At 65.1% G+C, this 49,428-nt stretch carries 52 protein-coding genes and 4 tRNA genes; 42 read left to right on the top strand and 14 right to left on the bottom strand.

The window, feature by feature from the left end:
• The first annotated feature begins 196 nt into the window (after nucleotides 1-196).
• The 26 genes from tpiA (at nucleotide 197) to pnp (ending at nucleotide 26,376) form a co-directional block, all read left to right on the top strand.
• Nucleotides 197-952 (top strand): triose-phosphate isomerase, encoded by a 756-nt coding sequence (gene tpiA / locus DI041_RS18340; protein WP_136639757.1) that lies wholly within the window; start codon nucleotides 197-199, stop codon nucleotides 950-952.
• Nucleotides 953-983: 31 nt separating this feature from the next.
• Nucleotides 984-1,421, top strand: a complete 438-nt coding sequence (gene secG / locus DI041_RS18335) for a preprotein translocase subunit SecG (protein ID WP_136639758.1) — start codon at nucleotides 984-986, stop codon at nucleotides 1,419-1,421.
• Nucleotides 1,422-1,472: 51 nt separating this feature from the next.
• Nucleotides 1,473-1,557: transfer RNA gene (locus DI041_RS18330), tRNA-Leu, on the top strand.
• 111 nt (nucleotides 1,558-1,668) lie between these two features.
• Entirely contained in the window at nucleotides 1,669-2,025 is a 357-nt protein-coding gene (locus DI041_RS18325; protein WP_008265012.1) for an NADH-quinone oxidoreductase subunit A, read from the top strand.
• The gene (locus tag DI041_RS18320) at nucleotides 2,016-2,570 is read left to right on the top strand and encodes a NuoB/complex I 20 kDa subunit family protein (protein ID WP_005410463.1); all 555 of its coding nucleotides are present in this window, start codon (nucleotides 2,016-2,018) and stop codon (nucleotides 2,568-2,570) included. The genes DI041_RS18325 and DI041_RS18320 overlap by 10 nt, the downstream gene beginning before the upstream one ends.
• A 33-nt stretch (nucleotides 2,571-2,603) precedes the next feature.
• Entirely contained in the window at nucleotides 2,604-3,353 is a 750-nt protein-coding gene (locus DI041_RS18315; protein ID WP_005410462.1) for an NADH-quinone oxidoreductase subunit C, read from the top strand.
• Nucleotides 3,350-4,657, top strand: a complete 1,308-nt coding sequence (locus DI041_RS18310; protein ID WP_046983976.1) for an NADH-quinone oxidoreductase subunit D — start codon at nucleotides 3,350-3,352, stop codon at nucleotides 4,655-4,657. Before DI041_RS18315 ends, DI041_RS18310 begins: the two co-directional genes overlap by 4 nt.
• A gap of 97 nt (nucleotides 4,658-4,754) precedes the next feature.
• Nucleotides 4,755-5,282, top strand: a complete 528-nt coding sequence (gene nuoE / locus DI041_RS18305; RefSeq protein WP_012511709.1) for an NADH-quinone oxidoreductase subunit NuoE — start codon at nucleotides 4,755-4,757, stop codon at nucleotides 5,280-5,282.
• 4 nt (nucleotides 5,283-5,286) lie between these two features.
• Entirely contained in the window at nucleotides 5,287-6,627 is a 1,341-nt protein-coding gene (gene nuoF, locus DI041_RS18300) for an NADH-quinone oxidoreductase subunit NuoF (protein WP_012511708.1), read from the top strand.
• The gene (gene nuoG / locus DI041_RS18295) at nucleotides 6,624-8,858 is read left to right on the top strand and encodes an NADH-quinone oxidoreductase subunit NuoG (protein ID WP_046983975.1); all 2,235 of its coding nucleotides are present in this window, start codon (nucleotides 6,624-6,626) and stop codon (nucleotides 8,856-8,858) included. Before nuoF ends, nuoG begins: the two co-directional genes overlap by 4 nt.
• Nucleotides 8,855-9,949, top strand: a complete 1,095-nt coding sequence (gene nuoH / locus DI041_RS18290) for an NADH-quinone oxidoreductase subunit NuoH (protein WP_136639759.1) — start codon at nucleotides 8,855-8,857, stop codon at nucleotides 9,947-9,949. Before nuoG ends, nuoH begins: the two co-directional genes overlap by 4 nt.
• A 3-nt stretch (nucleotides 9,950-9,952) precedes the next feature.
• Nucleotides 9,953-10,441 (top strand): NADH-quinone oxidoreductase subunit NuoI, encoded by a 489-nt coding sequence (gene nuoI / locus DI041_RS18285; protein WP_006381128.1) that lies wholly within the window; start codon nucleotides 9,953-9,955, stop codon nucleotides 10,439-10,441.
• A gap of 9 nt (nucleotides 10,442-10,450) precedes the next feature.
• On the top strand, nucleotides 10,451-11,107 hold the full coding sequence (locus DI041_RS18280) for an NADH-quinone oxidoreductase subunit J (RefSeq protein ID WP_046983973.1): 657 nt from the start codon (nucleotides 10,451-10,453) through the stop codon (nucleotides 11,105-11,107).
• Nucleotides 11,104-11,409, top strand: coding sequence for an NADH-quinone oxidoreductase subunit NuoK (gene nuoK / locus DI041_RS18275; RefSeq protein WP_006381125.1), 306 nt, complete (start codon nucleotides 11,104-11,106; stop codon nucleotides 11,407-11,409). The genes DI041_RS18280 and nuoK overlap by 4 nt, the downstream gene beginning before the upstream one ends.
• A gap of 7 nt (nucleotides 11,410-11,416) precedes the next feature.
• Nucleotides 11,417-13,582, top strand: a complete 2,166-nt coding sequence (gene nuoL, locus DI041_RS18270; RefSeq protein ID WP_046983972.1) for an NADH-quinone oxidoreductase subunit L — start codon at nucleotides 11,417-11,419, stop codon at nucleotides 13,580-13,582.
• Nucleotides 13,583-13,605: 23 nt separating this feature from the next.
• Nucleotides 13,606-15,114, top strand: coding sequence for an NADH-quinone oxidoreductase subunit M (locus tag DI041_RS18265; protein ID WP_006381122.1), 1,509 nt, complete (start codon nucleotides 13,606-13,608; stop codon nucleotides 15,112-15,114).
• Nucleotides 15,115-15,129: 15 nt separating this feature from the next.
• A complete protein-coding gene (gene nuoN, locus DI041_RS18260; protein WP_136639760.1) occupies nucleotides 15,130-16,590 on the top strand; it encodes an NADH-quinone oxidoreductase subunit NuoN in 1,461 nt (486 codons plus the stop codon).
• Between the two features lie 128 nt (nucleotides 16,591-16,718).
• Nucleotides 16,719-16,795, top strand: a tRNA-Met gene (locus tag DI041_RS18255).
• An 82-nt stretch (nucleotides 16,796-16,877) separates the two neighbouring features.
• A tRNA-Met gene (locus DI041_RS18250) sits at nucleotides 16,878-16,954 on the top strand.
• Between the two features lie 357 nt (nucleotides 16,955-17,311).
• A complete protein-coding gene (gene rimP / locus DI041_RS18245; protein WP_006381060.1) occupies nucleotides 17,312-17,902 on the top strand; it encodes a ribosome maturation factor RimP in 591 nt (196 codons plus the stop codon).
• A gap of 4 nt (nucleotides 17,903-17,906) precedes the next feature.
• On the top strand, nucleotides 17,907-19,418 hold the full coding sequence (gene nusA, locus DI041_RS18240; RefSeq protein WP_006381058.1) for a transcription termination factor NusA: 1,512 nt from the start codon (nucleotides 17,907-17,909) through the stop codon (nucleotides 19,416-19,418).
• 92 nt (nucleotides 19,419-19,510) lie between these two features.
• The gene (gene infB, locus DI041_RS18235; RefSeq protein WP_046983970.1) at nucleotides 19,511-22,156 is read left to right on the top strand and encodes a translation initiation factor IF-2; all 2,646 of its coding nucleotides are present in this window, start codon (nucleotides 19,511-19,513) and stop codon (nucleotides 22,154-22,156) included.
• Nucleotides 22,157-22,280: 124 nt separating this feature from the next.
• The gene (gene rbfA, locus DI041_RS18230) at nucleotides 22,281-22,664 is read left to right on the top strand and encodes a 30S ribosome-binding factor RbfA (RefSeq protein WP_012511702.1); all 384 of its coding nucleotides are present in this window, start codon (nucleotides 22,281-22,283) and stop codon (nucleotides 22,662-22,664) included.
• A gap of 109 nt (nucleotides 22,665-22,773) precedes the next feature.
• A complete protein-coding gene (gene truB, locus DI041_RS18225) occupies nucleotides 22,774-23,682 on the top strand; it encodes a tRNA pseudouridine(55) synthase TruB (protein WP_136639761.1) in 909 nt (302 codons plus the stop codon).
• A gap of 173 nt (nucleotides 23,683-23,855) precedes the next feature.
• Nucleotides 23,856-24,116: a 30S ribosomal protein S15 gene (gene rpsO, locus DI041_RS18220; RefSeq protein WP_005410445.1), complete on the top strand. Its 261-nt coding sequence runs from the start codon at nucleotides 23,856-23,858 to the stop codon at nucleotides 24,114-24,116.
• A gap of 151 nt (nucleotides 24,117-24,267) precedes the next feature.
• A complete protein-coding gene (gene pnp, locus DI041_RS18215; RefSeq protein WP_046983968.1) occupies nucleotides 24,268-26,376 on the top strand; it encodes a polyribonucleotide nucleotidyltransferase in 2,109 nt (702 codons plus the stop codon).
• Nucleotides 26,377-26,508: 132 nt separating this feature from the next.
• On the opposite strand, the gene DI041_RS18210 is transcribed toward pnp, so the two are convergent.
• The gene (locus tag DI041_RS18210; protein WP_248298510.1) at nucleotides 26,509-27,495 is read right to left on the bottom strand and encodes a hypothetical protein; all 987 of its coding nucleotides are present in this window, start codon (nucleotides 27,493-27,495) and stop codon (nucleotides 26,509-26,511) included.
• A 205-nt stretch (nucleotides 27,496-27,700) separates the two neighbouring features.
• Between DI041_RS18210 and DI041_RS18205 the strand changes: the two genes are divergently transcribed.
• Entirely contained in the window at nucleotides 27,701-28,891 is a 1,191-nt protein-coding gene (locus DI041_RS18205) for a glycoside hydrolase family 18 protein (protein ID WP_136639763.1), read from the top strand.
• A gap of 36 nt (nucleotides 28,892-28,927) precedes the next feature.
• Here the strand turns inward: DI041_RS18205 and DI041_RS18200 are convergent, their stop codons facing one another.
• Genes DI041_RS18200 through DI041_RS18190 form a run of 3 tightly spaced genes read right to left on the bottom strand, consistent with a single transcriptional unit; the run spans nucleotide 28,928 to nucleotide 31,057 of the window.
• Nucleotides 28,928-30,487, bottom strand: a complete 1,560-nt coding sequence (locus DI041_RS18200) for a PepSY-associated TM helix domain-containing protein (protein ID WP_046983966.1) — start codon at nucleotides 30,485-30,487, stop codon at nucleotides 28,928-28,930.
• 10 nt (nucleotides 30,488-30,497) lie between these two features.
• Nucleotides 30,498-30,761: a hypothetical protein gene (locus DI041_RS18195; RefSeq protein WP_046983965.1), complete on the bottom strand. Its 264-nt coding sequence runs from the start codon at nucleotides 30,759-30,761 to the stop codon at nucleotides 30,498-30,500.
• On the bottom strand, nucleotides 30,761-31,057 hold the full coding sequence (locus tag DI041_RS18190; protein WP_046983964.1) for a hypothetical protein: 297 nt from the start codon (nucleotides 31,055-31,057) through the stop codon (nucleotides 30,761-30,763). Before DI041_RS18190 ends, DI041_RS18195 begins: the two co-directional genes overlap by 1 nt.
• Before the next feature lie 429 nt (nucleotides 31,058-31,486).
• On the opposite strand from DI041_RS18190, the gene thrS reads away from it, so the two are divergent.
• The 9 genes from thrS (at nucleotide 31,487) to DI041_RS18145 (ending at nucleotide 39,295) form a co-directional block, all read left to right on the top strand.
• Complete coding sequence (gene thrS, locus DI041_RS18185; RefSeq protein ID WP_046983963.1) at nucleotides 31,487-33,388, top strand: threonine--tRNA ligase; 1,902 nt, start codon at nucleotides 31,487-31,489, stop codon at nucleotides 33,386-33,388.
• Nucleotides 33,389-33,437: 49 nt separating this feature from the next.
• Nucleotides 33,438-33,980: a translation initiation factor IF-3 gene (infC, locus tag DI041_RS18180; RefSeq protein ID WP_136639961.1), complete on the top strand. Its 543-nt coding sequence runs from the start codon at nucleotides 33,438-33,440 to the stop codon at nucleotides 33,978-33,980.
• Nucleotides 33,981-34,264: 284 nt separating this feature from the next.
• On the top strand, nucleotides 34,265-34,462 hold the full coding sequence (gene rpmI / locus DI041_RS18175; protein WP_005410436.1) for a 50S ribosomal protein L35: 198 nt from the start codon (nucleotides 34,265-34,267) through the stop codon (nucleotides 34,460-34,462).
• A gap of 11 nt (nucleotides 34,463-34,473) precedes the next feature.
• Nucleotides 34,474-34,833, top strand: coding sequence for a 50S ribosomal protein L20 (gene rplT, locus DI041_RS18170; protein ID WP_006380762.1), 360 nt, complete (start codon nucleotides 34,474-34,476; stop codon nucleotides 34,831-34,833).
• A gap of 192 nt (nucleotides 34,834-35,025) precedes the next feature.
• Nucleotides 35,026-36,021 (top strand): phenylalanine--tRNA ligase subunit alpha, encoded by a 996-nt coding sequence (locus DI041_RS18165; RefSeq protein ID WP_012511694.1) that lies wholly within the window; start codon nucleotides 35,026-35,028, stop codon nucleotides 36,019-36,021.
• Nucleotides 36,022-36,104: 83 nt separating this feature from the next.
• Nucleotides 36,105-38,486 (top strand): phenylalanine--tRNA ligase subunit beta, encoded by a 2,382-nt coding sequence (gene pheT / locus DI041_RS18160; protein WP_136639962.1) that lies wholly within the window; start codon nucleotides 36,105-36,107, stop codon nucleotides 38,484-38,486.
• A 27-nt stretch (nucleotides 38,487-38,513) separates the two neighbouring features.
• Nucleotides 38,514-38,813: an integration host factor subunit alpha gene (locus DI041_RS18155; RefSeq protein ID WP_005410432.1), complete on the top strand. Its 300-nt coding sequence runs from the start codon at nucleotides 38,514-38,516 to the stop codon at nucleotides 38,811-38,813.
• Nucleotides 38,794-39,150 (top strand): MerR family transcriptional regulator, encoded by a 357-nt coding sequence (locus DI041_RS18150; protein WP_005410431.1) that lies wholly within the window; start codon nucleotides 38,794-38,796, stop codon nucleotides 39,148-39,150. Before DI041_RS18155 ends, DI041_RS18150 begins: the two co-directional genes overlap by 20 nt.
• A 68-nt stretch (nucleotides 39,151-39,218) precedes the next feature.
• Nucleotides 39,219-39,295: transfer RNA gene (locus tag DI041_RS18145), tRNA-Pro, on the top strand.
• 65 nt (nucleotides 39,296-39,360) lie between these two features.
• Here the strand turns inward: DI041_RS18145 and DI041_RS18140 are convergent.
• The 3 genes from DI041_RS18140 to DI041_RS18130 form a co-directional block, all read right to left on the bottom strand.
• Nucleotides 39,361-39,801, bottom strand: a complete 441-nt coding sequence (locus tag DI041_RS18140; RefSeq protein WP_136639963.1) for a GNAT family N-acetyltransferase — start codon at nucleotides 39,799-39,801, stop codon at nucleotides 39,361-39,363.
• Complete coding sequence (locus DI041_RS18135) at nucleotides 39,798-40,151, bottom strand: DUF6713 family protein (protein WP_136639964.1); 354 nt, start codon at nucleotides 40,149-40,151, stop codon at nucleotides 39,798-39,800. Before DI041_RS18135 ends, DI041_RS18140 begins: the two co-directional genes overlap by 4 nt.
• A gap of 88 nt (nucleotides 40,152-40,239) precedes the next feature.
• Nucleotides 40,240-40,749 carry a DUF3011 domain-containing protein gene (locus tag DI041_RS18130; RefSeq protein ID WP_046983959.1) on the bottom strand — a complete coding sequence of 170 codons (510 nt, stop codon included), beginning with the start codon at nucleotides 40,747-40,749 and terminating at the stop codon, nucleotides 40,240-40,242.
• A gap of 241 nt (nucleotides 40,750-40,990) precedes the next feature.
• Between DI041_RS18130 and DI041_RS18125 the strand changes: the two genes are divergently transcribed.
• The gene (locus tag DI041_RS18125) at nucleotides 40,991-41,386 is read left to right on the top strand and encodes a hypothetical protein (RefSeq protein WP_046983958.1); all 396 of its coding nucleotides are present in this window, start codon (nucleotides 40,991-40,993) and stop codon (nucleotides 41,384-41,386) included.
• Nucleotides 41,387-41,410: 24 nt separating this feature from the next.
• Here DI041_RS18125 and DI041_RS18120 read toward each other — a convergent pair whose 3' ends face one another.
• On the bottom strand, nucleotides 41,411-42,115 hold the full coding sequence (locus tag DI041_RS18120) for an aspartate/glutamate racemase family protein (protein ID WP_308518121.1): 705 nt from the start codon (nucleotides 42,113-42,115) through the stop codon (nucleotides 41,411-41,413).
• A gap of 142 nt (nucleotides 42,116-42,257) precedes the next feature.
• Between DI041_RS18120 and DI041_RS18115 the strand changes: the two genes are divergently transcribed.
• Together DI041_RS18115 and DI041_RS18110 are read left to right on the top strand one after the other, a co-directional pair.
• Nucleotides 42,258-42,899: a LysE family translocator gene (locus DI041_RS18115; protein ID WP_136639965.1), complete on the top strand. Its 642-nt coding sequence runs from the start codon at nucleotides 42,258-42,260 to the stop codon at nucleotides 42,897-42,899.
• A 94-nt stretch (nucleotides 42,900-42,993) separates the two neighbouring features.
• Nucleotides 42,994-43,167, top strand: a complete 174-nt coding sequence (locus DI041_RS18110; RefSeq protein WP_006380555.1) for a DUF1328 domain-containing protein — start codon at nucleotides 42,994-42,996, stop codon at nucleotides 43,165-43,167.
• Between the two features lie 22 nt (nucleotides 43,168-43,189).
• Here DI041_RS18110 and DI041_RS18105 read toward each other — a convergent pair whose 3' ends face one another.
• The 4 genes from DI041_RS18105 to DI041_RS18090 all read right to left on the bottom strand — a co-directional run bounded on the left by DI041_RS18105 (nucleotide 43,190) and on the right by DI041_RS18090 (nucleotide 44,724).
• Nucleotides 43,190-43,522 (bottom strand): SMR family transporter, encoded by a 333-nt coding sequence (locus DI041_RS18105; protein ID WP_136639966.1) that lies wholly within the window; start codon nucleotides 43,520-43,522, stop codon nucleotides 43,190-43,192.
• Between the two features lie 13 nt (nucleotides 43,523-43,535).
• The gene (locus DI041_RS18100; protein WP_046983955.1) at nucleotides 43,536-44,108 is read right to left on the bottom strand and encodes a TetR/AcrR family transcriptional regulator; all 573 of its coding nucleotides are present in this window, start codon (nucleotides 44,106-44,108) and stop codon (nucleotides 43,536-43,538) included.
• An 85-nt stretch (nucleotides 44,109-44,193) separates the two neighbouring features.
• The gene (locus tag DI041_RS18095) at nucleotides 44,194-44,427 is read right to left on the bottom strand and encodes a DUF1653 domain-containing protein (protein ID WP_046983954.1); all 234 of its coding nucleotides are present in this window, start codon (nucleotides 44,425-44,427) and stop codon (nucleotides 44,194-44,196) included.
• 12 nt (nucleotides 44,428-44,439) lie between these two features.
• Nucleotides 44,440-44,724, bottom strand: a complete 285-nt coding sequence (locus tag DI041_RS18090) for a hypothetical protein (RefSeq protein ID WP_136639967.1) — start codon at nucleotides 44,722-44,724, stop codon at nucleotides 44,440-44,442.
• 395 nt (nucleotides 44,725-45,119) lie between these two features.
• Here DI041_RS18090 and DI041_RS18085 point away from each other — a divergent pair, with 395 nt between their 5' ends.
• The 3 genes from DI041_RS18085 (at nucleotide 45,120) to DI041_RS18075 (ending at nucleotide 46,381) form a co-directional block, all read left to right on the top strand.
• Nucleotides 45,120-45,323 (top strand): hypothetical protein, encoded by a 204-nt coding sequence (locus DI041_RS18085; protein ID WP_046983951.1) that lies wholly within the window; start codon nucleotides 45,120-45,122, stop codon nucleotides 45,321-45,323.
• A gap of 133 nt (nucleotides 45,324-45,456) precedes the next feature.
• Entirely contained in the window at nucleotides 45,457-46,011 is a 555-nt protein-coding gene (locus tag DI041_RS18080) for a DUF3011 domain-containing protein (protein WP_136639968.1), read from the top strand.
• Between the two features lie 166 nt (nucleotides 46,012-46,177).
• Entirely contained in the window at nucleotides 46,178-46,381 is a 204-nt protein-coding gene (locus DI041_RS18075) for a hypothetical protein (protein WP_005417823.1), read from the top strand.
• Nucleotides 46,382-46,490: 109 nt separating this feature from the next.
• Here the strand turns inward: DI041_RS18075 and dxs are convergent, their stop codons facing one another.
• Together dxs and DI041_RS18065 are read right to left on the bottom strand one after the other, a co-directional pair.
• Nucleotides 46,491-48,398: a 1-deoxy-D-xylulose-5-phosphate synthase gene (dxs, locus tag DI041_RS18070; RefSeq protein WP_136639969.1), complete on the bottom strand. Its 1,908-nt coding sequence runs from the start codon at nucleotides 48,396-48,398 to the stop codon at nucleotides 46,491-46,493.
• A gap of 105 nt (nucleotides 48,399-48,503) precedes the next feature.
• Nucleotides 48,504-49,169, bottom strand: a complete 666-nt coding sequence (locus DI041_RS18065) for an HNH endonuclease (protein ID WP_046985953.1) — start codon at nucleotides 49,167-49,169, stop codon at nucleotides 48,504-48,506.
• Nucleotides 49,170-49,428 lie beyond the last annotated feature (259 nt).

Here is a 49,428-nt window from a genome sequence, read left to right as displayed (position 1 = left end):
GGTTCACGGCGTCCCTCGCCAGTCCCACCCGCCCGGCCAACCCCACAAATCCAGCCGGGGCTCTCCGCGACCAACCCCACCCCGCCACGAGGGGCTGCGCCGTTGGCTGAAAATCCATGTAACCGCTTACAAGGAAACGGATTTTTGCCGTAACGGGTATCATGACCGGCTGACTTCACACAGGAGCTACCCGCTCATGCGCCGCAAGATCGTCGCCGGAAACTGGAAGCTGCATGGCAGCCGTCAATTCGCCAATGAACTGCTGGGGCAGGTGGCCGCCGGGCTGCCGCTGGAGGGGGTGGACGTGGTGATCCTGCCGCCGTTGCCGTACCTGGGGGAGCTGGTCGAGGACTTCGGCGAAACCGGTCTTGCCTTTGGCGCGCAGGACGTGAGCAGCAACGAGAAGGGGGCCTATACCGGCGAGGTCTGCGCGGCGATGCTGGGCGAGGTCGGTGCCCGCTATGGCCTGGTCGGCCACTCCGAGCGCCGCCAGTACCACCATGAAAGCAGCGAGCTGGTTGCCCGCAAGTTCGCCGCCGCCCAGCATGCCGGCCTGGTGCCGGTGCTGTGCGTGGGTGAGACCCTGGAGCAGCGCGAAGCGGGGCAGACCGAGGCGGTCATCGCCAGCCAGCTGGCGCCGGTGCTGGAACGGGTCGGTGCGGCAGGCTTCGCCAAGGCCGTGGTTGCCTACGAGCCGGTCTGGGCCATCGGTACCGGCCGTACCGCCAGTAAGGAGCAGGCGCAGCAAGTGCACGCGTTCATCCGTGGCGAAGTCGCGCGTATCGATGCTAGAATCGCTGATTCACTGCCCATTGTTTACGGCGGTAGCGTGAAGCCCGACAATGCCGGGGAACTGTTCGCGCAGCCGGATGTCGATGGTGGGCTGGTCGGTGGCGCCTCCCTGGTGGCCGCGGACTTCCTGGCCATCGCACGGGCGGCGGCCGCGAACTAATCCTAGAAGTATTGTCCGAGGGCGGTTTTCAATGCTGATGTTGATCCTCAATGTCGTCTACGTGCTGGTCGCTGTGGCCATGATCGCGCTGATCCTGATGCAGCGTGGTTCGGGTGCGGCGGCGGGTTCGGGCTTTGGCGCCGGTGCCTCGGGTACGGTGTTCGGTGCGCGCGGCGCTTCGAATTTCCTGTCCAAGTCCACCAAGTGGCTGGCAGTCATGTTCTTCGGCATCAGCCTCTTCATGGCCTGGTATGCCGGTCACGGCACCCGTCCGGCGGCCGAGCAGGATCTGGGTCTGATGTCCGCCCCGGCGGTGACCGCTCCGGCGGCCCCGGCGGGCGAATTGCCGGCCGTTCCGAAGGCCGATGCGGTCCCGGCCGCCCCGGTTCCGGCCGCAACTGTGCCGGCTCAGGCGGAATCTTCGGTTTCTGGTGAAGAAAAGCCTTCGGAAGGCTCCCAGAAACACTGAAGCCGGTTACAATACGCGGCGCATCGGGAAGATAGTCTGATGTGATCGTTTGCCCAGGTGGCGGAATTGGTAGACGCACTACCTTGAGGTGGTAGCGACTTAGGTCGTAGGGGTTCGAGTCCCCTCTTGGGCACCATTTGTAAGTAAAGCGGGTTCGTCTGGCGCGCAAGGTGCCAGGCAGATTCCCGTCCACTCCCCCATGCCAAAGCGCCTGCAGGCGCAGCGGCAGAGGCAAGAGAGAATCGCTGTGCTGGCCGAATATTTGCCGTCTCTGCTGTTTCTGATCGTTGCCACCGGTATCGGCATTACGCTGATGCTGGTTGGCCGATTCCTCGGTCCCCGCCGCCCCGATCTGGAAAAGCTGTCGCCGTACGAGTGCGGCTTCGAAGCCTTCGAAGACGCGCGCATGAAGTTCGACGTGCGCTACTACCTGATCGCGATCCAGTTCATTGTCTTCGACCTGGAAATCATCTTCATCGTGCCGTGGACCCAGGTCTTCATGGAGCTGGGCGCGCGTTCGCTCATCACCATGGGCCTGTTCGTCGGCATGCTGTTCCTCGGTTTCATTTACGTCTGGAAGAAGGGAGCGCTGGAATGGGAGTGATTCAGACTCTCGATGGCCTCATGAACAATCCGACGCCGGAAGGCCGGGTTGATGACATCCTGCGGCCGGAAGGCGACAACCCGCTGCTGGAAAAGGGCTTCGTCACCACCAGCGTCGACGCACTGCTGAACTGGGCGCGTACCGGCTCGATGTGGCCGATGACCTTCGGCCTGGCCTGCTGTGCGGTCGAGATGATGCATGCCGGTGCCGCGCGCCTGGACCTTGACCGCTACGGCGTGGTGTTCCGTCCGTCGCCGCGTCAGTCCGACGTGATGATCGTGGCCGGTACCCTGGTCAACAAGATGGCCCCGGCGCTGCGCAAGGTCTACGACCAGATGCCAGACCCGAAGTGGGTCATCTCGATGGGCAGCTGCGCCAACGGCGGTGGTTACTACCACTATTCCTATTCTGTGGTGCGCGGCTGTGATCGCGTGGTGCCGGTGGACGTCTATGTCCCGGGCTGCCCGCCGACCGCCGAGGCGCTGGTGTACGGGATCCTGCAGCTGCAGAAGAAGATCTGGCGTACACAGACCATCGCCCGCTGACCCCTTCACCTGACAAGAGCGCGCCAAGCCCCCATGGCAGAGCAAGCATCCTTCATCGACCGACTCTCCGCACGTTTCGCAGGTGCGAAGGTCATCGTGGTCGAACCCCGCGGCGAAGTGACGCTGGAAGTGCCTGCCGCCGAGTGGCACGCCACCGCCCTGGCGCTGCGTGACGAGTTTGGTTTCGAACAGGCCGTCGATCTCTGCGGCGTCGACTATCTCGGTTATGGCTCCGATGAGTGGGACACCGCCGATGTGTCCTCGCAGGGCTTCAGCCGTGGTGTCGAAGGCAAGGCCCAGGGCCGTTTCGCGTGGGGCGAGTTCCCCACCGAGGAAAACGGTGCCGACGGCGCCCGCCCGCAGCACATGCCGACCCAGCGTTTCGCCGTGGTCGCCCAGCTGCGTTCGTACCAGCACAACCTGATGATGCACCTGCGCTGCTTCGCCCCTGACGAAGCGCTGCCGGTGGTGTCCTCGCTGACCGGCATCTGGCCGGGCCTGAACTGGTTCGAGCGCGAAGCGTTCGACCTGTACGGCGTGATCTTCGAAGGCCACCCGGACCTGCGCCGGATCCTGACCGATTACGGTTTCGTCGGTCATCCGTTCCGCAAGGACTTCCCGCTGATCGGCAATGTCGAAGTCCGCTACGACGAAGAAAAGAAGCGCGTGATCTACGAACCGGTCACCTCGGTGGAGCCGCGTGTCGGCGTGCCGCGCGTGATCCGCGACGACGCCCGCCTGCAGACCGCAGAAGGTGAGCGCGCGCAGGAGGCAGTGAAGTGAGCCACGTACACCAGGCCGGCGAAGCATTCGCCAGCAGCCCGGCCGAGAGCCGGCAGGAAATCCGCAACTACACCATGAACTTCGGCCCGCAGCATCCGGCCGCCCACGGTGTGCTGCGCCTGATCCTGGAAATGGACGGCGAAACCATCATGCGCGCCGACCCGCACGTGGGTCTGCTGCACCGTGGTACAGAAAAGCTGGCCGAGTCCAAGCCGTTCAACCAGTCGATCGGCTACATGGATCGCCTGGATTACGTGTCGATGATGTGCAACGAGCACGCCTACGTGCGCTCGATCGAGACCCTGATGGGGATCGAGGCGCCGGAGCGTGCGCAGTACATCCGTACCCTGTTCGATGAAATCACCCGCATCCTCAACCACCTGATGTGGCTGGGTTCCAACGCCCTCGATCTGGGCGCAATGGCGGTGATGCTGTACGCCTTCCGCGAGCGTGAAGAGCTGATGGACTGCTATGAAGCGGTCTCCGGCGCGCGCATGCACGCGGCGTACTACCGTCCGGGCGGTGTCTACCGCGACCTGCCGGACCACATGCCGAAGTACAAGGAATCGCGCTGGCACAAGGGCAAGGCCCTGAAGAACCTCAACGCCGCGCGCGAAGGTTCGCTGCTGGACTTCCTGGAGAACTTCACCAACGAATTCCCGGGTCGTGTCGACGAATACGAGACCCTGCTGACCGACAACCGTATCTGGAAGCAGCGTACCGTCGGCATTGGCGTGGTGACGCCCGAACTGGCCCACCAGTGGGGCATGACCGGTGTGATGCTGCGCGGCTCGGGCGTTGCCTGGGACCTGCGTAAGAAGCGCCCGTACGCCAAGTACGATGCCGTCGATTTCGACATCCCGCTGGGCAAGGAAGGCGACTGCTACGACCGTTACCTGGTCCGCATCGCCGAAATGCGCGAGTCCAACCGCATCATCAAGCAGTGCGTGGCGTGGCTGAAGGCCAACCCGGGCCCGGTGATGGTGAAGAACTTCAAGGTCGCTCCGCCCAAGCGCGAGGACATGAAGGACGACATGGAAGCGCTGATCCACCACTTCAAGCTGTTCAGCGAAGGCTATTGCGTGCCTGCCGGTGAAACCTACGCCGCCGTTGAAGCCCCGAAGGGCGAGTTCGGCTGCTACCTGGTCTCCGATGGCGCCAACAAGCCGTTCCGCGTGCACCTTCGCGCGCCGGGCTTCGCCCACCTGTCCTCGATCGACTCGATCGTGCGCGGCCACATGCTGGCCGACGTGGTGGCGATGATCGGCACCTACGACCTGGTGTTCGGCGAGGTTGACCGGTAATGCCGTCCGCCACGCCAACGCCCGCTGCAGGCAGCCGGCGCAAGCCGGCGCCGCAGTTTCTGCAATTTCACGTTATGCATTTCGCTGAGGTCGGCCGATGAAGGCGACAGGTAATTTCGAGGCGGCGCGCGACGTCGACCCGATGGTGGTGCTGAGCGACAAGACGCGCGCTCACATCGATCACTGGCTGTCCAAGTTCCCGCCGGACCGCAAGCGCTCTGCCGTGCTGCAGGGCCTGCACGCGGCCCAGGAGCAGAACGAGGGCTGGTTGACCGACGAGCTGATCGCCGGCGTGGCCAAGTACCTGGACCTGCCGCCGGTCTGGGCCTACGAGGTCGCCAGCTTCTACTCGATGTTCGAGACCGAGAAGGTGGGCCGCAACAACGTGGCCATCTGCACCAACATCAGCTGCTGGCTCAATGGCGCCGAGGACATCGTCCGCCATTGCGAGAAGAAGCTGGGCATCAAGCACGGTGAATCGACCGCGGACGGCCGCGTCTACCTCAAGCGCGAGGAAGAGTGCCTGGCAGGCTGCGGTGGCGCACCGATGATGGTCATCAACGGTCATTACCATGAGCGTCTGACCCTGGAAAAGGTCGACGAGCTGCTGGACGGGCTGGAGTAAGGGCATGGCACATCACCACGAATCCAAGGGGCCGGTCGGTCCTGCGCCGCTGCCGCACCAGGTGGTCTACACCACCCTGCATTACGACACCCCGTGGTCGTACGAAAGCTACCTGAAGACTGGTGGCTATGCCGCCCTGCGCAAGATCCTCGAAGAGAAGATCCCGCCGGAGCAGGTCATCGAGATGGTCAAGGCCTCGGGCCTGCGCGGCCGTGGCGGCGCGGGCTTCCCGACCGGCCTGAAGTGGTCCTTCATGCCCAAGGGCAACATGCAGAAGTACATCCTCTGCAACTCGGACGAATCCGAGCCGGGCACCTGCAAGGACCGCGACATCCTGCGCTACAACCCGCATTCGGTGGTGGAAGGCATGGCGATCGCCTGCTACGCCACCGGTTCGACCGTGGGTTACAACTACCTGCGCGGTGAGTTCCACCACGAGCCGTTCGAGCACTTCGAGCAGGCCCTGGCCGACGCCTATGCAAACGGCTGGCTGGGCAAGAACGTGATGGGCTCGGGCGTGGACATCGACATCTACGGTGCGCTGGGTGCCGGCGCGTACATCTGCGGCGAAGAAACCGCACTGATGGAATCGCTGGAAGGCAAGAAGGGCCAGCCGCGCTACAAGCCGCCGTTCCCGGCCAACTTTGGCCTGTACGGCAAGCCGTCGACGATCAACAACACCGAAACCTACGGTTCGGTGCCGGCGATCATCCGCAACGGTCCGGAGTGGTTCAAGGGCCTGAGCCTGACCGCCAACGGCGGCCCGAAGTGCTTCTCGGTGTCCGGCTGCGTGCAGAATGGCGGCAACTTCGAAGTGCCGCTGGGCACCACCTTCCACGATCTGCTGCAGATGGCTGGTGGCCTGCGTCCGGGCCGCACCCTGAAGGGCGCGATCCCGGGCGGCGTGTCGATGCCGGTGCTGACCGCGGCCGAGCTGAAGGACCTGCCGATGGACTACGACACCATCCGTGCGCTGGGCTCCGGCCTGGGTTCGGGTGCGATCGTGGTGCTCGACGACAGCGTCTGCTGCGTCAAGTTCGCCTGCCGCATCAGCCAGTTCTTCCACAAGGAATCCTGTGGCCAGTGCACCCCGTGCCGTGAAGGTACCGGCTGGATGCACCGCGTGCTGGAGCGCATCGTGGCCGGCAAGGCCACGATGGAAGACCTGCACCAGCTGAAGGCGGTGGCCGGCCAGATCGAAGGCCACACCATCTGTGCGTTCGGTGAAGCGGCTGCATGGCCCATCCAGGGCTTCCTGCGCCAGTTCTGGGACGAATTCGAGTACTACATCGTCAACGGTCATTCGATGGTTGACGGCAAGAAGGTGGAGGCAGCCGCCGCATGAGCGCGCAACCCGTAAACCCGAGCGTGCCACCGGATCACGTGACCATCGAGATCGATGGCAAGTCGCTGGTCGTACCCAAGGGTTCGATGATCATCCAGGCCGCCGACAAGGCCGGCATTTCGATTCCGCGCTTCTGCTATCACGAGAAGCTGCCGATCGCCGCCAACTGCCGCATGTGCCTGGTGGACGTTGAAAAGTCGCCGAAGCCGGCGCCGGCCTGTGCCACCCCGGTGATGGATGGCATGAAGGTCGCCACCCGCAGCGAGAAGGCACTGAAGTTCCAGCGCTCGGTGATGGAGTTCCTGCTCATCAACCATCCGCTGGATTGCCCGATCTGCGATCAGGGCGGCGAGTGCGAGCTGCAGGACGTGTCGCTGGGCTATGGCCGTTCGGTCAGCCGCTTCAACGAGCGCAAGCGTGTGGTGCCGGACGAGGACATGGGCCCGCTGGTCGCCACCGAGATGACCCGCTGCATCCAGTGCACCCGCTGCGTCCGCTTCACCGCCGACGTTGCCGGTACCTATGAACTGGGTGGCATGTACCGCGGTGAGAACCTGCAGATCGGTACCTTCGACGGCAAGCCGTTGACCACCGAGCTGTCGGGCAACGTCGTCGACGTCTGCCCGGTCGGCGCGCTGACCAACAAGGTGTTCCAGTTCCGCGCCCGTCCGTGGGAACTGACCGCGCGCGAATCGCTGGGCTACCACGACGCGATGGGTTCGAACCTGTTCCTGCACGTGCGTCGCGGCGAAGTGCTGCGCACCGTGCCGCGCGACAACGAAGCCGTGAACGAGTGCTGGCTGTCCGACCGTGACCGCTACTCGCACCAGGGCCTGTACAGCGAAGATCGTGCGGTCAAGCCGCTGCGCAAGGTCAATGGCGAGTGGAAGGAAGTGAGCTGGGCCGAAGGCCTGGCCGCCGCTGCCGAGATCCTCAAGGCCAACCAGGGCGACAACCTGGGCGTGCTGGTGCACCCGTCGACCTCGAACGAGGAAGGCGCGCTGCTGGCCCGCCTGGCCAAGGGCCTGGGCTCGAGCAACATCGACCACCGCATCAACAACCGCGATTTCTCCGACGCTGCAACCGCTGAAGTGTTCGGCCTGCCGCTCGCCGAGATCGAAGGCGCCGACCGCATCGTCGTTCTGGGCAGCAACATCCGCCACGAACTGCCGCTGCTGCACGCTCGCCTGCGCAAGGCGCAGACCACCAATGGGGCGAAGATCCACGTCGTCAATCCGGTGGACTTCGACTTCGCCTTCAGCATCGCCGGCAAGCAGATCGTCGCGCCGTCGAAGTTCGTCGACGCGCTGGCCAACGCCGAGCTGCGTTCGGCGGTGCAGGGCGGCAACAACACCGTGCTGATCGTCGGTGGCATCGCTGAAAACCATCCGCAGGCTGCCGCGATCCGCGCCGCTGCGCGTGAGTTCGCCGCCGCCACCGGTGCCAAGCTGTGCCGCATTCCGCAGGGTGCCAACGCCGTTGGCCTGACCCGCGCCGGCGTGCTGCCGGCCGGCAAGGACGTCGCCGAGATGCTGGCGCAACCGCGCCAGGCCTACGTGGTGTACGGCCTGGAGCCGGGTCTGGACTTCGCTGACGCTCCCGCCGCGCGCAAGGCGCTGGTCGGTGCCAAGGTGGTGGCCTTCAGCCAGTTCGCCTGCGTCTCCACCCGCGACGTTGCCGACGTCATCCTGCCGATCGGTGCGCTGCCGGAAATCGACGCCACCCTGACCAACCTCGATGGTCGCGAGCAGTCGGCCCGTGCCGGCGGCAAGCTGCCGGGCGAGGCCCGTGAGGGCTGGCGCGTGCTGCGCGCACTGGGCGGCGACATGGCGCTGGCCGGTTTCGACTTCACCGACCTGGCCGGCCTGCGTGCCAGCCTGGCCCCGGTGTCGGTCACCGTTGCCGCTTCGGCGCAGCCGGTGGTTGCCGGTGAAGGCCTGGAAGTGGCTTCGACCGCCGCGATCTACCGCACCGATGCGGTGGTCCGTCGCGCCCCGGCGCTGCAGTCGCATCCGCTCAACAACGCGCCGCGCATCGTGCTGAACGCTGAAGACGCCGCTCGCCTGCAGCTGCAGGAAGGGCAGATGGCCAAGGTCGGCACCGATGCCGGCAAGGCCACCCTGCCGGTGGTGATCGACGCCCGCGTCGCTGCGGGTTCGGTCTGGATTGAATCGGGCCACGGCGCGACTGCGCCGCTGGGTGCCGCTCGCGTAACGGTGGTGGCTGCATGAACGAATTGCTGTTGAACGCGGTCGACCCGCTGCACCAGTGGCTGCTTGGCCTCGGTGACATCGGCGCGCTGATCTGGATCATCCTGAAGATCCTGGTGATCACCGTTCCGGTGATCATCTCGGTGGCCTTCTACGTGGTCTGGGAACGCAAGCTGATCGGCTGGATGCACGTCCGCCACGGCCCGATGTACGTGGGCATGGGCATCTTCCAGGCCTTCGCCGACGTCTTCAAGCTGCTGTTCAAGGAAGTGGTCCAGCCGAGCAGCGCCAACAAGGCGATCTACCTGCTGGCACCGCTGATCACCTTGGCTCCGGCCTTCGCGGCCTGGTCGGTGGTCCCCTTCGATTCGCAGATCGTGCTGTCCAACGCCAACGCCGGCCTGCTGTACCTGCTGGCGATGACCTCGCTGGGCATCTACGGCATCATTCTGGCCGGTTGGGCATCCAACTCGAAGTATGCGTTCCTGGGTGCGATGCGTGCCTCGGCGCAGATGATCAGCTACGAAATCGCCATGGGCTTCGCCCTGGTCGGCGTGATGATCGCGTCGGGCAGCCTGAACCTGAGCAACATCGTGATGGCGCAGGCCGGCAATTCCGGTTTCTTCGACTGGTTCCTGCTGCCGCTGTTCCCGCTGTTCGTCATCTACTGGGTGTCGGGCGTTGCCGAAACCAACCGCGCGCCGTTCGACGTGGTGGAAGGTGAATCGGAAATCGTCGCCGGCCACATGGTTGAGTACTCGGGCGGTGCGTTCGCGCTGTTCTTCCTGGCCGAATACGCCAACATGATCCTGATCAGCTTCCTGATCTCGATCTTCTTCCTCGGCGGCTGGCTGAGCCCGATCCAGGGCTGGGTCAACCCGGGCGATATCTCGCCGCTGGTCGACTGGATCTGGATGGGCGGTGCACCGTGGCTGTTCGTCAAGGTGTTCTTCTTCGCCAGTGCCTACATCTGGTTCCGTGCCAGCTTCCCGCGCTTCCGCTATGACCAGATCATGCGCCTGGGCTGGAAGGTCTTCATCCCGCTGGCCATTCTGTGGATCGCGGTTACCGCCGTCATGGTGTTCTTCGGCGTGATTCAAAAGGGCGTCTAAGTGATGAACAGGATTACCCATTACTTCAAGAGCCTTCTGCTGCTCGAACTGCTGGGCGGCCTTTGGCTGACGCTGAAGTACAGCTTCAAGCCCAAGTACACGATGATGTACCCGATGGAGAAGTTCCCGCAGTCGCCGCGCTTCCGTGGCCTGCACGCCCTGCGCCGTTACCCCAACGGTGAAGAGCGCTGCATCGCCTGCAAGCTGTGCGAAGCGGTGTGCCCTGCATTGGCCATCACCATCGACTCGGCCAAGCGCGAGGACGGCACCCGCCGTACCACGCGCTATGACATCGATCTGTTCAAGTGCATCTTCTGTGGCTTCTGTGAAGAAAGCTGCCCGGTGGACTCGATCGTCGAAACCCACATCCTCGAGTACCACTTCGAGAATCGTGGCGAAAACATCGTTACCAAGCCGCAGCTGCTGGCCCTGGGCGACCGTCTCGAATCCGAGATCGCCGAGCGTCGCGCCGCCGATGCCGCTTACCGCTGAGGTCGAGAGATGGATTGGGTAAATATCGCTTTCTGGGTCTTCGCCATCGCGGCAACGGTTTCGGCCGGTGCGGTGATCAGCGTGCGCAATCCGGTGCATGCCGTTCTGTGTCTGGTGCTGACCTTCTTCTCCATCGCCTGCGTGTGGCTGCTGGTCGGCGCCGAGTTCCTCGGCGTGGCACTGGTGCTGGTGTATGTCGGCGCTGTGATGGTGCTGTTCCTGTTCGTGGTGATGATGCTCGACATCGATCCCACCAAGCTGCGTGAGGGTTGGGTGCGCTACCTGCCGGTCGGCCTGATCGTCGCCGTGGCGATGCTGGTGCAGATGCTGATCCTGATCGGCGTGAAGGGCAGGGCGGTCACCCCGTTCCCGGCCGACAACGCCGCCGCGCTCGCCGCCGACAGCTCCAACGTCACCTGGCTGGCCCGTACGCTGTTCACCGAGTACCTGCTGCCGTTCGAGTTCGCTGCGGTCATCCTGACCGTGGCCGTGGTGGCCGCCGTGATGCTGACCCTGCGTCGCCGTACCGGCGTGAAGAGCCAGAACCCGGGCGAGCAGACCATGGTCAAGGCCGGCCAGCGCCTGCGCATGGTCAAGATGGACGCCGAAGCGCCGGTCGTGCACAGCAACAGCAAGCCGGCCACCGGCGAGGAGACCCAGCCGTGATTACCCTTGGCCACATGCTTGCGCTTGGCGCGGTGCTGTTCGCCATCAGCCTGGCCGGCATCTTCCTCAACCGGAAGAACGTCATCGTCCTGTTGATGTCGATCGAGCTGATGCTGTTGTCGGTGAACGTCAATTTCGTCGCCTTCTCGCGTCAGCTGGGCGATCCGTCCGGCCAGCTGTTCGTGTTCTTCATCCTGACCGTCGCCGCCGCGGAAGCCGCCATCGGCCTGGCGATCCTGGTGACCCTGTTCCGTACCCGACGCACGATCAATGTCGGCGAAGTCGATTCGTTGAAGGGCTGATCCACAGATGGAAATCACTCTCTCCAAGAGTCTGTTGATCGCAGTGGTGCTTGCACCGCTGTTCGGCAGCATCATCGCCGGCCTGTTCGGTCGCCAGGTCAAGCGCTTCGGTGCGCAGACCATCACCATCCTCGGCGTCGCGGTGGCCTGCGGCCTGTCGATGTACACGCTCTACCAGCTGCTGTGGGGCGGTGCGCAACCGTTCAACCAGAACATCTACACGTTCTTCGAAGTCGGCCAGTACTCGGCCCATGTCGGCTTCATGGTCGACAAGCTGACCGCGATGATGATGGTGGTGGTGACCTTCGTGTCGCTGCTGGTCCACATCTACACGATCGGCTACATGCAGGACGATCCGGGCTACCAGCGGTTCTTCAGCTACATCTCGCTGTTCACCTTCTCGATGCTCACCCTGGTGATGAGCAACAACTTCCTGCAGCTGTTCTTCGGCTGGGAAGCGGTGGGCCTGGTGTCGTACCTGCTGATCGGCTTCTGGTTCAAGCGCCCGACCGCGATCTTCGCCAACATGAAGGCGTTCCTGGTCAACCGCGTCGGTGACTTCGGCTTCCTGCTCGGCATTGCCGGCGTGCTGTGGGTGTTCGGTACCCTGGATTACTCGCAGGTGTTCTCGCAGGCCGGCATGCTGGCCGACCCGCGCGCCCAGCTGCAGATCTGGGACGGCACCATGTTCGGCATGCAGCTGTTGAACGAGCCGGTGATCTGGTCGATCGCCACCGTCATCTGCATCTGCCTGTTCATCGGTGCCATGGGCAAGTCGGCCCAGGTCCCGCTGCACGTGTGGCTGCCGGACTCGATGGAAGGCCCGACCCCGATTTCGGCACTGATCCACGCCGCGACGATGGTGACCGCCGGTATCTTCATGGTCACCCGCATGTCGCCGCTGTTCGAGCTGTCGCAGACCGCGTTGAACTTCATCCTGTTCATCGGTGCCACCACGGCCTTCTTCACCGGCCTGATCGGCATCGTGCAGAACGACATCAAGCGCGTCGTCGCGTACTCCACGCTGTCGCAGCTGGGCTACATGACCGTCGCACTGGGCGTGTCGGCCTATTCGGCGGCCGTGTTCCACCTGATGACCCACGCCTTCTTCAAGGCGCTGCTGTTCCTGGGTGCCGGTTCGGTCATCATCGCGATGCACCATGAGCAGGACATGCGCAAGATGGGCGGCCTGCGCAAGTACATGCCGATCACCTTCGTCACCATGTGGATCGGTACCCTGGCCCTGGTCGGTACGCCGTTCTTCTCCGGTTTCTACTCGAAGGACACCATCATCGAAGCGGCCGAGATCCACGCCCACATGCAGAACAGCTGGGTGGCCACCTATGGCTACTGGGCTGTGCTGGGTGGCGTGCTGGTGACCAGCTTCTACAGCTTCCGCCTGCTGTTCATGACCTTCCATGGCAAGGAGCGCTTCCGCGACGCGCACAATGACGATCATGGCCATGGCCATGACGATCACCACGCTGCTGATGCGCATCATGGCGACGCGCACCATGACGACCACGGCCATGGCCACGGTCCGCATGAGCCGCACGAAACCCCGTGGGTGGTGACCCTGCCGCTGATCCTGCTGGCCATCCCGTCGATCGCCATCGGTTTCTTCAGCATCGGTCCAATGCTGCACGGTACCGACTGGGCGGGTAATCACGCTCACGCGGCGATCAAGGGCCAGGCACAGACGTTCTTCACCGGTGTCGTGGACTTCTACGATCCGGCCAAGAACACCGTTGCCTTCCTCGGTGAGGAGTTCCATGGCCCGGTCGCGTTCGCGCTGCACGGCATGATGCTGCCGCCGTTCTGGCTGACCCTGGCAGGCTTCCTGCTGGCCGCGCTGTTCTACCTGTGGAAGCCGGACCTGTCGGGCAAGGCGCGCAAGACCTTTGCTCCGCTGGTGTCGGTGCTGGAAAACAAGTACGGCTTCGACAAGCTGTGGATCGATGGCTTTGCTGGTGGCGGTGTCAAGCTGGGCAAGGTCTCGCGCTGGATCGACAGCAACATCGTCGATGGCGTGGTCAATCTTTCGGCACGTGTTGTGGACGTTGCAGCCGGCGTGCTGCGTCGTACCCAATCCGGTTTCCTCTATCACTACGCCTTCGCGATGATCATCGGCCTGATTGCCCTTCTGGGCGTGCTGATGCATTACCTGCGTTGATGACCTGTACGGAATAAGAAGACGTGTCGAACTGGCCTCTACTCAGTGTCCTCATCTGGCTGCCGATCATCGGTGGTGCCCTGATCCTTGCGATCCGTGATGCGCAGACCGCCCGCTGGGCGTCCCTGGGCGTCGCCGTGCTGACCTTCGTGGCGAGCCTCTCGCTGCTGAGCGGCTACAACGCGGGTGTCGACGGCATGCAGTTCGTCGAGACCCATGCCTGGATCCCGGCGTACAAGATCGGCTACAACCTGGGCGTGGACGGCATTGCCGTGGCGCTGATCCTGCTGACCACGCTGGTCAGCGTGCTTGCCCTGATCGGTGCCTGGAGCGCGATCGACAAGCGCGTCAACCAGTACGTGGCGGCCTTCCTGATCCTGGAAGGTGTCACCGTCGGTATCTTCGCCGCAACGGACGCGATGCTGTTCTACGTGTTCTTCGAAGCGATGCTGATCCCGATGTTCCTGATCATCGGTGTCTGGGGCGGCCCGCGCCGCATCTACGCCGCGCTGAAGTTCTTCCTGTACACCTTCCTCGGCTCGGTGCTGATGCTGGTGGCGCTGATCTACCTGTACATGAAGGGCGGCAGCTTCCAGCTGGCCGACCTGTACGCGCTGCCGCTGTCGGCCAAGGAACAGACCTGGATCTTCTTCGCCTTCCTGATCGCCTTCGCGGTCAAGGTGCCGATGTTCCCGGTCCACACCTGGCTGCCTGACGCCCACGTGGAAGCGCCGACCGCCGGTTCGGTGATCCTGGCCGCCATCGCCCTGAAGATCGGTGGCTACGGCTTCCTGCGCTTCAACCTGCCGATCGTCCCGGACGCGTCGCAGGAATGGGCCTGGCTGGTGATCGCGCTGTCGCTGATCGCGGTGATCTACGTCGGCCTGGTCGCGCTGGTGCAGGACGACATGAAGAAGCTGATCGCCTATTCGTCGATCGCGCACATGGGCTTTGTCACCCTGGGTACCTTCATCGCCCTGTGGCTGGTGCGCGAAGCCGGCAACGCCGATGCCGCCCGCCTGGGCCTGCAGGGCGCGATGGTGCAGATGATCTCGCACGGGTTCGTGTCCGGCGCGATGTTCTCCAGCGTGGGCGTGCTGTACGACCGCATGCACAGCCGCCGCATCGCCGATTACGGCGGCGTGGTCAACGTGATGCCCTGGTTTGCCACCTTCGCCATGCTGTTCTTCATGGCCAACGCAGGCCTGCCGGGCACCAGCGGTTTCGTCGGCGAGTTCATGGTCATCCTCGCGGCCTTCCAGCGTAATCCCTGGATCGCGCTGGGCGCGGCCACCACCCTGATCATCGGCGCCGCCTACACCCTGTGGCTGTACAAGCGCATCTTCTTCGGTGAAGTGGCCAACAGCCATGTTGCCGAACTGAAGGACATCAACGGTCGCGAATGGCTGGTGCTGGGCGTGTTCGCCATCGGCGTGCTGGCCCTGGGCATCTACCCCAAGCCGCTGACCGACCTGATGGAGCCCTCGATCGCGAAGCTGGCGATGCAGATCGCATCCAGCAAGCTGCTGTAATTCCAGGATTTGATGATGACCACCTCGCCGCTGCTGCCATTGACCGCCGCTGACCTGCCACCGCTCGCCCCCGAGCTGGTGCTGATCGGCAGCGCCTTCGCCCTGATGATCCTCGACCTGTTCGTCAGCAACCGGAACAAGCTCGTCACCCACCTGTTCTCGCTCGCTGCGCTGGCCGTGGTGCTGTTCATGCTGGCCACCGGCGTGGGCGGGCAGGGGGAGGTCTTCCATGGCATGTTCGTGCGCGATACCGCCGCAGACGTGATGAAGACCGGGATCGTTCTGCTCAGCGGCCTGACCCTGGTCTATGGCTGGCGCTACCTGCGTGACCGCAACCTGTTCCAGGGCGAGATCCCCGTGCTGATCCTGTTCGGCACCGCCGGCATGATGATCCTGGTCTCGGCCGGCAGCCTGCTGATGGTCTATCTGGGCCTGGAACTGCTGGCGCTGTGCTCCTACGCGCTGGTTGCCAGCAACCGTGAGAATGGCCTGGCCTCGGAAGCGGCGATGAAGTACATCGTGCTCGGCTCGCTGGCCTCGGGTCTGCTGCTGTACGGCATGTCGCTGATCTACGGCGCCACCGGCAGCCTGCACCTGGACGTGATCCGTGAGGCCATCCCGCACTCGGAAGAGCGCGTGCTGCTGATCACCGGTGCGGTGTTCATGATCGCCGGCGTTGCCTTCAAGCTGGGTGCCGCGCCGTTCCACATGTGGCTGCCCGACGTCTACCAGGGGGCTCCGGCACCGATCGCGCTGTTCATCAGCTCGGCACCGAAGCTGGCTGCCTTCGGCATGGCCTACCGCCTGCTGGAGATGGGCGTGGGCCCGCTGTCGGCCGAACTGCAGCTGCTGATTGCCGGCCTGGCCGCGGTCTCGCTGGTGATCGGCAACCTGATGGCCATCGCGCAGAGCAACCTCAAGCGCATGCTGGCGTTCTCCACCGTTTCGCACATCGGCTTCCTGCTGATGGGCATTGCTGGTGGCGGTTCGCAGGGCTATGCCGCGGCGCTGTTCTACGCACTGGCTTACGCCATCATGTCGACCGCGGCCTTCGGTGCGATCATCGCGCTGTCGCGTGCCGGTTTCGAAGCCGAGAACATCGAAGACTTCAAGGGCCTGAATGCCCGCAACCCGTGGATGGCCGGTCTGGTGCTGTGCATCATGGCGTCGCTGGCTGGCATCCCGCCGTTCCTGGGCTTCTGGACCAAGCTGGCGGTGCTGGGCGCAGCCATCAACGGTGGCCTGCTGTGGTTGGCCATCCTGGGCGTGCTGTGTGCCGTGGTCGGCTGCTTCTACTACCTGCGCGTCATCAAGGTCATGTACTTCGATGAGCCGGTGGGCGAGGCCATGCCGCGAAGCAACGACCGCGTGCTGGGCCTGGTGCTGGGCGTGAACGCACTGGCGCTGCTGGCGCTGGGCCTGGCCTGGAACCCGATCATGATCTGGTGCCAGAAGGCATTTGCGCATATTGCATAAAAGTTGACACAAAGCTGCGCGATTCGTGTAATATGCGCAGCCTGAGTTGTCACTGCAGCGGTTCAGCCAGAACATCGTTGCAGGGCGCCTCCCTCGCCAGAGAGGGGCAGCAGTTCAAACACTTCCGGTGCGGGGTGGAGCAGTCTGGCAGCTCGTCGGGCTCATAACCCGAAGGTCGCAGGTTCAAATCCTGCCCCCGCTACCAACTTCATATCGGCGCCAACCGGTTTGATGAATGAGGAAAAGCTTGCATGTTTTGAAGCTATGCCTCATAATTCCGCTTCTGATGCGGGGTGGAGCAGTCTGGCAGCTCGTCGGGCTCATAACCCGAAGGTCGCAGGTTCAAATCCTGCCCCCGCTACCAAGTAAAGAATGCGCCTTCGAAGTCCTGCTTCGAAGGCGTTTTTCTTTTGTGCTTCCGCTCGATCCGCGGGGCCATGCCCGGCGAGCGCAGCGGCAGGTTCAAGGGTGGTCCAAGCCTTGCACCAGCGCGGTGCAGTCGCTATCATCAGCGGCCTAGCAGTACCCCTGAAGGCGGCCTCCCAGCGGGAGTCCACACCCGGAAGGAGGGCCGCAACCGGCAGGCAATGCAGGTTGCAACCGGAATCCAGTCACCGGAGTCTTTCCGGAAAAGGGGCCCAGCGGGCCCTTTGTCGTTTCCGGGGCGTCATGTTTCCACGCCGGCCAAGGCCGGCACCCAACCAAGAGATCAAGGCAGGCTGTGAGCGACAAGGCAACCGACATCGCGAATCTGCTCGCCCCGACCGTTGTGTCGCTGGGCCTGGAGCTGCTGGGCGTTGAGTATCTGCCGGCCCCCGGCGGTGCGACCCTGCGCCTTTACATCGACGTGCCGCTGGCTGAGCAGCCGGAGCGCATCATCAATGTCGACGACTGCGAGCGGGTCAGCCGCGAAGTGTCGGCACAGATGGACGTCGAAGACCCGATCAGCGGCAACTACACGCTGGAAGTGTCTTCGCCGGGTGTCGATCGTCCGCTGTTCAATCTGGAACAGTTCGGCCGCCACCTCGGCGAATCGGCCAAGGTCACGCTGAAGCTGCCGCAGGACAACCGTCGTCGCCTGCAGGGCCGCATCGAGGCGATCGACGAAGCCGCGGGCGCCATCACCTTCATTGTCGACAAGGCCGAAGTGGTCGTGTCGGCGGACAACATCGACAAGGCACGGATCATGCCCGACTGGGTCGCGCTGGGGCTCGCCCCGAGCAAGCCGACCGGTCCGGCACCGAAGCGTCCGAAGCCGAAAACGAATTCTTCTTCCAACGAGCCGGCGGCAAAGAAGCCGCGCGCGGAGTGAGCCAATGAGCAAGGAACTGTTGCTGGTAGTCGACGCAGTCGCCAACGAGAAGGGCGTGCCGCGTGAAGTGATCTTCGATGCCATCGAGGCCGCCCTGGCCTCGGCAGCGAAGAAGCGCTATCCCGACGAGGAAGTGCTGACCCGCGTGGTCATCGACCACAAGGATGGCAGCTACGAAACCTTCCGCCGCTGGGAAGTGGTGGCCGATGACGTGGTCATGGAATCGCCGGATCGCCAGATCCGCCTGATGGATGCCGTCGACGAAGCCGAAGGCGTGGACGTCGGCGATTACATCGAAGAGCAGATCGAAAACCCGGATTTCGGCCGCATCGCCGCCCAGGCTGCCAAGCAGGTGATCGTGCAGCGCGTGCGCGAAGCCGAGCGCCAGCAGGTCGTGGATGCATGGAAGGACCGTGTCGGCGAGCTGATCACCGGCGTGGTCAAGCGCGCCGAGCGCGGCAACATCTATGTCGACCTGGGCGGCAACGCCGAAGGCTTCATTCCGAAGGACAAGGGCATTCCGCGCGACGTGCTGCGCGCCGGTGACCGCGTGCGCGGCTACCTGGCCGAAGTGCGCTCGGAACCGCGTGGCCCGCAGCTGTTCATCAGCCGCGCCGCCCCGGAATTCATGATCGAGCTGTTCAAGCTGGAAGTGCCGGAAGTCGGCCAGGGGCTGGTGGAAATCAAGGCCTGTGCCCGTGATCCGGGTGACCGCGCCAAGATCGCCGTGCTCGCCCACGACCAGCGCACCGATCCGATCGGTGCCTGCATCGGCATGCGCGGTTCGCGCGTGCAGGCCGTGTCCAACGAGCTCAATGGCGAGCGCGTGGACATCGTGCTGTGGAACGACAATCCGGCCAACTTCGTCATCAATGCGATGGCACCGGCTGAAGTGCAGTCGATCATCGTCGATGAAGACAAGCATTCGATGGACCTGGCCGTGGCGGAAGACCGCCTGGCCCAGGCGATCGGCAAGGGCGGCCAGAACGTGCGCCTGGCCAGCCGCCTGACCGGCTGGCAGCTCAACGTGATGACCCAGGACCAGGTCACCGCCAAGTCGGAGGCCGAGCAGGCTTCGGCCCGCCAGCTGTTCATGGACAAGCTGGAAGTGGACGAGGAAATCGCCGGCATCCTGGTCAGCGAAGGCTTCGGCACCGTCGAGGAAATCGCATATGTACCGGTCGGCGAACTGCTGGCCGTGGAAGGTTTCGACGAGGACATCGTCGAAGAGCTGCGCGCTCGTGCCCGCGATGCGCTGCTCAATGAGGCCCTGGCAGTCGAGGAAGGCCTTGAAGACGGCCAGCCGGCGCAGGACCTGCTGTCCCTGAAGGGCATGGACGAAGCCACCGCGTATGCGCTGGCCGGCCACGGCGTGCGCACCAGCGAGGAGTTGTCCGACCTGGCCGCCGACGAGGTCATGGACTTCGGCATCGAAGGGCTGGACCAGGCGCGCGCCGCTGCGCTGATCCTGGCCGCGCGTGCCGAGGAGATCGCCCGACTGGAACGCGGCGAATGAGCCGGCAATGAACAGGGCCCTGAGCCGATCAGGGCGTAGAATCCGCGCCACCTCCAGATGCGGGGGGGCGCCCACAAGATCATAGGATCCGAATGTCGCAGCAAACCACCATCCGCAAGCTTGCCGAACTGGTCAACACGCCGGTCGAAAAACTGCTGGAACAGCTGGCCGGTGCCGGCATGAAGTTCAGCGGTCCCGACCAGGTCGTGACCAGTTCTGAAAAAGTGAAGCTTCTGGGCTTCCTCCGTCGTTCGCACGGCAAGCCCGAGCAGGCCCCGGAAGAGACTGATCAGTCTGCAAAGAAGATCACGCTCAACCGTCGGAAGCAGCAGGAAGTGACGGTCAATTCCGGTCGCAGCAAGACGACCGTGAACGTCGAGGTGCGCCAGAAGCGTACCTACGTCAAGGCTGATGGTGGTCGCGCGATGACCCCGGACGAAGAGCGCGCCGACATCCTGCGCAAGCTGGAAGAGTCGCGTGCGCGCAACCTTGCCGAGCAGCAGGCGCTGGCCGAGAAGGACCGCCTGCGTGACGAGGCCATCGTCCGCGCCCGCGAGGAAGAAGTCGCGGCCAAGGAACGTGCCGAGGCCGAGAAGAAGGCGGCCGAGGAAGCTGCGGTTGCCGCCAAGGCGGCCGAAGCGCTCGCTGCCAGCCAGCCCAAGGTGCGTGCACCCATCGATGAAACCGCGCCGCGCCCGCCGCGTGCGCCCGCTGCAGCCCCGGCCGCGCCGCGTGGTGCGCCGCCGCGCAGCGACGATCGCAACAACCGCAGCGCGCCGCGCAATGAGCGCGGCCCGGGCGACCGCTTCGCCGGCCAGATGCATCTGTCGGCGGCCGACCGTGCGCGTCGTGGCAACAGCAACAACAGCAACAACCGTGGTCGTCCGGGCAGTCGGAACCAGGCCGGTGGCCGTCGTGACATGTCGCGCGGTGGCAACAACGCCGGTCCGCACGGCTTCGAGCGTCCGACCGCACCGGTGGTGCGTGAGGTGGCGATCGGTGAGACCATCACCGTGGCCGACCTGGCGCAGAAGCTCGCGCTGAAGGGCGGCGAGGTGGTCAAGGCGCTGTTCAAGATGGGCGTGATGGCCACCATCACCCAGTCCATCGACCATGACACCGCCGCGCTGGTCACCGAAGAGCTGGGCCACAAGGCCATTCGTGCCAACGACAACGATGCCGAAGACGCACTGCTGGCCTCCGCTGGCGAGAACCAGGGCGAAGCCGTGCAGCGTCCGCCGGTGGTCACCATCATGGGCCACGTCGACCACGGCAAGACCTCGCTGCTGGATTACATCCGCCGTACCAAGGTCGCCACTGGCGAAGCCGGCGGCATCACCCAGCACATCGGTGCCTACCACGTCGATACGCCGAAGGGCGTCATCAGCTTCCTGGACACCCCGGGCCACGCCGCGTTCACCTCGATGCGTGCCCGCGGTGCCAAGCTGACCGACATCGTGGTGCTGGTGGTTGCAGCCGACGACGGCGTCATGCCGCAGACCAAGGAAGCGATCCAGCACGCCCGTTCGGCGGGTGTGCCGCTGATCGTGGCCATCAACAAGATCGACAAGTCCGGCGCCGACCCGATGCGGGTCAAGAACGAACTGCTCTCCGAGCAGGTCGTGGCCGAAGACTTCGGTGGTGACATCCAGATGGTGGAGATCTCGGCCAAGACCGGCCTGGGCATCGACGACCTGCTGGACGCGGTGTCGGTACAGGCCGAGCTGCTGGAACTGAAGGCTGTCGACGAAGGTCGCGCCAATGGTGTTGTCATCGAATCCTCGCTGGACAAGGGCCGCGGCCCGGTCGCGACGGTGCTGGTGCAGCAGGGCCGCCTGAAGAAGGGCGACTACCTGGTGTGCGGCATCCAGTACGGCCGCGTGCGTGCACTGTTCGACGAAACCGGCAAGCAGCCGGAGTTTGCCGGACCGTCCATCCCGGTACAGGTCCTGGGCCTGTCCGGCGTGCCGGAAGCCGGTGACGACTTCGTCGTCGTCGACGACGAGCGCCTGGCCAAGGACGTTGCCCAGCAGCGTGAAACCAAGCGCCGTGAATCGCGCCTGGTCGCCACCGCTGGCAGCCGCATGGAAGACATCATGGCGACCCTGGGCAAGGGCGAGGGCCAGCAGGTCCTCAACCTGGTCATCAAGGCCGACGTGCAGGGTTCGGTGCAGGCGCTGAGCCAGGCACTGGTCGCGCTGTCCAACGAAGACATCCGCATCAACGTGATCCACTCCGGCGTGGGCGGCATCACCGAGTCGGACGCCAATTCGGCCGCCGCTTCGAAGGCCACCGTCATCGGCTTCAATGTGCGTGCGGATGCTTCGGCCCGCCGCATCATCGAATCCAACGGCGTGGATCTGCGTTACTTCTCGATCATCTATGACGTGATCGATCAGGTGAAGCAGGTGGCCTCCGGTCTGCTGGGCGTGGAGATCCGCGAAGAGATCATCGGTATCGCCGAGGTCCGCGACGTGTTCCGCAGCTCCAAGCTGGGCGCCGTGGCCGGCAGCATGGTCATCGAGGGTGTGGTCAAGCGCAACAAGCCGATCCGCGTCCTGCGCGACAGCGTGGTGATCTTCGAAGGCGAGCTGGAATCGCTGCGTCGCTTCAAGGAAAACGTCGAGGAAGTCCGCAACGGTACCGAATGCGGTATCGCGGTGAAGGCCTACAACGACGTCAAGCCGGGTGACCAGATCGAGTGCTTCGAGCGTATCGAAGTGCCGCGCACCCTGTAATGCTGTGCAGTGGCCCGACCAACGGTCGGGCCCTGCCATGATGTAGAACCCGACCAACGGTCGGGTACCATGTAGATGTAGCGCCCGACCGTTGGTCGGGCGACAACTGAACCAAGAGTCCCTCGTGCCCAAGACTTTCCACCGAACCGACCGTGTCTCCGCCCAGCTGCGCCGTGAACTCGGCACCCTGGTGCACAACGCCGTGCGCGAGCATGGGTTGCCCTCGGTGAGCGTGTCCGACGTGGAAATCACCCGCGACATGGCCCATGCCAAGGTGTTCGTCACCGCACTGATGCCCGAGCGTTCGGCCGAAGCCGTCGCCGGCCTGAAGGAACTGGGCTATCGCCTGCGCATGGACCTGGCCCGGGCGATGAAGCTGCGCCACGTGCCTGAGCTGCATTTCCACTACGACGACTCGGTCGATCGCGGTGAGCATATCGACAACATCCTGCGCGACCTGCCCGATACGCTGGCCGCGGAGAAGCGTCGCGAAGGCGACGACGAATAACCGCGCGACGCCGGGCATGCCCGGCGTTGTTGCATTCCGGCCGCGCGATGTCTGATGCAGACCGCGCTGCGCGCTCGCCGGGCATGGCCCGGCGCTACCCGTACCTGTCATGACCCGAATTCAGTTCCGCCGCCTGGATGGCATCCTGCTGCTCGACAAGTCCGCCGGCATGAGCTCCAACGCCGCCCTGCAGGTGGCACGCCGCCTGTTCCGTGCCGAGAAGGGCGGCCACACTGGCAGCCTGGATCCGTTGGCCACCGGCCTGCTGCCGCTGTGCTTCGGCGAGGCGACCAAGATTGCCGGCCTGCTGCTGGGCTCGGCCAAGGCCTATGACGCCGAGATCGTGCTTGGCCAGACCACCGACACCGACGATGCCGAGGGCCAGGTGCTGCTGCAGCGGCCGGTGCCGCAGATCAGTGCCGAGGCGCTGCAGGCCGCGCTTGCAGCGCTGACCGGCAGCATCCGCCAGCGTGCCCCGATCTATTCGGCGCTGAAGCAGGGGGGTGAACCGCTGTATGTGAAGGCCCGCCGCGGGGATGCCATCGAGGCACCCGAGCGCGAGGTCCAGGTGCACGCCATCGAGGTGCTGGAGCAGCAGCCGGAGCGGTTGCGCCTGCGCGTGACCTGTGGCTCGGGCACCTACATCCGCAGCCTGGCCCGTGACCTCGGTGAAAGCCTGGGCTGCGGTGCCCACATCAGTGCGCTGCGCCGGCTCTGGGTTGAGCCCTTCCATCAGCCGACCATGGTCACCCTGGACCAGCTGCGGGCGATGGTCGAGGCGGGCGACGAGGCCGGCATGGACGCGCTGCTGCTGCCGCTGGCTGCCGGCCTGGCTGAATACCCACGGGTTGAGCTGGATGTCGACCAGGTCCACCGCTTCTGTGTCGGCCAGCGCCAGCGCGATCCGTCCTGGCCGCGCGGACTGGTTGCCGTGTTTGGTCCGGACGCTGTTGTCCAGGGACTGGGCCAGGTCGATGACAGCGGGCTGCTGGCGCCGCAGCGTCGTTTCAACCTCTGACCCGGGCAGGCCGGTTCAGCCCCGGACCTTGTCCCGGAGCCCCCTGGCCGTTACAATTTCGCGGCCGTTTTCCGGCAGCCTGCCTTGCGCAGGTTTCATCCTCGTAGTCCACGGCGAGCCTGGCGGTGCGCGAAGCGCGTTCCTGCCGGCCACGCATCACTGAGAAAAAAGAAATGTCGATCGACACCCAGAAGGTCATTGAAGACAACAAGCGCAGCTCGGCTGACACCGGCTCCCCGGAAGTCCAGGTTGCACTGCTGACCGCCCGCATCGAACTGCTGACCGGCCACTTCAAGACCCACAAGAAGGACCACCACAGCCGCCGCGGCCTGCTGCAGATGGTCAACCGCCGTCGCAGCCTGCTCGACTACCTGAAGAAGAAGGACGTCGAGCGTTACAAGGCCCTGATCGAGAAGCTTGGCCTGCGTCGCTAAGCAACGAATCCCCCGCGGCGCAGCGATGCGCCGCGGTTTTGTTTTGTAGCACCGCAATCCCCGATTCAGGCCGGAACGATCCGGTCACCCGCTGGCGGCAAGGGTCGCCGACGGTCCAATTCGCAGACAGCATCCCCAAGGACATCCATCCGTGGCAAAAATCACCAAAACCTTCCAGTACGGCAAGCACACCGTCACGCTTGAGACTGGCGAAATCGCCCGCCAGGCCGGTGGCGCCGTCATCGTCAAGTTCGACGACACCGTGCTGCTGGTCTCCGCCGTTGCCGCCAAGAGCGCGCGTGAGGGCCAGGACTTCTTCCCGCTGACCTGCGACTATCAGGAGAAGTTCTACGCCGGTGGCCGCATCCCGGGTGGCTTCTTCAAGCGTGAAGGCCGCGCGACCGAGAAGGAAACCCTGATCTCGCGCCTGATCGATCGTCCGATCCGTCCGCTGTTCCCGGAAGATTACAAGAACGAAGTCCAGATCATCGCCACGGTGATGTCGCTGAACCCGGAGATCGACGGTGACATCCCGGCACTGATCGGTGCTTCGGCCGCGCTGTCGCTGGCCGGCACCCCGTTCAAGGGCCCGATCGCTGCCGCCAAGGTCGGTTACAAGGACGGTGAGTACATCCTCAACCCGACCGTGTCCGAGCTGAAGGATTCGCAGCTGGAGCTGGTTGTTGCCGGTACCGCCAACGCCGTGCTGATGGTGGAATCCGAAGCCGCGCTGCTGTCCGAAGACGTGATGCTGGGCGCCGTGACCTTCGGTCACCGCGAAATGCAGAAGGTCATCAACGCCATCAACGAGCTGACCGTCGAAGCCGGCACCAAGCCGTCGACCTGGGAAGCCCCGGCCAAGAACACCGCGCTGATCAGCGCCGTGCAGGAAGCGGTCGGCCCGCGCCTGGGCGAAGCCTTCCAGGTGCGTGACAAGCTGCAGCGCCGTGACGCCATCTCGGCGATCAAGAAGGACGTGGTCGAGTCGCTGGCCGGCCGCGTTGCCGCCGAAGGCTGGAACCCGGCCGAGCTGTCGAAGGAATTCGGCGAGCTGGAATACAGCACCATGCGCAACTCGGTGCTGGACACCAAGGTCCGCATCGACGGCCGTGCGCTGGACACCGTCCGCCCGATCGCGGTGAAGACCAGCGTGCTGCCGCGTACCCACGGTTCCTCGCTGTTCACCCGTGGTGAGACCCAGGCCATCGTGACCATCACCCTGGGCACCGCCCGTGATGGCCAGGTCATCGATGCCGTCTCTGGTGAGTACAAGGAAAACTTCCTGTTCCACTACAACTTCCCCCCGTACTCGGTGGGTGAGACCGGCCGCATGATGGGCCCGAAGCGTCGCGAGATCGGTCACGGCCGTCTGGCCAAGCGCGGCGTGCTGGCAGTGATGCCGTCGCTGGAGTCGTTCCCGTACACCATCCGCGTCGTCTCGGAAATCACCGAGTCGAACGGTTCCTCGTCGATGGCCTCGGTCTGCGGTTCGTCGCTGGCCCTGATGGACGCCGGCGTGCCGGTGAAGGCCCCGGTTGCCGGTATCGCCATGGGCCTGGTCAAGGAAGGCGATCGCTTCGTCGTCCTGTCCGACATCCTGGGTGACGAAGATCACCTGGGCGACATGGACTTCAAGGTTGCCGGTACCGCCGAGGGCATCTCTGCCCTGCAGATGGACATCAAGATCGAAGGCATCACCGAAGAGATCATGAAGCAGGCTCTGCAGCAGGCCAAGGCTGGCCGTCTGCACATCCTGGGCGAAATGGCCCACGGCCTGACCGCCCCGCGTGAGGAGCTGTCGGACTACGCGCCGCGCCTGCTGACCATCAAGATCCACCCGGACAAGATCCGCGAAGTGATCGGCAAGGGTGGTTCGACCATCCAGGCCATCACCAAGGAAACCGGCACCCAGATCGACATCCAGGATGACGGCACCATCGTCATCGCTTCGGTCAACGCCATCGCTGCGCAGGCTGCCAAGGCCCGCATCGAGCAGATCACCTCGGACGTCGAGCCGGGCCGCATCTACGAAGGCAAGGTCGCCAAGATCATGGACTTCGGTGCGTTCGTCACCATCCTGCCGGGCAAGGATGGCCTGGTGCACGTGTCGCAGATCTCCAGCGACCGCGTCGAGAAGGTCGGCGACGTGCTGAAGGAAGGCGATGTGGTCAAGGTCAAGGTGCTGGAAGTGGACAAGCAGGGCCGTATCCGCCTGTCGATGAAGGCCGTTGAAGAAGGCGACGCCGTCAGCGCCGAATAATCGGTATTGCTGATTGTGCGGTGGGTGAGGGCCGTTGGTCCTCACGCTTTCGCAAATGAAGAAGCGGGCCTCGGCCCGCTTTTTCTTTGCCTGCCGCCATCAGGCAGCGCCGGGCCATGCCCGGCGGGGCTACTACGCTTCCTCGTCTTCCTCTTCCCCCAGCCACCACACCTGGCCCGGCTCGGGGTCACTCAGCGGATGCTCGCGCTGTTCGATGGCCTCCAGCACGCGTCCCGCGCCAGCCGCCGTCCACGCCGCCATAAGCTTCTCCACCGCAGCCCGGCCTTGTGCGGCAATGCCCAGATTGCGATCGCGTCCCCAGCCTTCGTCGTCATCTGCGTCGCCATCATCATGCTGGTGTGGCGTGCCATAGCTGCAGCGCAGGCAGAGGTGGCGCACCGAATGGGTCCAGTCCTCGACCAGGCCGATGCCGGGCAGGCTCAGTCCACGTAGTGCGGCGATGTCCTCGGCCGCGTCGCATTGCACGAACACCGCATAGGTAGCCATGTCCGATTGCTGCAGGCGTTGCATGGCGTTGAACACGGGCACATGGCGCTCACCGTACAGGCGTTGTCCAGTAGAGGCGCCGTCGTGCAGCACGATGTCGCCGAAGCGGAATCCGCTCTCGGGCAACGGCACGTTCTCTACCCGTGCTCGCACCGGGTCCAGTCGGCGCATGTAGACGGTTTCGCCACTTGACCACGGATTCAGGCGCACACAGGCGACGCCGAAATTGCCTTCGATCGGGCCTTCACCTTCCGGCACGGCGATGCCGCATTGGTTCCACTGCCTGCGTGCTTCCACCCAGTCACCCGCGCCGGTGGCGGCAATGCCGGCATTCCACGCGGTAGCGACGTCGAATTCGTCGCGCAGCTGTTCCGAGCGCAGGTTGTCCTGCAGTGAAGCGGGCCAGTCACGCAGGTACTTGTGTGCCAATCCGCGCATGTAGTGCAGGTGGGGGATGCAAGGGGTCAGTTCGACCAGTTCGCCGAACAGATCGGCTGCATCGACCAGATCGCCCTCGTCGAATGCCGCATAGGCACGCGCCTCCAGTGCCTGCAGCTTTTCCAGTGTCTCGTCGTCAAGCGGTTCGCCATCTGCGTCGTGGTCTGTGCTCATGTCCGTGTGTCGGTAAAAATCCAGCGACACCATAGCCCAGCCAGGCCGCATGTTGTCCTGCAGCGACCTGCTTTCGACATGGATTGGCCAGGCCCGTGGCAGCTTGCAACAACCGGTGCCTGTCCGCGGGACGACATGCCGCGACAACCGTCCCACAGCCCCATCGGTTTGCTAACGTGGCTGCGCCTTTGAACCGGGAGATCCCATGTTCCGCCAGACCGTGGCCGTCCTTGCCGTGCTGACTGCCGGTGCCTTGCCCATCGCCGCGCACGCCGCGCCGGCGCAGCCGCCGATCTTCGGTGCCTACTACCCAGGTGGTTCGGCCGAGCGCTACCCGGTGTCGAGCATTCCCGCCGAGCGCCTGACCCATCTGTTCTACGCGTTCTCCACCATCGAGGACGGCCGCTGCACGGTTGGTGCGGAAGCGCCGAAGAACTTCGCCGCGCTGGCTGAACTAAAAAAGGCGCATCCGCACCTGCGCACGCTGATTTCGATCGGTGGCTGGGGCGCGGGTGGGTTTTCCGATGCAGCACTGACCGAGGCCAGCCGCAAGCGCCTGGTCGACTCGTGCATGGCGCTGTTCTTCGATCGTCATGCTGGCAGTTTCGATGGCGTGGACATCGACTGGGAATTCCCGGTCAGCGGTGGGCCGAAGGAGCTGGCGCACCGCCCGCAGGATCGCGCCAACCTGACCAAGCTCGCGCAGGCGTTCCGCGCGGCACTCGACGCGCGCGGCCGCAAGGCGGGGCAGCCGATGCTGCTGACTGCAGCGCTGGCGGCCGGTCGCCTGCAGACCGATGGCCCCTACGATCCCGCGGCGAGCTATGACCTGCCGGCGTTGGCCAGGGTGTTCGATTTCATCAACCTGATGAGCTACGACATGGGCACCGGCTTCTCGGCGGTGTCGACCTTCAATGCGCCACTGCACGAGGTGTCGGCTGACCCGCTGGCGCCGGAACTGCGACGTTGGAACAACGTGGCCGGCGCGGTGCAGTACTACCGCGAGCACGGTGTGCCGGCCGACAAGCTGGTGCTGGGCGTGCCGTTCTACGGACGCGGCTTCAAGGTCACCGGCGATGCTGCCGACGGGTTGTACCAGGCCTACAGTGCTCCGGCCGATGCTGGCGACTGGCGGGTGATCAAGGCGCGTTTTCTCGACCAGACGGGTTGGACGAAGCACTGGCAGCCGCAGGCGCAGAGCCCCTGGCTGTACAACCCGGAGCAGAAGATATTCATCAGCTATGAAGACCCGCGCTCGATCGGCCTGCGTGCGCAGTTCGCCCGCGAGCAGGGCCTGGCCGGGGTATTCATGTGGGAGCTGACCGGCGACGACGAACAAGCCAGCCTGCTCAACGCGATGCTGGGCCCGTGGCAGAAGGCCCGCATCGGCGATTGACCGCTTCGGTAGCGCCGGGCCATGCCCGGCGTCGGCTCAATCGGCCCAGACGCTGTTCGGGTCGCCGTGGCGGGCACGGCGCTGGCTGGCCACCGCCAGGCGGGCGAAGCCGAAGGCCATGGCCAGCGCGATCGCATCGACCCAGAACAGCGGCCAGTGGCCGCGCGCGGCCGCGCGCCACAACCAGTCGCCATTGAGTGCGCCGTGCACGACCGGCACCAGCGCGGTACTGATCGCTGCGGCCCACAGCAACTCGCGTGCGGCCTGTGCCGGCCGTCGCAGTGCTGCCCACAACGCGCACAACACCCAGCTGCCGAAGCAGGCCCAGCGGATGCCGTGGTCGACCGCCGACGGTGCCAGCCGCTCCAGCACCAAAGCGGTGACGAACGCGACCGAGATCGCCACGCAGAGGCCGATGCAGACGCCGACCGTGGCCCGCGCCATGTTCACCCCGGCGCGTGGCTGCTGCGGCTGGCGGCGTTTGCGCCGCGACTCGATCCACAGCAGGTTGCCCGAGTAGAACAGGAAGGCGCCACCCAGGCCGAGCAGGAAGTACAGCCAGACCACCACGCCGTTGCCGAACTCGCCGAAGTGCAGCGCATAGGCAGCGCTGAGCGTGGCATGGTTGGCGTCGCGCTGGCCGGGCAGCTGGGACGCCAGGACGTTGCCGGTAGCCACGTCCAGCGCCACCGCGCCGAGCGGGCCGAGGGTGCCGCTGGATTCACCGGTGATCTCGATGGTGGCGTTGGCGTCGCCGGCATTGGCCAGCTTCAGGTAGGCCGGCTCGAAACTGGCCACACCCTGTGCCCGCGCGACTTCCAGTGCCCGTGCATGCAGCACGCGCAGGCTGCCCGGCGGCGCCGGGATGCCAGTGGCCTCGCGCACCGGTGCGGTGTCCATCGCCGTCGGCACTGCCTGCAGCGCCTTGCCGTCGTAGATCAACGGATTGAGCAGTGCCATCTGCACGAATACCAGGCAAAGCAGAGCGCCGGTCACCGCGAACATCAGGTGGAAGGGCAGGCTGAGCACGCCGATCACGTTGTGGGCGTCCTGCCACAACTGCTTGAGATTGCGGCCGGGACGCAGTGCGAACAGGTCGCCGAACAACTTCGGCAGGTGGATCACCAGGCCGCTGAGCAGGGCCATGCCATACAGCAGGCTGACGATGCCCATGACGTAGATGCCGGCCACCGGCAGGCCGAGGCTGTAGTGCAGTTCGTTGACCAGTTCGGCCAGCCCGGTCTGCGGCGGCGTCGGACTGCCGGCGATCTGCCCTGGCCAGGCGTAGCGCCAACTGCCGTCGTCCGCCTGCCAGTAAGCCAGCGGTTGCGGGTGTTCAGCGCCGGGGAAGGTCATGCCGATGTGGCGGCGCGCCTCCGGATGCGCGGCCAGCACGTCTTCCAGCAGGTACTGTGCGTCGTCCAGGCCGGCCGGCAATGCGCTGGCTGCGCCCGGGGTCTGCCATAGCGGCAGGTCGTGGTGGAACAGGGTCAGTGCACCGGCATAGAAGGCTACGAACAGGCCGAAGCCGGCGACCAGGCCGACCCAGGTGTGCAGGGTGGTGAACGTGCGCAGGGTCTGCGAACTGAACTTCATGGGGTGTGTCTCATTGCACCGCGCCGGTGAGGCGCAGCAGCCCGAGCGCGGCAAAGCCGACGGCGGCACTGCCCGCCAGCACCAGCCAGGCGCGCAGCGCACTGCGGAAGCTGAATGCCCACAGGGCGGCCAGCATCCATAGCGGGATGAAAGCGATCAGGGTGGGGACCAGGGCACGCTGCCAGGGGCCGGGCGGCAGCCACGCCAGCAGGCCGGTTACAGCGGCTGCCAGGAAGAAGCCGGCAACAATGCCGGCGAAGGCGCGCGGCCACATCAGGGCGACTCCGTGCCGGGACGATGCCAGGCGGCCAGTGCCGGCAGCAGCATCGCCGCCAGCATCCAGGTGCACAGCATCGCCACCAGGCCGGCGGCAAATCCGAGCTCGGCCATCCACAGCCACAGCGCGGCAACGGCCGCGACCAGGCCGATCTGCCGCCCGAGGCGGCCGGCGCGGCGCAGGCGTGGCCAGCGGCAGTGCGTCGAGGCGGCATAGAACGCCAGCGCCGAGAACATCGCTGCCAGCATGCCCAGGCTGCAGAAGCCGAGCGTGGAAAGGCCGACGGTGATCATTGCGCGCGACCGGCGCCGCAGCGGGCTGGCGAACGCGGGGCACGGGCGGGGCCGGCGGGAGCCGGTCGGAGCGGGTGGCGCATCACGGGGTCCTGGGGGGAAGCGGGCAGGCTGGCACGGGGCGACCTGCGCCGACATGGTAATCATTGCAATTTGACGCCGCCAGCGAAGCCCATTCAGCGGGCCGTACGGTAGCCCTTGGGCTTTCCCCTGCGCTGGTTTAAGATCATTGTTGAATCCTGACTGGAACAAGGTGGCCCGCGCCCAGCGCCGGCCGAGCGTGCGACATGAGCACTACCACCGCCCACTGTTGACCTGCCCCCGAAGGCCCGAGTTCCCGGCGCCCTCGCGGCGCTTTTTTATTGCCCGGGCGCTGGCCCGGAACCGCTTTCCAGCCCGCCCGCGCGGGCCCCGCACGAAGCCACTGCGATGATCAACATTACTCTTCCCGACGGCAGCCGCCGCGAATTCGAAAACCCCGTCAGCGTCATGGACGTTGCCCAGTCGATCGGTGCCGGCCTGGCCAAGGCCACCATCGCCGGTTCGGTCGATGGTGTGCTGGTCGATGCCAGCGATGTCATCGACCACGATGCCAGCCTGCGCATCATCACCGCCAAGGACGAGGAGGGCGTGGAAATCATCCGCCATTCCTGTGCACACCTTGTTGGCCACGCCGTCAAGCAGCTGTACCCGGACGTGAAGATGGTGATCGGTCCGGTGATCGCCGAGGGTTTCTACTACGACATCTATTCCGAGCGCCCATTCACGCCCGAAGACATGGCTGCGATCGAAAAGCGCATGGGCGAGCTGATCGCCCAGGACTACGACGTCATCAAGAAGGTGACGCCGCGCGCCGAGGTGGTCGAGATCTTCAAGGCCCGTGGCGAGGACTACAAGCTGCGCCTGATCGAGGACATGTCCGACGATATCCAGGCGATGGGCATGTACTACCACCAGGAGTACGTGGACATGTGCCGCGGCCCGCACGTGCCGAACACGCGTTTCCTGAAGGCCTTCAAGCTGACCCGCATTTCCGGTGCCTACTGGCGTGGTGATGCGCAGAACGAGCAGCTGCAGCGCATCTACGGCACCGCCTGGGCCGACAAGAAGCAGCTCGAGGCGTACATCAAGCGCATCGAGGAAGCCGAAATGCGCGACCACCGTCGCATCGGCAAGCAGCAGGACCTGTTCCACCTGCAGGAGGAAGCCCCGGGTCTGGTGTTCTGGCACCCGAAGGGCTGGGCGCTGTGGCAGGTGGTCGAGCAGTACATGCGCAAGGTGTACCGCAGCACCGGCTACGGCGAAGTGCGCTGCCCGCAGATCCTGGACGTGTCGCTGTGGCAGAAATCGGGCCACTGGGACAACTACCAGGACGCGATGTTCTTCACCGAATCGGAGAAGCGTACCTACGCGCTCAAGCCGATGAACTGCCCGGGCCACGTCCAGGTGTTCAACCAGGGCCTGCACAGCTACCGCGACCTGCCGATCCGCTATGGTGAGTTCGGCGCCTGCCACCGCAACGAGCCATCCGGCGCGCTGCACGGCATCCTGCGCGTGCGTGGTTTCACCCAGGACGACGGGCACGTGTTCTGCACGGAAAACCAGGTCGAGGCCGAAGTGACCGCGTTCCACCAGCAGGCGCTGGCGGTGTACCAGCACTTTGGCTTCGATGAGATCCAGGTCAAGATCGCCTTGCGACCGGAATCGCGCCTGGGTGACGACGCCACCTGGGACAAGGCCGAAGCCGCGCTGCGCTCGGCACTGTCCAGCAATGGCGTGGAATGGCAGGAGCTGCCGGGCGAGGGCGCCTTCTACGGCCCGAAGATCGAGTACCACCTGAAGGACGCCATCGGCCGTACCTGGCAGCTGGGCACGATGCAGGTCGACTTCATGATGCCCGGCCGCCTTGGCGCGGAGTACGTGGACGAGAACAGCCAGAAGAAGCACCCGGTCATGCTCCACCGCGCCATCGTCGGCTCGATGGAGCGCTTCCTGGGCATCCTGATCGAGCACCATGCAGGGCAGTTCCCGGCCTGGCTGGCGCCGACCCAGGTGGTGGTGGCCAATATCACCGACGCCCAGGCTGAATACGTCTCGGACGTGACCAAAACCCTTGCGGATCAAGGCTTCCGCGTCAGCGCGGATTTGCGTAACGAGAAGATCGGCTATAAGATTCGCGAGCACACGCTGCAGCGCGTGCCGTACCTGCTGGTCATCGGTGACCGCGAGAAGGAAAACGGCGCTGTGGCGGTGCGTACGCGTTCTGGCGAAGATCTCGGCAGCATGAGCCTCCAGGCCTTCATCGAGCGGCTCCAGGCCGAGGGCGCGTAAGCAAAGGTCCGGCCCGTGCGCATTGGCGCCCGGGCCGGGTTCGACACCCTTGGGAGATCGCAATATCAGTACCCCTGACAACAAACAGAACCGCAAGAATCAGGAAATCCGTGTGCCGCGCGTCCGCGTGATCGGCAGTGACGGAGAAATGATCGGCGTGTTGACGCGTGACGAAGCGTTGTCCATGGCCGAAGATGAGGGCCTGGACCTGGTCGAGATCCAGCCGCAGGCCGACCCGCCGGTCTGCAAGATCATGGACTTCGGCAAGTTCAAGTTCGAAGCGCAGAAGAAGGCCAGCGAGGCCAAGAAGAAGACCAAGCAGGTCGAGATCAAGGAAGTGAAGTTCCGTCCGGTCACGGACGAGGGCGACTACCAGATCAAGCTGCGCAAGATGCGCGGTTTCCTTGAAGAAGGCGACAAGATCAAGGTCAACATCCGCTTCCGTGGCCGTGAAATGAGCCACCAGGAACTGGGTCGCGAGATGGCCAACCGGATCGAGTCCGATCTGGGTGAAGACATCGTCATCGAGTCCCGTCCGCGCCTGGAAGGGCGTCAGATGGTCATGATGATCGCGCCGAAGAAGAAAACCTGAGGCCTGACGGGCTGCCTTCCGGGGCGCCTGGCGGCTGAATGGAAAGGTGAAAGGGCGCCGCTGGCGCCCTTTTGCCTTTGTGCGGGCGGCTCCGCCGCCTGCGATGTGAAGACGGGCGTGAAAAGGGTGGCAGGGGCTGGTGATGGCCCCTGTTTGCCTGTATCATGCCCGGCTCGACCCACCCAGGACGGGTCGTACGCCGATCATGGCAGGACGGAAAGAGCGGCCCAGGCCGCCGCCAGATCAGTCAGAAACCAGGGTCATATCCCATCAAGGACATTGCAATGCCCAAGATCAAGACCAACCGGGCAGCGGCCAAGCGTTTCCGCAAGACCGCCTCGGGCAAGTACAAGTGCGGCCACGCCAACCGTAGCCACATCCTCACGAAGAAAGCGACCAAGCGTAAGCGTAATCTGCGTCAGACGGGCCATGTCCGTGCAGAAGACGCAGGCCGTCTGGACCGCATGCTCCCTTACCTCTGAGGAACTGAAAAATGGCACGAGTTAAGCGTGGCGTACAGGCGCGTCGCCGCCACAAGAAAATTCTGGATCTCGCCAAGGGCTATTACAACGCCCGTCGCAAGGTCTTCCGCGTTGCCAAGCAGGCGGTCATCAAGGCACAGCAGTACGCCTACATCGGCCGTAAGCAGAAGAAGCGCAACTTCCGTTCGCTGTGGATCACCCGCATCAATGCGGCTGCCCGCATCAATGGTCTGAGCTACAGCCGCTTCATGAACGGTCTGCTGAAGGCCGGCATCACCCTGGATCGCAAGGTCCTGGCTGACATCGCCGTGCACGACGCAGCCGGCTTTACCGCACTGGCCGAAAAGGCCAAGGGCGCGCTGGCGGCATAAGTCCTTCCCGATGCCGTAACCGTTCCTCGGAACGGTGTCAGGTCAAGGCAATGCATGGGGAAGGGCGCAAGTCCTTCCCCATTCTTTTTTGGGTCCCGGCGTGGCCACAGCGGCAGCGCGGGGACGGCGGTGGCGACAGGGGTCGGCCCTTCGCGCATCGCGATGGCAGATCGACTGGAGTTCCGGCCCCCCATGAGCGACATCCAATCCCTCACCACCCAGGCGCTGGCCGATGTGGCCGCCGCACAGAGCCCCGACGTGCTGGAACAGCTGCGCGTGGCCCTGCTTGGCAAGAGCGGCAGCATCACTTCGCAGCTCAAGCAGCTCGGCGCGTTGCCGGCTGACGAGCGCAAGGCTGCCGGTGAAGCCATCAACCAGGCCCGCGATGCGCTGAGTCACGCGCTGGGCGAGCGCAAGGCGGTATTGGAAGACGCCGCACTGGACGCGCGCCTTGCCGCCGAATCGATCGACATCACCCTGCCGGGCCGCAGCGCCGAGCGCGCCGGCCTGCATCCGATCACCCGCACCCTTGAGCGCATCACCGGCATCTTCGGCCGGCTGGGCTACGAGCTGTCGGAAGGGCCGGAGATCGAGGATGACTGGCACAACTTCGAGGCGCTGAATTTCCCGCCGCACCACCCGGCGCGCGCCATGCACGACACCTTCTACTTTGGCGACGGCCGTCTGCTGCGCACGCACACCTCCGGTGTGCAGGTGCGCTACATGGGCGACCACGCGCCGCCGCTGCGCATGATTGCCGCCGGCAAGGTGTACCGCAGCGACAGCGACCAGACCCATTCGCCGATGTTCCACCAGGTGGAAGGCCTGCTGGTTGATGAGCATTCGACCTTCGCCGACCTGAAGGGCACGCTGGCCGAGTTCGTACGCGCGTTCTTCGAGCGCGATTTCGAAATGCGTTTCCGCCCCAGCTACTTCCCGTTCGTTGAACCGGGCGCGGAAGTGGACATCGCCTGGCAGCAGCCCGATGGCAGCACCCGCTGGCTGGAAGTGCTCGGCTGCGGCATGGTTCATCCGAACGTGCTGCGCAATGTCGGCATCGATCCGGAGCGCTACACCGGCTTCGCCTTCGGCATGGGCGTGGAGCGCTTCGCGATGCTGCGCTACGGCGTCAACGATCTGCGCGCGTTCTTCGAGAACGACGTGCGGTTCCTGAAACAGTTCGCGTAAACCACCAGGTAGCGCCGGGTCATGCCCGGCGGACTCAACAACGCAGGCCCAGGCGCATGCGCCGGGCCCACCAGGGTGACACCATGAAATTCTCCGAAAACTGGCTGCGCAGCCACGTCCCGACCAGCGCATCGCGCGAAGAACTGAGCGCGGTGCTGACCGCCATCGGCCTGGAAGTGGAGGAAGTGACCGCGCTGGGCGAAGGCCTTGATCACGTGGTCGTGGCACGCATCGTCGAAGCGGTGCGCCACCCGGAGGCCGACCGCCTGCAGGTGTGCAGGGTCGATGCCGGGCAGGGCGAGCTGCTGCAGATCGTCTGCGGTGCACCGAACGCACGTCCGGGCCTGGTCGCGCCGTTGGCGATGGTCGGTGCGCAGATCGGTGAGCTGAAGATCAAGCCGGCCAAGCTGCGCGGCGTCGAGTCCAACGGCATGCTGTGCTCGGCCAAGGAGCTGGGCCTGGACAACGATGCCTCCGGCCTGTTGGAACTGCCGGACGACGCGCTGGTCGGCCAGACCCTGGTCGAGTACCTGGGCCTGCCGGACGCCAGCATCGAGATCAAGCTGACCCCGAACCGCGCCGACTGCTTCAGCCTGCGCGGTATCGCCTACGACGTCGCCGCGGCCACCCGCAGCGACGTGCTGGATTTCACCGCCGAGGCGATTCCCGCCGTCGGCAGCCGTGAGTTGGCCATCCAGCTCGATGCCGGCGCCGAGGCGCCGCGCTACCTCGGTCGTGTCATCGAAGGTGTCAACGCCGCCGCCAAGACTCCGCTGTGGATGGCCGAGCGCCTGCGCCGCAGTGGCGTGCGCCCGGTCTCGCTGCTGGTCGACATCACCCAGTACGTGATGCTGGAGCTGGGCCAGCCGATGCATGCTTACGACCTCGGTACTCTGCAGGGCAGCATCGCCGTGCGCCGTTCGCGCGCCGGCGAGAGCCTGAAGCTGCTGGACGGCCGCGACGCCGCGCTGGACGACAGCTTCCTGGTGGTCACCGACGCCGATCGTGCGGTCGGTCTGGCCGGCCTGATGGGTGGCTTCGACACCCGTGTCACCGACGCCACCACCGCCGTGTTCCTGGAGGCCGCGCACTTCGCTCCGGCCGCGATCATGGGCCGCGGTCGCAAGCTGGGTCTGCACACCGATGCCGGCCATCGCTTCGAGCGCGGCGTCGACCCGGCACTGCCGCGCACCGCCATCGAATACGCCACCCGCCTGGTGCTGGACCTGGCCGGCGGTACCCCGGCAGCGGTCACCGAGGCCGTGCGCGCCGGCGACCTGCCGAAGCCGGCGACGATCGTGCTGCGCCGCGCCCGCATCACCCGCGTGCTTGGTATCACCATCGACGATGCCGAAGTCGAACGCATCCTCCGCGCGCTGGGCATGGACGTCGTTGCGACCGCCGATGGCTGGCAGGTCACGGCGCCGAGCCGCCGTTTCGACATCGCCATCGAGGAAGACCTGATCGAAGAGCTGGCCCGCATCCACGGCTACGAGCAGATTCCGACCACGCTGCCGGGCGGTGCCTCGCGCGTGGCGATGCCGAGCGAGACCCAACTGGACGCGCTGAGCGTGCGTCGCCAGCTGATCGCCCGTGACCAGCAGGAAACCGTGAACTTCGCCTTCGTCGACGATGCGCTGCTGACCCAGTGGCAGCTGCGCGACAACCTGGTGCCGCTGGCCAACCCGCTGTCGGCCGAACTGGCGGTGATGCGCCCGTCGCTGCTGCCGGGCCTGGTCGCCACGCTCGGTCGCAACGCTGCCCGCCAGCTGGGCCGCGTGCGCCTGTTCGAGATTGGTCGGGTATTCGCCCGGCAGGCCGGTGACGGGCAACCGGCACCGCTGGAAACCCCGCGCGTGGCCGCTGCGGTCTGCGGTGAAGCGCAGGCGGTGCAGTGGGGCCTGCCGACCCGCAAGGTCGATTTCCATGACCTGAAGGGCGACCTGGAATCGCTGGCCGCCGCCAGTGGCGCGGTACTGGAGTTCCGCCCGTCGGACCGTGCCTACGGTCACCCGGCACGTTCGGCCGAGGTGTTCCGCGACGGCGTGGCGATCGGCTGGATCGGCCAGGTCCACCCGCGGCTGGCCAGGGCGATGGACATCGAAGCCGATGTCTATGCCTTCGAACTGGACCTGGAGCCGCTGTCCGCCCGCCGCCTGCCGCGTGCCGGCGAGCTGTCGCGCTTCCCGGCGGTGCGCCGCGACCTGGCGTTCCTGGTGCCTGAGCAGGTGGCCTGGGCCGAGCTGGCGGCGACTGTCCGCCAGGCCGCTGGGCCGCTGCTGCGCGACCTGAACCTGTTCGACCGCTATGTCGGCCAGGGCGTCGAGCCGGGATTCAAGAGTCTCGCTATGGGCTTGATTTTGCAGGACAAGTCGCGCACTCTGACGGACCGCGACGTGGATGCGGTGGTGGCCGAGGCGGTCACTGCCATCGAGCGTGAACACCACGCCCGGATCCGCGGCTGAGCGGGCAGCACTCGGGGGTAGCAGGCAATGGCATTGACCAAGGCGGAGATGGCGGAAAAGCTGTTCGACGAAGTCGGTCTGAACAAGCGGGAAGCCAAGGAATTCGTCGACGCGTTTTTCGATGTGCTGCGTGAAGCATTGGAACAGGGACGTCAGGTGAAGCTGTCGGGCTTCGGTAATTTCGATCTGCGGCGCAAGAACCAGCGCCCGGGTCGCAACCCCAAGACCGGCGAGGAAATTCCGATTTCCGCCCGTACGGTGGTCACCTTCCGTCCGGGCCAGAAGCTCAAGGAGAGGGTGGAAGCTTATGCTGGATCCGGGCAGTAACCGCGAACTACCGCCGATCCCGGCCAAGCGCTACTTCACCATTGGTGAGGTCAGCGAGCTGTGCGACGTCAAGCCGCACGTCCTGCGCTACTGGGAAACCGAGTTTCCCAGCCTTGAGCCGGCCAAGCGCCGAGGCAACCGTCGCTACTATCAGCGCCACGACGTGCTGATGGTGCGGCAGATCCGCAGCCTGCTGTACGAACAGGGCTACACCATCGGTGGTGCACGCCTGCGTCTGGATGGCCCCGATGCCCGCGAGGAATCGGCATTGAGCAACCAGATCATCAAGCAGGTGCGCATGGAGCTGGAAGAAGTGCTGCAGTTGCTGCGCCGCTGACCCCATTTCCATCGTAATCCGCTATACTTCACGGCCCGCCGCACTGGCGGGCACATCGCAGCATCAGTCGGGGCGTAGCGCAGCCTGGTAGCGCATCTGCCTGGGGGGCAGAGGGTCGTCGGTTCGAATCCGGCCGTCCCGACCACTGTGATGAACCAAGAAGCCTGCGCAGCGATGCGTGGGCTTTTTTGTGCGTGCGGCAGAGGCCGATCATGCACCCGCGAAGCGGTAGATCAGCTCCGGGTCGCCTTCGTCCAATCCGTGTACGATGCCGCTGTCGATGAAGCCCGACGCAGCGAGCAGGCGCTGCATGCCGATGTTGGAGGCATTGGTCGAGGTGAACAGTTTGCGCCGGCCATGCATTGCGATGGCCTGGAGCAGCAGTGCGGTACCGATGCCTTGGCCGCGCTGTGCGTGCGCCACCATCAGCATTTCGATGAAGGCTTCGCCGAAGAAGTGGTGATGAATGACCAGGTAGCCGACGACCTTGCCGTTCTGCTCGGCAACCTGCACGCCGCCGCGTGCCAGCCAATCGCCGATCTGCATGGCCCGGCTTGGATCGATGGCGGCCACGCTGTCGAGCGCGATCAAGGCATCGGCGTCCTGCGGAATGCCGTCGCGCAGGTGCGGGGAAGAGGACGTCCGGTTCATCGCCGGCGCAGCTGCAGCAACAGGCCGCCGCCCGACACAAAGCAGGCGAGCAGGACGGCGATCGACAGCGGCAGGTGGAATTCATCGCGACCGAACAGGGCAAACGCCAGATGGATCAGCGCCGTGCCAATACCGAGCGCGCCACACACCAGCGCATGGCCGCGCGCGGACGATGTGCCCAGCAGGGTCTGGCGATAACCCCAAAGCACGAAGCCGATCGCAAGCAGGTTGAACAGCAGGAAGCCCTGGATGTCACCGGGCACATGGAACATGGCCCATTCCTGCCAGAACGCAGCGTCGATCTGATGCAGGATCAACGCCAACAGCGTCGCCAGATACCATCGTTCCATGTCGCGCTCCCTGCCATGTACAGGCCATAGTCTATCGGCTCTGTCCCGCACGCATGCCTACCCGCCGCAGCCAGCGCGTGCTCGGCAGTCAATACACCCGGAACTCGGCCCGGCAGCCGTCGCTGACCCACACGCCGTGGCGGTCCCAGCCCCAGTTGCGATCCTCGATGCAGGTCGTCACCGACTTCTGTTTGACCAGGCGCACGTCGCGACGAACACGGATGCGGCATTCCTTTTCCTTCTTTTCATAGGACTCGCAGACCAGGCGTTCGCCGTCATCGTCGCGGTCCCGGCCGCGCCCGGGCCAGCGTCCGCGCCCCTGTTCGTCGGCAACGAACTCGGCGCGGCAGCCATCGGTGACCCACAGCATGCGACGGCTCTGGCCCCAGTTCCTGTCCTCGACGCAGCGGGTGACCGAGAGCTGCTTTGCCAGGCGCATGCGGCCCTCGATCGGGCACTGCTGGGTCTTGTTGAACTGCGACTCACAGCGCAGCGGTGGAATGTGGTCGGTGTCGTAGTCCTGGGCGGCCACGGCGGTGGCGGCCAGCAGCAGGGCAAGGGCGGTGCCGGCGATCGGCAGCAGCAGGCGATGGGTCATGTGGAGCCTCGGGTGGGGAACGGGTGGCAAGAATGGCCCAGCCCGGGGCTGCCGGAACGGATCGTTCCGGCGATGGCTCAGTGGGGATTTAGTAGTGCGCGCCAGCCCATGCAGGGGCTTACATCCCGTATCATCGCTGCACATCCGATCGCATCGGCTTACACCTTCTTACATGTCTCCCACGCCTGTCGGCACAGCCTGTGGCTGTCGTCACTGGCGTGCGGGCGGCCTGCGGAGGACGATGCGCGGACCACGACGACCACAGGGGGTTGCGTTGATCAGCAGTACCGTCATTCATCGCTCGGCCGACGCAGGCGGCGCCGAGGTGCGGGTCCTGGACACCACGTTCAAGGGCAAGCATGTGTTCATCGCCTGGGGCCTGCGCGGGCCGGAACTGACCCGCAGCGCAGACCCGGCTGCCACCGTGGCTGCGCGCAAGGCGTTGCACGCCGAGGCCGGCCACAGCGAAGGACCGCGCAGTCCGGAAGTGTTCATCGCCAACCAATCGGCGGTGGCGATCACCGTCTATCGGCTGCTTACCGAAGCGCGCTCCGGCGATGCCATCTTCTTCCTGTGTGATTCGCAGGCGGTGGTCGATTGGCTCATCACCGCGCTGGAAGTGCAGGGCGCGGACTGATTCCGGGCCCTGTCCGGTATCGGTTCAGGCCAGTGCCGCGTCCACCGCGGCCAGCGCATGCAGGGTGGTGGTATCGAACAGCGGCACGGCGCTGTCCTCCGTTCGCACCAGCAGCATGATCTCGGTGCAACCGAGGATGATCGCTTCGGCACCGCGCTCGACCAGGCGTGCGATCACGTCGACATAGACCTGTCGCGAGCGATCACTGACCACGCCGGCGATCAGTTCCTGGTAGATGATGTCGTGCACGCTGCGACGATCATCGGCATCGGGGACCAGTACCTCCAGGCCGAAGCGATCCTGCAGCCGGCCGCGGTAGAAGTCCTGTTCCATGGTGAAGGCGGTGCCCAGCAGGCCCACCCTGCGTATGCCCGACTGCACGATGGCAGATGCGGTCGGGTCGGCGATATGCAGCAGCGGCAGCGGGCAGGCGGCCTCGATACGGTCGGTCAGCTTGTGCATCGTGTTGGTGCAGATCAGCAGCAGGTCAGCACCGCCGGCCTGCAGCCGCCGTGCGGCGTCGACCATGTGGTCGCCCAGTGCATCCCAGTCGCCGTCGTGCTGCAGCTGCTTGATGCCGGCGAAATCCACCGACCACAGCAGCAGCTGCGCCGAATGCGCGCCTCCCAGGCGCTGCCGCACCTCCTCGTTGATGAGACGGTAGTACTGCGCCGAGCTTTCCCAGCTCATACCGCCGATCAGGCCCAGGGTTTTCATGCGCAGCTCCATGCCAGGGGCCGTCATTGCAGCACAGATGGCGTCCGGGTGCCGATGGCCGGGATCTGTAACCCTTGTATCCACGCCGCGCTGTATGTGCCGCTGATGGTGGCAACCGCTTAAGCTGGCGGGGTTTCCTGGAGCGACTGAAGAAATGGCCCTGCATACCTGGTGGTGGTTCCTGGCCACGGTCTTTGTGCTGTGCGGTACGCCTGGGCCGAACATGCTGCATATCCTTGGCCGCAGCGTCGGGCTCGGCTTCCGCGGCAGCGTGCCGGCGATGGCCGGTTGCCTGCTGGCGATGCTGCTGGTGCTGGCAGCGTCCGCGGCCGGCCTGAGTGCGCTGCTGCATTCCTCGCCGATGCTGTTCGATGTGCTGCGCTACCTGGGCGTGGCCTACCTGGCGTGGCTGGGCCTGAAGGCGTGGCGCGACAGCTGCCGGCCTGCACCGCCGGTGACGACCGATGCCGCACTGCCGACGATGCCGGTACATGGTGCGTGGACGGTGTTCCGTGGCGGTCTTCTGGTGGGCCTGAGCAACCCCAAGCTGCTGCTGTTCGCAGCGGCGTTCCTGCCGCAGTTCGTCGATCCGTCGCGCGGCCAGGCGCTGCAGTACAGCGTGCTTGTCACCACCTTCGCTGCCTGCGAGCTGTTCTGGTACGTGATGTATGCCGCCGGAGGCCATGGCCTGCGCCGCTGGTTGGCCAAGCCCTTCGCACGACGCTGGTTCGAGCGGCTGGTGGGCAGCGTGTTCCTGGCTTTCGCGGTGGCGCTGCTGCGCTTCCGGCCGCGCTGATTCACGCCGCGCACGCGGCCTGTTCACGACTGCCGCATCGGCCACGGCCTAGCCTGATCATCCAGTACGCAGTCCCCGTGGGGAAAGGATTGACATGATCAAGTGGGCCATCATCTTCGCCATCATCGGCGTCATCGCGGGCGTGCTCGGTTTCGGCGGCATTGCCGGCGCCGCGGTCGGCATCGCCAAGTTCCTGTTCTGGGCTGGCATCATCATCGCCGTGGTGCTGTTCCTGCTCGGCATGACCGTAGCGAAGAAGGTCAGCTAGCGTTGACCGCGCAGCAGCGTGCTCAGTGTGCGCTGCTGTGCGAGAACAGGTTGATCACCAGCACGCCGGCACAGATCAGCCCGATGCCGATCAGCGCCGGTGCATCCAGGCGTTGCTTGAAGACCACCAGCCCGATCAGCGAGATCAGCACGATGCCGACACCGGACCAGATCGCATAGGCGATGCCGGTGGGGATCGACTTCATCGTCACTGACAGCAGATAGAAGCACAGGCCGTAACCGACCAATGCGCCCAGTGTCGGTGCCAGGCGGCTCATGCCATCGGACGCCTTCAACAGCGAGGTGGCGATCACTTCCAGCACGATCGCAGCGGCAAGACAGGCGTAAGGGCTCATTGCAGGCTCCGGCTCACAACGGGTCGCACAACTTCAGGGCCTGCTCGGCCATGGCCAGCGCGTTGAGGCGCTCTTCTTCGTCCAGCGGCCGGCCGTAGGCGGTAGCCCAGTAGCCGTCGGCGGCGCAGCGCGCGGCATACAACCGTGCATCGTTGGCCTCGTCAGGGAATTCGGCCAGCATGGCGCGCTTCCAGGTGCGCCAATGCGCGAGCAGGGCCGGCTCCATCAGATTGCCGAGGGTCAGGCCGATGTCGTTGTCTTCTTCCTGCTGCAGCAGGTGTTCGAAGTTGGCCTGCACATAGGCACGGCTGAAGCAGCCATGGCCAGGTGCGCTCTGCAGCAGCAGGGCGCGCACGCGTGCTTCGAATTCGCCGATGAGTGCGCCGATGGCTTCATCGACCAGTGCCTGCTTGCTGCTGAAGTGGTGGAACAGCGCGCCCTTGCTGACACCGGCGGCGTGGGCCACGTCCTGCACGGTCAATGCGGCCAGGCCATCTCGGCCGATCACTTCAATGGTGGCCTGCAGCAGTGACTGGCGCACGCTGTCGGGCGCCTTGCGGCGCGAGCGGGAGGGGGATGCGGACATGATGGGAAGAAACCGACTGGACGGTACGATTGTAGCGCAGGCCTGCAGATGCGCCGCGCTGCCGGCCGCGGCCGGCAGCTTCCGGTCAATCGTCGATCCGAGCGAAGCGGGGTTGCGGCCCGTGTTCGCCGGGCACCTGTTCGACGAACATCGGGTACGGCCGCACCCACAGGCCGCCCTGGCCATAAAGGGCGCGATACAGCACCAGTGGCTCCAGTGTCTCGCTGCTGCGGACGATGTCGATCACTTCGTACTCGCCGCCCTTGAAATGGCGATAGCGACCCGGTGCGAGGGTCGGCAGTGGGCTCAGCTCAGCCATGGCGCCTGCGGCTCACTTGCGGGCCGGGCTGGCCGGCTTCGCACAGTAGGCATCGATGGCCTCGGCGGTATTGGCCAGGCCGTGGGCCTTGGCCAGTTCCCACGGACGCTCGCAGCGCTGGCTGTGTTCGCACCACTGGTAGCCGGCCGAGCCGATGCAGCCGTGGGCGTCGCGGTCACCGCCGACCATCGGTGTGGCCGGCGCGGCCGCTGCCGCGTCAGCGCGCGCAGCTGCCTTGTCCTGGCTCGCGCAGGCGGCCAGGAGCATCAGGACGGGAATCAGGAGAAGTGCTTTCATCGGGCTGGCTCCGTGCCTAAAGCGACAGTGTCTGTCGCAAATAACCCTTCAGCAAGCGCTCTCTACACGACGGCGCGGATCAGTTCCTCGATCAGCACCAGATAGCTGGCCACGAAGTAGAACTTAAGAAGCGTTGAACGCTGCTGGGAAAAGAAGGTGCGCATGTGGAAGGGGCCCCTGTTGGTGACAGTAGTGTGAAGCCGTGCTGACTCCGTGACAAGGATCACGAAATGAATTCGGTAAATGGACTCAGCGACGTGAGGGCAGGGGTGACCGACCGAATCCCGAGGCATTTTCGTACAAATCTGATAGGCCATTCCTGAGGCGCTCGCTAGCCTGACGGGATACTGGCGGTAGGACCCGCCGACGAATCTTCGAACCCCCGGGAGCCTTTCATGGTCATTACTATCCGATGCAACCACCAGCACTGGTCCGTGCTGGACCCGCACGCGCCTGATGCCGCCCGTTATGCGCGCGGTGCCGACGCGTTCGACGCCGCCGCCGCACTGGCCCTGGAGCACCACCGTCGTACCGGCCAGCCCAGTCGGGTGCGGGTCGAAGCACTCGGTAATGCCGTGGACGCGCTCATCGTCGAATGACGCCCAGGCGAGGCCGGTGCGGTCAGCCGCGGTTGGGTTGTTTGAATGGGGAAAGAACCGTCTTTGCGCGCCCCCTGTGCGCCGCGTCGGGAATCACTGATGCTTGCGCCATCGTATTCATCTGGAGATATCGATGGGCAAGGCACTCCCCTGGCGCACCCTGGCCTGCACCCTGTTGCCGATGCTGGCAGCCGCCGGTGGCGCACAGGCGCAGAGCTATGGCTACGGTTATGACGATGATCGCTATGGCGGTCGCCAAGGCAGTGGCATCGTGCGCTGCGAGTCGATCAAGAACCGCAGCAATGAGTGCCGTCTGGAAGGCCGGGCCCGGATGATCCGCCAGTTGTCGGGTTCGCCGTGTGTCGAGGGTGAGACCTGGGGCCAATCGCGCTACGGGATATGGGTCACCCAGGGTTGCCGTGCCGAGTTTGTCGGCGAATACCGCCGCGGTGGGGGCTGGGGCAATGGCGGCGGTTGGGGCAACGGCAACGGTTGGGGTGGCGGCGAGGTCGTCACCTGCCATTCCAACGGCCACCGCCAGGAGTACTGCGAAGCCCGCATCCGCCGTGGCGTGCGCATGGTCCGCCAGGATTCGCGCAGCGCCTGCATCGAAGGCCAGACCTGGGGCTGGGACCGTCGCGGCATCTGGGTCAGCAATGGTTGCCGGGCCCAGTTCCAGGTGAACTGAGCGTCCCCCTCGAAAATCAGAATAATCTGATACAGCTCACATTTTGAACAACGTATCTTCTGCGATCAGGGAGTCTTCGGGTGTCCCTGATCTGCAACGACAGTCCGTGCCGGTATCGGTGCGGTCGTACGCCAACGTCGATACGCTGCCTCAAGGAGTGAGCCGCATGTTGATCCGCCTGCAATGCGAACAGCGCCAATGGCGCGTGCTGCACCCGGACAGGCCGGAGCCGATCGAGTTCCGTGATGGCGCCCGCGCCTACGATTTCGCCGAAACCCTCGCACGCCTGCACTTTGTCGATACCGGGCAACGCGCGGCGGTGCGCGTGGAGGCCAGTGGTGCATTCGTGGAGGCGGTCAGCTACGGCTGAGGGCCGGGGCGCGTTTTCGGGGTTCCGCCATCCACGCATGGCGTGGATATACTCCGGTCCGCAGTAGACCCACGCCGTGCGTGGATCCACCAGGCGGTGCTGGCCTGCCTCAGCCGGCCGCGCTCAGCGGCGGGGTACCGGTCGCCAGTTGCGGCCAGCGCTTGAGCACTGCCGCGCGGATGCCGGCGGCATCGATACCCGCTTCAGCCAGCAGGTCCTCGCGGCTGGCGTGGTGCTGGTAGCTGTCGGGCAGGCCCAGGTGCAGGATCGGGCGCTGCACGCCCTCGGCATTGAGCAGCTCGCCGACGCCGGAACCGGCACCACCGGCCACCACGTTGTCTTCGATCGTCACCAGGCCCTCGTGCTGGGCGGCGACAGCCAGCACCAGCTCGCGGTCAAGCGGCTTGATGAAGCGCATATTGACCACGCTCAGGCCCAGTTCGCGGCCGACCTGTTCGGCCGCAGCCACGGTGCTGCCGAAGGCGAGCAGGGCGATACGGCTGCCCTGCAGGCGCAGCTCGCCCTTGCCGATCGGCAGCGTGGACAGGTCGTTGCCGGCGGCCACGCCGGTGCCGGTACCACGCGGATAGCGTACAGCGGCCGGGCCCGGGTGCTGCAGGCCGGTGCTGAGCATCTGCCGGCACTCGGCTTCGTTGGACGGTGCCATCACCACCAGGTTCGGCACGCAGCGCAGGAAGCTCAGGTCGAGGTTGCCGGCGTGGGTCGCGCCGTCGGGGCCGACCACGCCGGCGCGGTCGATCGCGAACAGCACGTCCAGGTCCTGGATCGCCACGTCATGCACCAGCTGGTCGTACGCGCGCTGCAGGAAGGTGGAATAGATCGCCACCACCGGCTTGCCGCCCTGGGTGGCCATGCCAGCGGCGAGGGTGACCGCGTGCTGCTCGGCGATCGCCACGTCGAAATAGCGCTGCGGGTATTCCTTGCTGAAACGCACCAGGCCGGAGCCTTCGCGCATCGCCGGGGTGATGCCGTACAGGCGCGGCTCGGCGGCGGCGGCATCGCACAACCAGTCGCTGAACACATCGGTGTAGGTCGGTTTCTTGGCGCCGGCCTTGGCCACCAGGCCCTTGTCCGGATCGAACGGACCCACTGCGTGGTAACCGATCTGGTCGCCTTCGGCCGGCTCGTAGCCCTTGCCCTTGGTGGTCATCACGTGCAGCAGCTTCGGACCCTTGGAGGCGCGCAGGGTCTTCAGCGCAGACAGCAGTGCCGGCAGGTCGTGGCCATCGATCGGGCCGGTGTAGTGGAAGCCCATTTCCTCGAACATCGTGGACGGCACGAACATGCCCTTCCAGTGTTCTTCCCAGCGCTTCACGAAGCGCGCGGGATTGTTCTTCTTGTCGCCCAGGATTTTCTTGCCGCTTTCTCGCAGTGCGTTGAGCGTGCGGCTGCCGGTGGCGCGGCCGAGCATCTTGGTCAGGCCGCCAACCGCTTCGGAGATCGACATGTTGTTGTCGTTGAGGATCACCAGCAGGTTCGGCTCGGGCTCCATGCCACCGGCATGCATCAGCGCCTCGAACGCCATGCCGGCGGTCATCGCGCCGTCACCGATCACCGCCACGACCTTGCGGTCGTCGCCTTCGGACTGGCGGGCGATGGCCATGCCGAGCGCGGCCGAGATCGAGGTCGAAGAGTGGCCGACGCCGAAGGTGTCGTACTCGCTTTCCTCGCGCTTCGGGAAAGGCGCGACGCCGTCCTTCTGTTTGACGGTATGGATCTCGTCGCGGCGACCGGTGAGGATCTTGTGCGGATAGGTCTGGTGACCGACATCCCAGACCAGCTGATCGACCGGGGTCTGGTACAGGTAGTGCAGGGCCACGGTGAGTTCGATCACGCCCAGGCCGGCGGCGAAGTGGCCGCCGCTCTTGCCCACCGATTCGATCAGGTAGGCGCGCAGTTCATCGGCGACCGCCGTCAATTCGGATTCGTCGAACGTGCGCAGGTCATCCGGTGTCTGGATGCGCGCGAGGCGGGGATAGCGGGCAGAGTCGATCATCATGTTCGCACTTGTTCTGAACGCCCATTTTCGCCCTCAAACGGGGGTGGGGCAAGCAAACGCCGCCGTCCGTGACAGGACGGTGAGGGTTGCATTTTCGGCGATTCAGGTGCTCAGTTTTGACCGCTTGGGTAATTGCGCCTTCAGGAAGGCCATCTGGTCGGCCAGGATGTTGCGGTTGGACAGGATCAGGTGCTCGATCCAGCTGGGCCGGTAGGGCACCGCCAGCAGCGGCATGCCGGCCTGCTGGGGCGTGCGGTCGCTCTTGCGCGAGTTGCAGTGGAAGCAGGCGGTGACCACGTTTTCCCAGCAGTCCAGGCCGCCCTTGGACAGCGGCATGACGTGGTCGCGGGTGAGCGTGGGGCGACCGAACTGCTGGCCGCAGTACATGCACAGGTGGGCGTCGCGGGCGAACAGGGCCGGGTTGGTCAGGTTCGGTGTGGGATCGATCGCGCGGGAGCGGGCGTGACCGCGGGCGGCGATGATCGGGTGCAGGTCCATGCCGCTCTGCAGGCCGCTGAAGCGGTTGGTGCCGCCGTGGATGTGCAGGCAGGGATCGCCGAGTGTCCAGGCGACGGCTTCGCGGGCGTAGAGGCAGGCAGCATCCTGCCAGGTGATCCAGTCCAGTACGCGTCCGTGGGCATCAAGCGAGAGCAGCCGGACCGAACCGGGGCGATGCAGCGTCGTGGCGTTGGGCGATGCTTCGGCGCCCGGAGCAGAAATCGGAGCTCCGGCTTCGATCAGACCCAAGCGTGTAGTGTCTGTCTCCATCGGGAGAACAGCTTATACCTGAATGTTGACGATTTGTGTATCGCCTGTCGGCGATACGCAAATCGTCAACATTCAGGTCCACGCATTCCTCCTAATCCCCGCGCCTTTGGCGCGCCCCCTTTAACAAAAGGGGGCTCTTCTCCAGATGGATTCTGGGTGTTTCCATCCACGCGTGGCGTGGATCTACCGTGTCGACCAAGGTCGACACCCACCAGCAGCAGAAATCTGTCGAGGGCGGGGTGGGTCCGGTTGCGGGGGG

Origin of the sequence: Stenotrophomonas maltophilia, from assembly GCF_004920835.1 — a bacterium.
Taxonomy (GTDB): domain Bacteria; phylum Pseudomonadota; class Gammaproteobacteria; order Xanthomonadales; family Xanthomonadaceae; genus Stenotrophomonas; species Stenotrophomonas maltophilia_AQ.
This window is presented reverse-complemented; position numbering and strand designations above follow the sequence as displayed.

Coding starts and splice junctions, on each gene's coding strand:
- DI041_RS18140 (WP_136639963.1), bottom strand. CDS start 39,801: ATGAACCGGACGTCCTCTTCCCCGCACCTGCGCGACGGCATTCCGCAG.
- dxs (WP_136639969.1), bottom strand. CDS start 48,398: ATGATCGACTCTGCCCGCTATCCCCGCCTCGCGCGCATCCAGACACCG.
- nusA (WP_006381058.1), top strand. CDS start 17,907: ATGAGCAAGGAACTGTTGCTGGTAGTCGACGCAGTCGCCAACGAGAAG.
- DI041_RS18205 (WP_136639763.1), top strand. CDS start 27,701: ATGTTCCGCCAGACCGTGGCCGTCCTTGCCGTGCTGACTGCCGGTGCC.
- DI041_RS18085 (WP_046983951.1), top strand. CDS start 45,120: ATGGTCATTACTATCCGATGCAACCACCAGCACTGGTCCGTGCTGGAC.
- DI041_RS18210 (WP_248298510.1), bottom strand. CDS start 27,495: ATGAGCACAGACCACGACGCAGATGGCGAACCGCTTGACGACGAGACA.
- DI041_RS18190 (WP_046983964.1), bottom strand. CDS start 31,057: ATGATCACCGTCGGCCTTTCCACGCTCGGCTTCTGCAGCCTGGGCATG.
- rpsO (WP_005410445.1), top strand. CDS start 23,856: ATGTCGATCGACACCCAGAAGGTCATTGAAGACAACAAGCGCAGCTCG.
- DI041_RS18280 (WP_046983973.1), top strand. CDS start 10,451: ATGGATTGGGTAAATATCGCTTTCTGGGTCTTCGCCATCGCGGCAACG.
- infB (WP_046983970.1), top strand. CDS start 19,511: ATGTCGCAGCAAACCACCATCCGCAAGCTTGCCGAACTGGTCAACACG.
- DI041_RS18080 (WP_136639968.1), top strand. CDS start 45,457: ATGGGCAAGGCACTCCCCTGGCGCACCCTGGCCTGCACCCTGTTGCCG.
- rpmI (WP_005410436.1), top strand. CDS start 34,265: ATGCCCAAGATCAAGACCAACCGGGCAGCGGCCAAGCGTTTCCGCAAG.
- DI041_RS18130 (WP_046983959.1), bottom strand. CDS start 40,749: ATGACCCATCGCCTGCTGCTGCCGATCGCCGGCACCGCCCTTGCCCTG.
- nuoL (WP_046983972.1), top strand. CDS start 11,417: ATGGAAATCACTCTCTCCAAGAGTCTGTTGATCGCAGTGGTGCTTGCA.
- nuoE (WP_012511709.1), top strand. CDS start 4,755: ATGAAGGCGACAGGTAATTTCGAGGCGGCGCGCGACGTCGACCCGATG.
- DI041_RS18315 (WP_005410462.1), top strand. CDS start 2,604: ATGGCAGAGCAAGCATCCTTCATCGACCGACTCTCCGCACGTTTCGCA.
- DI041_RS18320 (WP_005410463.1), top strand. CDS start 2,016: ATGGGAGTGATTCAGACTCTCGATGGCCTCATGAACAATCCGACGCCG.
- truB (WP_136639761.1), top strand. CDS start 22,774: ATGACCCGAATTCAGTTCCGCCGCCTGGATGGCATCCTGCTGCTCGAC.
- thrS (WP_046983963.1), top strand. CDS start 31,487: ATGATCAACATTACTCTTCCCGACGGCAGCCGCCGCGAATTCGAAAAC.
- nuoI (WP_006381128.1), top strand. CDS start 9,953: ATGAACAGGATTACCCATTACTTCAAGAGCCTTCTGCTGCTCGAACTG.
- nuoF (WP_012511708.1), top strand. CDS start 5,287: ATGGCACATCACCACGAATCCAAGGGGCCGGTCGGTCCTGCGCCGCTG.
- DI041_RS18115 (WP_136639965.1), top strand. CDS start 42,258: ATGGCCCTGCATACCTGGTGGTGGTTCCTGGCCACGGTCTTTGTGCTG.
- DI041_RS18150 (WP_005410431.1), top strand. CDS start 38,794: ATGCTGGATCCGGGCAGTAACCGCGAACTACCGCCGATCCCGGCCAAG.
- pheT (WP_136639962.1), top strand. CDS start 36,105: ATGAAATTCTCCGAAAACTGGCTGCGCAGCCACGTCCCGACCAGCGCA.
- DI041_RS18095 (WP_046983954.1), bottom strand. CDS start 44,427: ATGGCTGAGCTGAGCCCACTGCCGACCCTCGCACCGGGTCGCTATCGC.
- DI041_RS18075 (WP_005417823.1), top strand. CDS start 46,178: ATGTTGATCCGCCTGCAATGCGAACAGCGCCAATGGCGCGTGCTGCAC.
- DI041_RS18105 (WP_136639966.1), bottom strand. CDS start 43,522: ATGAGCCCTTACGCCTGTCTTGCCGCTGCGATCGTGCTGGAAGTGATC.
- nuoG (WP_046983975.1), top strand. CDS start 6,624: ATGAGCGCGCAACCCGTAAACCCGAGCGTGCCACCGGATCACGTGACC.
- DI041_RS18065 (WP_046985953.1), bottom strand. CDS start 49,169: ATGGAGACAGACACTACACGCTTGGGTCTGATCGAAGCCGGAGCTCCG.
- nuoH (WP_136639759.1), top strand. CDS start 8,855: ATGAACGAATTGCTGTTGAACGCGGTCGACCCGCTGCACCAGTGGCTG.
- DI041_RS18195 (WP_046983965.1), bottom strand. CDS start 30,761: ATGTGGCCGCGCGCCTTCGCCGGCATTGTTGCCGGCTTCTTCCTGGCA.
- DI041_RS18125 (WP_046983958.1), top strand. CDS start 40,991: ATGCGCGGACCACGACGACCACAGGGGGTTGCGTTGATCAGCAGTACC.
- DI041_RS18135 (WP_136639964.1), bottom strand. CDS start 40,151: ATGGAACGATGGTATCTGGCGACGCTGTTGGCGTTGATCCTGCATCAG.
- DI041_RS18100 (WP_046983955.1), bottom strand. CDS start 44,108: ATGTCCGCATCCCCCTCCCGCTCGCGCCGCAAGGCGCCCGACAGCGTG.
- tpiA (WP_136639757.1), top strand. CDS start 197: ATGCGCCGCAAGATCGTCGCCGGAAACTGGAAGCTGCATGGCAGCCGT.
- nuoN (WP_136639760.1), top strand. CDS start 15,130: ATGACCACCTCGCCGCTGCTGCCATTGACCGCCGCTGACCTGCCACCG.
- DI041_RS18155 (WP_005410432.1), top strand. CDS start 38,514: ATGGCATTGACCAAGGCGGAGATGGCGGAAAAGCTGTTCGACGAAGTC.
- DI041_RS18200 (WP_046983966.1), bottom strand. CDS start 30,487: ATGAAGTTCAGTTCGCAGACCCTGCGCACGTTCACCACCCTGCACACC.
- DI041_RS18120 (WP_308518121.1), bottom strand. CDS start 42,115: ATGGAGCTGCGCATGAAAACCCTGGGCCTGATCGGCGGTATGAGCTGG.
- rplT (WP_006380762.1), top strand. CDS start 34,474: ATGGCACGAGTTAAGCGTGGCGTACAGGCGCGTCGCCGCCACAAGAAA.
- secG (WP_136639758.1), top strand. CDS start 984: ATGCTGATGTTGATCCTCAATGTCGTCTACGTGCTGGTCGCTGTGGCC.
- DI041_RS18110 (WP_006380555.1), top strand. CDS start 42,994: ATGATCAAGTGGGCCATCATCTTCGCCATCATCGGCGTCATCGCGGGC.
- DI041_RS18090 (WP_136639967.1), bottom strand. CDS start 44,724: ATGAAAGCACTTCTCCTGATTCCCGTCCTGATGCTCCTGGCCGCCTGC.
- DI041_RS18165 (WP_012511694.1), top strand. CDS start 35,026: ATGAGCGACATCCAATCCCTCACCACCCAGGCGCTGGCCGATGTGGCC.